The 55,910-nt window shown below is 59.6% G+C and carries 55 protein-coding genes and 1 tRNA gene; 32 read left to right on the forward strand and 24 right to left on the reverse strand.

Annotated elements, in window-relative coordinates:
* Window positions 1–208: 208 nt before the first annotated feature.
* The 11 genes from PMI27_RS24070 to PMI27_RS24020 all read right to left on the reverse strand — a co-directional run bounded on the left by PMI27_RS24070 (window position 209) and on the right by PMI27_RS24020 (window position 9,244).
* Window positions 209–1,702: a cytochrome D1 domain-containing protein gene (locus PMI27_RS24070; RefSeq protein ID WP_008156311.1), complete on the reverse strand. Its 1,494-nt coding sequence runs from the start codon at window positions 1,700–1,702 to the stop codon at window positions 209–211.
* Window positions 1,699–2,538 (reverse strand): uroporphyrinogen-III C-methyltransferase, encoded by an 840-nt coding sequence (gene cobA, locus PMI27_RS24065; RefSeq protein ID WP_008156309.1) that lies wholly within the window; start codon window positions 2,536–2,538, stop codon window positions 1,699–1,701. The genes PMI27_RS24070 and cobA overlap by 4 nt, the downstream gene beginning before the upstream one ends.
* 70 nt (window positions 2,539–2,608) lie before the next feature.
* The gene (nirJ, locus tag PMI27_RS24060; RefSeq protein WP_008156307.1) at window positions 2,609–3,787 is read right to left on the reverse strand and encodes a heme d1 biosynthesis radical SAM protein NirJ; all 1,179 of its coding nucleotides are present in this window, start codon (window positions 3,785–3,787) and stop codon (window positions 2,609–2,611) included.
* Between the two features lie 25 nt (window positions 3,788–3,812).
* Window positions 3,813–4,316, reverse strand: a complete 504-nt coding sequence (ahbB, locus tag PMI27_RS24055) for a siroheme decarboxylase subunit beta (RefSeq protein ID WP_008156305.1) — start codon at window positions 4,314–4,316, stop codon at window positions 3,813–3,815.
* Window positions 4,291–4,734, reverse strand: a complete 444-nt coding sequence (locus tag PMI27_RS24050; RefSeq protein ID WP_008156302.1) for an Lrp/AsnC family transcriptional regulator — start codon at window positions 4,732–4,734, stop codon at window positions 4,291–4,293. The genes ahbB (PMI27_RS24055) and PMI27_RS24050 overlap by 26 nt, the downstream gene beginning before the upstream one ends.
* On the reverse strand, window positions 4,727–5,242 hold the full coding sequence (ahbB, locus tag PMI27_RS24045; protein WP_008156300.1) for a siroheme decarboxylase subunit beta: 516 nt from the start codon (window positions 5,240–5,242) through the stop codon (window positions 4,727–4,729). Before ahbB (PMI27_RS24045) ends, PMI27_RS24050 begins: the two co-directional genes overlap by 8 nt.
* Entirely contained in the window at window positions 5,239–5,697 is a 459-nt protein-coding gene (locus tag PMI27_RS24040; RefSeq protein WP_008156298.1) for an Lrp/AsnC family transcriptional regulator, read from the reverse strand. Before PMI27_RS24040 ends, ahbB (PMI27_RS24045) begins: the two co-directional genes overlap by 4 nt.
* Window position 5,698: 1 nt before the next feature.
* Complete coding sequence (locus PMI27_RS24035; protein WP_008156296.1) at window positions 5,699–6,877, reverse strand: cytochrome D1 domain-containing protein; 1,179 nt, start codon at window positions 6,875–6,877, stop codon at window positions 5,699–5,701.
* Window positions 6,874–7,197 (reverse strand): c-type cytochrome, encoded by a 324-nt coding sequence (locus PMI27_RS24030; protein ID WP_008156294.1) that lies wholly within the window; start codon window positions 7,195–7,197, stop codon window positions 6,874–6,876. Before PMI27_RS24030 ends, PMI27_RS24035 begins: the two co-directional genes overlap by 4 nt.
* Before the next feature lie 19 nt (window positions 7,198–7,216).
* Entirely contained in the window at window positions 7,217–7,531 is a 315-nt protein-coding gene (locus PMI27_RS24025; protein ID WP_008156292.1) for a c-type cytochrome, read from the reverse strand.
* Between the two features lie 24 nt (window positions 7,532–7,555).
* On the reverse strand, window positions 7,556–9,244 hold the full coding sequence (locus tag PMI27_RS24020; RefSeq protein WP_008156291.1) for a nitrite reductase: 1,689 nt from the start codon (window positions 9,242–9,244) through the stop codon (window positions 7,556–7,558).
* 199 nt (window positions 9,245–9,443) lie between these two features.
* On the opposite strand from PMI27_RS24020, the gene PMI27_RS24015 reads away from it, so the two are divergent.
* From PMI27_RS24015 to PMI27_RS23990, 6 genes are all read left to right on the forward strand, one after another.
* Window positions 9,444–10,247, forward strand: a complete 804-nt coding sequence (locus PMI27_RS24015; RefSeq protein ID WP_008156289.1) for a CbbQ/NirQ/NorQ/GpvN family protein — start codon at window positions 9,444–9,446, stop codon at window positions 10,245–10,247.
* On the forward strand, window positions 10,231–10,818 hold the full coding sequence (locus tag PMI27_RS24010) for a cytochrome c oxidase subunit 3 (protein ID WP_008156286.1): 588 nt from the start codon (window positions 10,231–10,233) through the stop codon (window positions 10,816–10,818). Before PMI27_RS24015 ends, PMI27_RS24010 begins: the two co-directional genes overlap by 17 nt.
* A 10-nt stretch (window positions 10,819–10,828) precedes the next feature.
* Window positions 10,829–11,083, forward strand: a complete 255-nt coding sequence (locus PMI27_RS24005) for a cytochrome C oxidase subunit IV family protein (protein ID WP_008156285.1) — start codon at window positions 10,829–10,831, stop codon at window positions 11,081–11,083.
* 202 nt (window positions 11,084–11,285) lie between these two features.
* Window positions 11,286–11,726 carry a c-type cytochrome gene (locus PMI27_RS24000; protein WP_008156283.1) on the forward strand — a complete coding sequence of 147 codons (441 nt, stop codon included), beginning with the start codon at window positions 11,286–11,288 and terminating at the stop codon, window positions 11,724–11,726.
* Between the two features lie 3 nt (window positions 11,727–11,729).
* Window positions 11,730–13,160 carry a cbb3-type cytochrome c oxidase subunit I gene (locus PMI27_RS23995; protein WP_008156281.1) on the forward strand — a complete coding sequence of 477 codons (1,431 nt, stop codon included), beginning with the start codon at window positions 11,730–11,732 and terminating at the stop codon, window positions 13,158–13,160.
* Window positions 13,161–13,237: 77 nt separating this feature from the next.
* Entirely contained in the window at window positions 13,238–15,079 is a 1,842-nt protein-coding gene (locus PMI27_RS23990; RefSeq protein ID WP_008156279.1) for a nitric oxide reductase activation protein NorD, read from the forward strand.
* A gap of 213 nt (window positions 15,080–15,292) precedes the next feature.
* Here the strand turns inward: PMI27_RS23990 and PMI27_RS32030 are convergent, their stop codons facing one another.
* Together PMI27_RS32030 and PMI27_RS23985 are read right to left on the reverse strand one after the other, a co-directional pair.
* Window positions 15,293–15,481, reverse strand: coding sequence for a hypothetical protein (locus PMI27_RS32030; RefSeq protein WP_008156277.1), 189 nt, complete (start codon window positions 15,479–15,481; stop codon window positions 15,293–15,295).
* A 5-nt stretch (window positions 15,482–15,486) separates the two neighbouring features.
* Window positions 15,487–16,170: a Crp/Fnr family transcriptional regulator gene (locus tag PMI27_RS23985; protein ID WP_008156275.1), complete on the reverse strand. Its 684-nt coding sequence runs from the start codon at window positions 16,168–16,170 to the stop codon at window positions 15,487–15,489.
* 573 nt (window positions 16,171–16,743) lie between these two features.
* Between PMI27_RS23985 and PMI27_RS23980 the strand changes: the two genes are divergently transcribed.
* A complete protein-coding gene (locus tag PMI27_RS23980; RefSeq protein ID WP_008156272.1) occupies window positions 16,744–17,934 on the forward strand; it encodes an NnrS family protein in 1,191 nt (396 codons plus the stop codon).
* A gap of 25 nt (window positions 17,935–17,959) precedes the next feature.
* Entirely contained in the window at window positions 17,960–18,400 is a 441-nt protein-coding gene (locus PMI27_RS23975) for a CopD family copper resistance protein (RefSeq protein ID WP_008156270.1), read from the forward strand.
* 75 nt (window positions 18,401–18,475) lie between these two features.
* Here PMI27_RS23975 and ytfE read toward each other — a convergent pair whose 3' ends face one another.
* Window positions 18,476–19,150: an iron-sulfur cluster repair protein YtfE gene (ytfE, locus tag PMI27_RS23970; RefSeq protein WP_008156268.1), complete on the reverse strand. Its 675-nt coding sequence runs from the start codon at window positions 19,148–19,150 to the stop codon at window positions 18,476–18,478.
* Between the two features lie 155 nt (window positions 19,151–19,305).
* On the opposite strand from ytfE, the gene norR reads away from it, so the two are divergent.
* The 7 genes from norR to ubiT all read left to right on the forward strand — a co-directional run bounded on the left by norR (window position 19,306) and on the right by ubiT (window position 26,029).
* Window positions 19,306–20,835 carry a nitric oxide reductase transcriptional regulator NorR gene (gene norR, locus PMI27_RS23965; protein WP_008156265.1) on the forward strand — a complete coding sequence of 510 codons (1,530 nt, stop codon included), beginning with the start codon at window positions 19,306–19,308 and terminating at the stop codon, window positions 20,833–20,835.
* A 72-nt stretch (window positions 20,836–20,907) separates the two neighbouring features.
* Complete coding sequence (pdxH, locus tag PMI27_RS23960) at window positions 20,908–21,555, forward strand: pyridoxamine 5'-phosphate oxidase (RefSeq protein WP_008156263.1); 648 nt, start codon at window positions 20,908–20,910, stop codon at window positions 21,553–21,555.
* A gap of 250 nt (window positions 21,556–21,805) precedes the next feature.
* Window positions 21,806–22,360: a molybdenum cofactor biosynthesis protein B gene (gene moaB / locus PMI27_RS23955; protein ID WP_008156261.1), complete on the forward strand. Its 555-nt coding sequence runs from the start codon at window positions 21,806–21,808 to the stop codon at window positions 22,358–22,360.
* Window positions 22,357–23,592, forward strand: coding sequence for a molybdopterin molybdotransferase MoeA (locus PMI27_RS23950; RefSeq protein WP_008156260.1), 1,236 nt, complete (start codon window positions 22,357–22,359; stop codon window positions 23,590–23,592). The genes moaB and PMI27_RS23950 overlap by 4 nt, the downstream gene beginning before the upstream one ends.
* A 76-nt stretch (window positions 23,593–23,668) precedes the next feature.
* On the forward strand, window positions 23,669–24,664 hold the full coding sequence (gene ubiU / locus PMI27_RS23945) for a ubiquinone anaerobic biosynthesis protein UbiU (RefSeq protein ID WP_008156258.1): 996 nt from the start codon (window positions 23,669–23,671) through the stop codon (window positions 24,662–24,664).
* A gap of 10 nt (window positions 24,665–24,674) precedes the next feature.
* Complete coding sequence (locus PMI27_RS23940; protein WP_008156256.1) at window positions 24,675–25,565, forward strand: U32 family peptidase; 891 nt, start codon at window positions 24,675–24,677, stop codon at window positions 25,563–25,565.
* Window positions 25,559–26,029, forward strand: a complete 471-nt coding sequence (gene ubiT / locus PMI27_RS23935) for a ubiquinone anaerobic biosynthesis accessory factor UbiT (RefSeq protein ID WP_008156255.1) — start codon at window positions 25,559–25,561, stop codon at window positions 26,027–26,029. The genes PMI27_RS23940 and ubiT overlap by 7 nt, the downstream gene beginning before the upstream one ends.
* A gap of 929 nt (window positions 26,030–26,958) precedes the next feature.
* On the opposite strand, the gene PMI27_RS23930 is transcribed toward ubiT, so the two are convergent.
* From PMI27_RS23930 to PMI27_RS23915, 4 genes are all read right to left on the reverse strand, one after another.
* The gene (locus PMI27_RS23930) at window positions 26,959–27,357 is read right to left on the reverse strand and encodes a putative zinc-binding protein (protein ID WP_008153577.1); all 399 of its coding nucleotides are present in this window, start codon (window positions 27,355–27,357) and stop codon (window positions 26,959–26,961) included.
* A 74-nt stretch (window positions 27,358–27,431) separates the two neighbouring features.
* Window positions 27,432–28,106: a Crp/Fnr family transcriptional regulator gene (locus tag PMI27_RS23925; RefSeq protein WP_008153578.1), complete on the reverse strand. Its 675-nt coding sequence runs from the start codon at window positions 28,104–28,106 to the stop codon at window positions 27,432–27,434.
* 86 nt (window positions 28,107–28,192) lie between these two features.
* On the reverse strand, window positions 28,193–28,840 hold the full coding sequence (gene narL / locus PMI27_RS23920; RefSeq protein WP_008153579.1) for a two-component system response regulator NarL: 648 nt from the start codon (window positions 28,838–28,840) through the stop codon (window positions 28,193–28,195).
* Entirely contained in the window at window positions 28,837–30,639 is a 1,803-nt protein-coding gene (locus tag PMI27_RS23915) for a HAMP domain-containing protein (RefSeq protein ID WP_008153580.1), read from the reverse strand. Before PMI27_RS23915 ends, narL begins: the two co-directional genes overlap by 4 nt.
* A 305-nt stretch (window positions 30,640–30,944) precedes the next feature.
* On the opposite strand from PMI27_RS23915, the gene PMI27_RS23910 reads away from it, so the two are divergent.
* The 12 genes from PMI27_RS23910 (at window position 30,945) to PMI27_RS23855 (ending at window position 47,422) form a co-directional block, all read left to right on the forward strand.
* A complete protein-coding gene (locus PMI27_RS23910; RefSeq protein ID WP_008153582.1) occupies window positions 30,945–32,249 on the forward strand; it encodes an MFS transporter in 1,305 nt (434 codons plus the stop codon).
* Window positions 32,227–33,624, forward strand: coding sequence for a NarK family nitrate/nitrite MFS transporter (locus PMI27_RS23905; protein ID WP_008153584.1), 1,398 nt, complete (start codon window positions 32,227–32,229; stop codon window positions 33,622–33,624). The genes PMI27_RS23910 and PMI27_RS23905 overlap by 23 nt, the downstream gene beginning before the upstream one ends.
* 69 nt (window positions 33,625–33,693) lie before the next feature.
* Window positions 33,694–37,467 (forward strand): nitrate reductase subunit alpha, encoded by a 3,774-nt coding sequence (locus tag PMI27_RS23900; RefSeq protein ID WP_008153585.1) that lies wholly within the window; start codon window positions 33,694–33,696, stop codon window positions 37,465–37,467.
* Window position 37,468: 1 nt separating this feature from the next.
* The gene (gene narH, locus PMI27_RS23895) at window positions 37,469–39,007 is read left to right on the forward strand and encodes a nitrate reductase subunit beta (protein WP_008153587.1); all 1,539 of its coding nucleotides are present in this window, start codon (window positions 37,469–37,471) and stop codon (window positions 39,005–39,007) included.
* Between the two features lie 2 nt (window positions 39,008–39,009).
* Complete coding sequence (gene narJ / locus PMI27_RS23890) at window positions 39,010–39,765, forward strand: nitrate reductase molybdenum cofactor assembly chaperone (RefSeq protein WP_008153588.1); 756 nt, start codon at window positions 39,010–39,012, stop codon at window positions 39,763–39,765.
* Window positions 39,758–40,438, forward strand: coding sequence for a respiratory nitrate reductase subunit gamma (gene narI / locus PMI27_RS23885; protein ID WP_008153589.1), 681 nt, complete (start codon window positions 39,758–39,760; stop codon window positions 40,436–40,438). The genes narJ and narI overlap by 8 nt, the downstream gene beginning before the upstream one ends.
* 10 nt (window positions 40,439–40,448) lie before the next feature.
* Complete coding sequence (locus PMI27_RS23880; protein WP_008153590.1) at window positions 40,449–41,408, forward strand: peptidylprolyl isomerase; 960 nt, start codon at window positions 40,449–40,451, stop codon at window positions 41,406–41,408.
* Window positions 41,409–41,433: 25 nt separating this feature from the next.
* A complete protein-coding gene (moaA, locus tag PMI27_RS23875; RefSeq protein ID WP_008153591.1) occupies window positions 41,434–42,426 on the forward strand; it encodes a GTP 3',8-cyclase MoaA in 993 nt (330 codons plus the stop codon).
* A 375-nt stretch (window positions 42,427–42,801) separates the two neighbouring features.
* Window positions 42,802–44,817, forward strand: coding sequence for a ribonucleoside triphosphate reductase (locus tag PMI27_RS23870; RefSeq protein ID WP_008153594.1), 2,016 nt, complete (start codon window positions 42,802–42,804; stop codon window positions 44,815–44,817).
* A 32-nt stretch (window positions 44,818–44,849) separates the two neighbouring features.
* Window positions 44,850–45,017: an anaerobic ribonucleoside-triphosphate reductase gene (nrdD, locus tag PMI27_RS32220; protein ID WP_008153595.1), complete on the forward strand. Its 168-nt coding sequence runs from the start codon at window positions 44,850–44,852 to the stop codon at window positions 45,015–45,017.
* A complete protein-coding gene (locus tag PMI27_RS23860) occupies window positions 45,014–45,709 on the forward strand; it encodes an anaerobic ribonucleoside-triphosphate reductase activating protein (RefSeq protein WP_008153596.1) in 696 nt (231 codons plus the stop codon). Before nrdD ends, PMI27_RS23860 begins: the two co-directional genes overlap by 4 nt.
* A 93-nt stretch (window positions 45,710–45,802) precedes the next feature.
* Entirely contained in the window at window positions 45,803–47,422 is a 1,620-nt protein-coding gene (locus PMI27_RS23855) for a methyl-accepting chemotaxis protein (protein ID WP_008153597.1), read from the forward strand.
* 29 nt (window positions 47,423–47,451) lie between these two features.
* Here PMI27_RS23855 and PMI27_RS23850 read toward each other — a convergent pair whose 3' ends face one another.
* The 5 genes from PMI27_RS23850 to PMI27_RS23830 all read right to left on the reverse strand — a co-directional run bounded on the left by PMI27_RS23850 (window position 47,452) and on the right by PMI27_RS23830 (window position 51,000).
* The gene (locus PMI27_RS23850) at window positions 47,452–48,831 is read right to left on the reverse strand and encodes a 4Fe-4S binding protein (RefSeq protein ID WP_008153598.1); all 1,380 of its coding nucleotides are present in this window, start codon (window positions 48,829–48,831) and stop codon (window positions 47,452–47,454) included.
* Complete coding sequence (locus PMI27_RS23845) at window positions 48,819–49,673, reverse strand: FTR1 family iron permease (RefSeq protein ID WP_008153599.1); 855 nt, start codon at window positions 49,671–49,673, stop codon at window positions 48,819–48,821. The genes PMI27_RS23850 and PMI27_RS23845 overlap by 13 nt, the downstream gene beginning before the upstream one ends.
* 22 nt (window positions 49,674–49,695) lie before the next feature.
* On the reverse strand, window positions 49,696–50,028 hold the full coding sequence (locus PMI27_RS23840) for a cupredoxin domain-containing protein (protein ID WP_008153600.1): 333 nt from the start codon (window positions 50,026–50,028) through the stop codon (window positions 49,696–49,698).
* The gene (locus tag PMI27_RS23835) at window positions 50,029–50,559 is read right to left on the reverse strand and encodes an iron transporter (protein WP_008153602.1); all 531 of its coding nucleotides are present in this window, start codon (window positions 50,557–50,559) and stop codon (window positions 50,029–50,031) included. It abuts the gene before it with no gap.
* Between the two features lie 93 nt (window positions 50,560–50,652).
* Entirely contained in the window at window positions 50,653–51,000 is a 348-nt protein-coding gene (locus tag PMI27_RS23830; protein ID WP_008153604.1) for a hypothetical protein, read from the reverse strand.
* A 172-nt stretch (window positions 51,001–51,172) separates the two neighbouring features.
* Between PMI27_RS23830 and PMI27_RS23825 the strand changes: the two genes are divergently transcribed.
* The 4 genes from PMI27_RS23825 (at window position 51,173) to PMI27_RS31100 (ending at window position 53,440) form a co-directional block, all read left to right on the forward strand.
* Entirely contained in the window at window positions 51,173–51,394 is a 222-nt protein-coding gene (locus tag PMI27_RS23825; protein WP_008153606.1) for a DUF3079 domain-containing protein, read from the forward strand.
* A gap of 203 nt (window positions 51,395–51,597) precedes the next feature.
* Window positions 51,598–51,671 (forward strand) — tRNA-Cys (locus tag PMI27_RS0229125).
* 435 nt (window positions 51,672–52,106) lie between these two features.
* Window positions 52,107–52,670: a hypothetical protein gene (locus PMI27_RS31095; protein WP_008153607.1), complete on the forward strand. Its 564-nt coding sequence runs from the start codon at window positions 52,107–52,109 to the stop codon at window positions 52,668–52,670.
* Window positions 52,671–52,891: 221 nt separating this feature from the next.
* On the forward strand, window positions 52,892–53,440 hold the full coding sequence (locus PMI27_RS31100) for a hypothetical protein (protein ID WP_150113506.1): 549 nt from the start codon (window positions 52,892–52,894) through the stop codon (window positions 53,438–53,440).
* A 1-nt stretch (window position 53,441) separates the two neighbouring features.
* On the opposite strand, the gene PMI27_RS23820 is transcribed toward PMI27_RS31100, so the two are convergent.
* Complete coding sequence (locus tag PMI27_RS23820) at window positions 53,442–54,212, reverse strand: hypothetical protein (RefSeq protein WP_008153609.1); 771 nt, start codon at window positions 54,210–54,212, stop codon at window positions 53,442–53,444.
* A 541-nt stretch (window positions 54,213–54,753) separates the two neighbouring features.
* Here PMI27_RS23820 and PMI27_RS31735 point away from each other — a divergent pair.
* Window positions 54,754–55,812: an AbiJ-NTD4 domain-containing protein gene (locus PMI27_RS31735; protein ID WP_008153610.1), complete on the forward strand. Its 1,059-nt coding sequence runs from the start codon at window positions 54,754–54,756 to the stop codon at window positions 55,810–55,812.
* Window positions 55,813–55,910 lie beyond the last annotated feature (98 nt).

A 55,910-nucleotide genomic window follows, 5' to 3' on the forward strand; every position in this document is an offset into this window, starting at 1 on the left:
GGTTACACCCTGGACTGATGGCCGAACACAAACCCTGTGGCGAGGGGGCTTGCCCCCGTTCGGCTGCGAAGCAGTCGTAAAAACAGCAAATGTGTTTTATCTGACACAACGTGATTGCCGGTTTTTGGGGCCGCTTCGCGACCCAACGGGGGCAAGCCCCCTCGCCACAGGGTTGCGTTGGCCGTGCCTTTTCCTGGAGGTTACAGGCCTAGTGGGACGTACCCTCAACAAACTCAATCTTGTTCCCCACGTTGTACTTACCCGAAGGCTTGTTCATCGGAATACGTTTGATCTCCTCGAGGGTATTACTGTCGTAAACGATCAGCGCACCATCGGTCGCCCAAATGCTCAGCAGCAGAAAACGGCCATCCCGGGTGAACTCAACATGAGCGGCAGTTTTCCCGGGCATCGGACGCAAGGTGTGGGCAATTTCCAGCGTCTGCTTGTCGATCAGGTGGATCGCATCGTTATCAGGCCCAAAGAACACATCACTCCAGGCATACCGCGAGTTGACGTGGCTGCGCATGAAAAACCCTGGCCCCAGGGTCGGGATTTCCTTGATCAGTTTCCAGGTCTTGAAGTCGATGACCGAGATCAGCCCCTTGCTGATATTCGGCGTGGCGAACACCCACTCACCGTTGCGTTTCCAATAAGTCCCCGAGCCCAAATGCGGCATCCCCGGCAGCGGAATGTCGGTGATCACCTTGCCGCTGTCGAGGTCGATCACCTGACCGCCCTGGGCTTTGCGCGAGGTGGCCAGCAGCTGTTTGTAGTCCGGTGAAAAAGAGAAGTCGTCGAGAACATCCCCGGCAGGAATCCTTCGTGGTTCGAAATTGGGTGTGCCAGCCCAGGACAGTTCCCAGACTTCCTTCACGTCCTTGAGCGCCACGATGAAGCTGTCCCGCGGCGGGGCGGAGTAGACCGCGCTGACCCGTGACGCGGTACCATCCTGACCGATCGTGGGAATGGTTTTCACCAGCGACAGATCACGGGCATCGAGAACCACCACGTTGCCGGGCAAATAGTTGCCCACCAGCACCCAGCGTCCATCCTTGCTCACCGCCAGGTTGCGGGTATTGAGCCCGGCGCGGACCTCGGCGATCAGTTTCAGGTTGTGCAAGTCATACAGGCTGATCCAGCCGTCACGGGAGGCGAAGTAGACGAAGCGTCCGTCCGGCGAAAATTTCGGCCCGCCGTGCACGGCGAAGTGCGAAGCAAACCGCGCCAGCACCTCAAAGCGGTCACCGTCGAGGATGTCTATGTGATGGTCGCCGGCTTCCACCACCACGAACAGGTTCAGCGGGTCGGCGCCATGCTGGGGGGTGATGGGCAACTTGCTGAGGTCCGCGAGCATCGAGTGACTGCCGAGAATGTCGTCATTGCTCCAGGTGGGCGGGGTGGCGGGCGGTTGCTGAAGGTAGTCCACCAGCGCGTCGATCTGCGCGAGGCTGAACACGTTGGCATAACCAGCCATCTGGCTCGCAGGTCGGCCGTTCTGAATCACGCTGCGGATTTCATCAGGTTTGATCCGGCTGAGACTCTCCGGCAACAACGCCGGCCCCGCACCGCCGAGACGGTTAACGCCGTGACAACTCTGGCAATGCTGCTGATAGTTTTCCGCCACGTGTTCAAGTGCCGGAACCGCTGCGCCGGCCTGGGCCGCACTGATCCATAACAGGTGGGCAACGAGCATGCGCCTCATATCGCCACCTTGGCGTGGCGTTGTAGTGCTTGCGCCGGGTAAAGCCGCGCCGGGTATTCCAGTTGTTCTGCGGCGAACAGATCGACCACCGTGCCGATCACCGTCAGTGTCGGAATGCCCGGTGGACAATCCAGCGCCAGGGTCGGCAATTGGTGCAGCTTGCCACGGGCGACGTGCTGGTCGGGACGCGTGCCGTTGCTGATCAGCGCCGCCGGTGTATCGGCTGACATCCCGGCTTCGATCAAGCGTTGAGCGATGATCCCCAGGTTCGACAAGCCCATGTAGAACACCAAGGTCTGGCTACTGTCGGCGAGGCTGCTCCAGGGCAGCGACAACTCGCCATCGCGTTGCAAATGGCCAGTGATGAACCTGCAGGAATTGACCAGGTCGCGGTGGGTCAAGGGTATGCCCGCGTAAGCGCTGCAGCCGGAAGCGGCGGTAATGCCCGGCACCACCTGGCAGTCAACACCGCGTTGCAGCAAGTACTCCAGCTCTTCGGCGCCGCGACCAAAAATGAACGGGTCGCCGCCCTTGAGCCGGACCACGCGCTGCCCTTGATCGGCGAGGTCGGCGAGCAGTTCGTTGATCTGTTCCTGGGGCAGGCTGTGACAGCCGCTGGCCTTGCCGACGTAATGGCGGGCGCAGGTCAGGGGAATCAAGGTCAGCAGTTCGGGGCTGATCAGCCGGTCGTACACCACGGCGTCGGCTTGCATCAACAGGCTCCAGGCGCGCAGGGTCAGCAGACGTGGATCGCCGGGGCCGGCGCCGACCAGGGCAACTTCGCCCGGCCGGAACGGGGACTCAAGTGTGGCCGGTATAGCAATCGATGGAGGCATGGGACGTCCTTGGTGCTTCATCAGGTTGGCCGGCCCCGACCTTTGTCAGGTGGTTGGCCGGACGGGCTATTCAGTGGGTGATGCAAGGGATGGTCGTCACCGGCGGCATGCCGATTTCGTCATCGCTGAGGTGGCAGCCGGGGTCCTGGCCCCACAGATCGCCCTCGGCCCAGGCGCGCGTGCGGGTGTTACCGTTGCAGATGGGCAACCAGCGGCATTGCGCGCAACGGCCACCGACGGCGCGGGGATGTTCACGCAGGCGCAACAGCAGGGCATCCGGCTGATCCAGCCACAACGTGCGGAACGGCGTGCGCCGGACATTGCCCACCGAGTGCTGCCACCAGTAGGTGTCCGGGTGCACTTCACCGGTGTTGTCGATGTTGGCGATGCCGCTGCCGGAGGCGTTGCCACCCCAGGCACGGAGCATTTTTTCCAGGCGTGGGTAATATTCGGGAAGACACTCGGCTGCCCATTGCAGCAGGAGAATGGCGTCGGCATCGTTGTTGCCACTGACAAAATCGCTGTCGCGCCCCTGTTGGATGTCTGCCCAGGCGCGCTCAAAGATCAGCGTCATGGCCTCGCGGCTCATCTGCTGGTGCGCGTCGAGTTTGCGACTGCGTTTACCGCGACCGCTGTAGTTGAGGTGCGACAGGTAAAACTTCTGCACGTCGTACTCGCGCATCAGCGCCAGTAATTGGGGCAGCTGCGCATGGTTCTCCTGGGTCAGGGTGGTGCGCAGCCCGACGCGAATGCCTTGTTCGCGACAGAGCCGGATCGCCTGCATGGAGCGGGCGAAGCTGCCCTTGAGTTGGCGGAAGGCGTCATGGGTGGCTTCCAGGCCATCGATGCTGATCCCGACGTAGTCGAAGTTCGCCGCGCTGATCTGTTCGATGTTGTGCTCATCGATCAGCGTGCCGTTGGTGGACAAGGCCACAAAGAAACCCTTGGTCCGGGCGTAGGCGCTGAGCACAAACAGATCCTCGCGCAACAGCGGTTCGCCACCGGAAAGAATCAACACCTTCACCCCGGCATCGTGCAAATCGTCAATCACGGTCAGCGCGGCAGCGGTATCCAGTTCGTCGCGAAAGACACTGTCGGCCGAGGTGGCGTAGCAATGTTTGCAGGTCAGGTTGCAGCGCCTGAGCAGGTTCCAGATCACCACCGGCGCCCGATTGCTGCCCGGTGGACTGGTTCTGGGCGCAGGTGCCTGGCCGGCCAGTGCACGCAGGTATTGGCTGATCCTCAACATGCAACTCTCCTTGAGACAGGTGTGTTCAGCGTGAAGCGGGTGGCAAGCGCAAGCCGGTTTTTTTAAGGATGCGGCTGCTCACCAGCATTTCGTCGGCCCCACAGGCGTCGCCCAGCAAGTAGCGCAGGTGCTCGCGGTAGCTGTTGATTTCATCGCTGCTGCGGCCATGAACCATGGCGAACAGGTTGTAGCGCCAGTCGGCTCGGCGTGGGCGGCGATAGCAGTGGCTGACGAAGGGTTGCGCGCCGATCAGCGCGCCGAGGCGCGGCATGTCGGTGTCGCGCACATCCCAGACCGTCATGCCGTTGTGGCGATAGCCGAGGCGGTAGTGATTGGGTACGGCGGCGATCCGCCGAATCGCGCCCTCGGCCTGTAGTCGCTTGAGCAGGTCCAGGGTGGCTTCGATGTTCAGCCCAAGCTGTTCGGCGAGCCACGCCCACGGGTCTTCCAGCAAAGGCAGACCCGCCTGGGTCAACACGATCAGACGCTGGATTAGGGTGTCTTCAGGCCGGGAAATACAGACCGACATGGTAGGTCTCCTCTTTGGGCAGGTTGAGCAGCGGCAAACCAGTCAGGGTTTCGATGTGGTGCAGGGTCTCGGTCAGGTCCTGTTCAGTTGCGCAGGCGAGCACGAACCACATGTTCCAGGCGTGTTCGCGTCGGTAGTTGTGCGCTACTTCCGGCAGGCCCTGCAGTTGCTCGGCGACCTCTTCAAAACGTTCTTCCGGGACCGCCAGGGCGGCGAGGGTAAAGGCGCCGCCCAGCCGTTCGATGTCGAACATCGGGCCGAAGCGCGTGAGCACGCCGTCAGCGAGCAGGGCATGCAGTCGCTCGAGCAGTTCGGTGCTGCTGCTCTGTAGTTCGGCAGCCAGTACCCGCCAGGGGTGGCGCACCAGTGGCAGGCCCAGTTGCAAGCGATTGATCAGTCGACGGTCGAGGTCATCCATGGGTTGGTGCGCCTGTTCGCGAGGGCGCAAAGCGGCCGCCGCACTGTTTGAAGACCTGGGTGCTGAACAGCAGTTGATGGGGCAGGTCGCTCAGCAGATGCTCTTCCAGCAACGCCTGAATCTGCGCCTCCACCTGGTCACGTTGACGCCCGTGCACCATGCAAAACAGGTTGTACCGCCACTGCGGCAAACGCCGGGGCCGTTGATAGCAGAGGTTAATGCCGGGCGCTCGCCCCAAGCGCTGGCCGACTTCGTCGATCAGCGCGTCGGGAACATCCAGCACCAGCATGGCGTTGGCGGTAAAGCCCAGCGCGCGGTGGTGCAGCACCAGGCCGATACGACGAAACAGCCCTTGCTCGCTCCACTGGCGCATTTGTTCGAGCACCTGGTTTTCGTCAGCGTTTATCCGTTCGGCGAGGGCCAGATAGGAGCGCGCTACCAACGGCAACCCGCCTTCGAGGTGCCGGCGCAGCGCCAGCGCTTGTTGGGGGCTCAATCCGGGCTTCATGATTTTTCTCCCAGGGCAAAACCGAGGTCGATGCGGTAGGCGGTCAACATCGGCAGGTCCAGCGGCATGAGGCCGGTGTCGTTCTCCAGTTCTTCGAGCACGCGGTCGATGTGTTGGCGATCAGGGGCGGTCAGCACAAACCACAGGTTGTAGAAATGCTCCCGTGCGTAGTTGTGATTGACCTCCGGGTACTGACTGACGCGATCGGCCACCTGTTGCAGGCGTTCGGCGGGCACGGCGAGGGCGGCGAGGGTGCTGGCCCCCGCGCGGCTGTGTTCGAACACCGGGCCGATGCGTGAGAGGGTGCCGGCCTGATCCATTTCTTCCAGACAGGCCATCACTTGCGATTCACGGCAACCGAGAATCCGCGCCATTTCCTTATACGGTGACGGACACAGCGGCATGCCGTGCTGAAAGCGGTCAATGAGTTGGCGACTGAGCAGCTCAAGGTTCATTTCAATACCCCATTTTCTGCGCGCGACTGCTGAAGAAGATGCCGCTTGGCGCGGAGGCTGGCAGGGTGCTCAGCAGCTTCAGGCGGTACGGATCCCAGACTTGAACCTGATCGCCGTCGCGTAACGACAGCCACAACTGATCGCCGCGCGCGGTGAATTCCATGTGCAGCACCGCTGGCCCTGGCTTCAGATCCGCGACTACGGCGTGGGTTTCGGTGTCGATGACCTGCACCCGATCGTTGTCCGGGTAGGCGAAATTGACCCACAGCTGCCGACCGTCCGGGCGTGAGGTGACGAATATTGGTTGGCCGGCGACCGGGATGACTGCGGTCTGCTGCCAGGTGCGTGAATCCATCACCAACACTTGATGCCGGCCAACGGCGGGCACGAAGGCCTGGTTGTCGGCGACGGCCCAGCCCTCCAGGTGCGGCATCTTGTAGACCGGGAGTTTCGCCTGACCGCGTCCGTAGTCGCCGAGTACCCGCTGCACACCGCGTTCTGGATGCCAGAGGTCGAGTTGCGCCATGCCGTCTTCGCCAAACAGCCCGGCCATGTAATAGCGCCCATCCGGGGTGATCAGGGCGTCATAGGGTTGCGAGCCAATACCGGTGAAACGGCTGATCTGCGGTGTACTGCCCTGGCTGAAATCGGCGGTCCAGATCTCGCCGGTATCGAACAGACTGAAGACAAAACGTTGCCCCGGCGCGTCGACCAATCCAACGACCCGGGAGCGTTTGCTGCCATCGGCCAGGGGCGTGGCCGGAATATCCGCCACCTGTTGCAGGGTGTCGGCATCGAACACCTTGACTCCTCCGGGCACGTAGTTGGACACGGCGATCAACTTGCCGTCCTGACTGATGGCGCCGCCAATGCTGTTGCCTCCCTGGATGACGCGATGGTCAATACGCCGGGTCAGCAAATCGATTTTGCTCAGCCCGCCGTCGCGCCCGAACACATAGGCGTAGCGCTGATCCCGTGAGAACACCACCGAGGCATGGGAAAGGTCGCCGAAACTCTCGAGTCGGGCCAGCGCGGTGCGGGTGTCGCTTTCAATGATTTGCACGCTACCGGTGGCGCGCTCCACGACCACGCCCAAGTCGCCGGTGCCGCGCAACGGTGGTTGAACGCAAGCGGACAACAACAGCCCGGTCGCCGCTGACAGCAGGATTGAACGGATCATGATGCGGGATATCCCTGGAGGAGAAGATCGACCAGCCAACGGATGTCACTGGGGCTGAGCAACGGCGCCCAACCAGGCATCGCGGTGCCGGGCCGGCCTTGGGTGACGGTGGCAATCAGGCTGTCCCGTGACTTGCCGGCCAGCGCCGCGCGTGTCAATTCCGGGCCTAGCCCACCGGTGAGGTGCAGCCCATGGCAGGCGCCGCAGTCCTGGGTCAGGAGGTGTTCGAGTTGCGCCTGACGCTGGGCGTCCGGCGCCGCAACCGCGGTTGCGCAAAAGAGGAGGAGGGCCGCCAGAATCACAGCGTGTCGATAAACCATCGTGACGCCCTCCAGGCGGTTATTTGAGTGTCAGTACCCAGGTCGCGAGAATTTTTGCTTCTTCTTCAGTCACCGGATTGGCCGGCATGGGCATCGGGCCCCAATTGCCTTGTGTACCGTTCTTGATGTGGCTGGCCAGGGTGTCCACGGCCCCGGGTACGCTAGCGTTCTTGGCCGCTACATCCTTGAGCGCCGGGCCGACAATCTTGGTGTCGATGGAGTGGCAGGCTGCGCAGGGTTTGCTCTTGAACAGCTCCAGCGCGTCTTGGGCCATGGCCGGCTGCACACTCAGCGCAGCGGTCAGGGCGAACAGTGAGAACAGAGTATTTTTCATGGTGTTTCCTTGCATTGATGGAGCTCAATAGATGTCGTGTTGGGTGTTGTAGACGTTGAACTTCCCGGTGGGTGTGATCAGTCGTTTGTCCTTTATGACTGATTTGAGCTTCAGCGTTTTGTCGTCGATCACTACTAGCGCCGATTCGTCTGCCTGGCCGCTCCACACGGAGAACCAGACTTCATCGCCGGCCTTGTTGTATTCCGGCTGCACGACGCGCATGGCGCCTTGCTTGATGCCCGCGTACTCGGCGATGGGCAGCACGGTGTAGCCGGCGTCGAGTTTGTCGAGGTTGAACACCGCCACCGATTGGCTGAGCTTGGCGTCCGGGTTGAGGGTGGTATCGACGTACAGGTGGCGAGACTTGGGATGAGTCTTGATAAACAGCGAGCCGCCGCCCTGACCCTTGAGTGAGCCGACCTGCTTCCAGGCGTATTGCGGGTGTTTGGCCGGGTCGGTGCCGATCAGCGAGATGCCGTCATCACCCAGGTGGCTGGTGGCCCAGACCGGGCCGTAGGTCGGGTGGTTGAAGTTGGCGCCGCGACCCGGGTGAGGGGTTTTGCCGACGTCCACCAGCGCGGTCAACTTGCGCTCCTTGGAGTCAATCACGGCGACTTTGTTGGAGTTGTTGGCGGCGGTCATGAAGTAGCGGTGCGTGCTGTCCCAACCGCCGTCGTGCAGGAAGGGCGCGGCATCGATGTAAGTGACGGTGAGGTTTTTGATGTCCTGATAGTTGACCAGCATGACCTTGCCGGTTTCCTTGACGTTAACGATGAACTCCGGCCATTCGTGGGAGGCGATGATTGCCGCGACCCGGGGTTCCGGGTGATATTCCTGCTTGTCGACGGTCATGCCGCGGGTCGAAACGATCTGCTTCGGCTCCAGGGTTTCGCCATCCATGATGGTGAATTGAGGCGGCCAATAAGAACCGGCGATGGTGTACTTGTCTTCGTAGCCCTTGAACTTGGAGGTCTCGACCGAGCGCGCCTCGATGCCCACTTTGACTTCGGCGACCTTGGTCGGCTCGACCGGCCACAGGTCGATCATGTCGATCCGCGCGTCTCGACCAATCACCAGCAAGTAGCGACCCGAGGCGGAGATCCGCGAGATGTGCACCGCGTAACCGGTCTCGATCAGTTTGACGATCTTCTTGCTGTCACCGTCGATCAGGGCAATCTTGCCGTCATCGCGCAACGTCACCGAAAACAGGTTCGGCAGGTTGAGTTTGCTCAGCTGCTTCTTCGGACGGTCCTCGGGTTTGACCAGCACTTTCCAGGTTTTCAGCGTCTCGGCCATGCCCCATTCCGGCGGCGTCGGCGGCGTGTGCTGAATGAACTTGGCCATGACCGTGATCTGATCCTTGGTCAGCGCATTGGACGTCCCCCAGTTCGGCATGCCCGCTGGTGAGCCGTAGGTAATCAAGGCCTCCAGAAACGGTTGCCCGCGAGACTGGGTGATGTCTGGCGTCAGTGGTTTGCCCGTCGCCCCTTTGCGCAGCACACCGTGGCAGCCTGCGCAGCGCTGGAAGTAGATTTCCTTGGATGAGTCGAACTCGGCCTGGCTCATGTCCGGAGCACCAGCGGTTTTGACCATGGGCGGGGTGGCCGCGGCGGCGGGCTCTTCAGCGCTGGCGGCATGACTCACCGCCAGGGCCAGTGACGAACACAATGTGGCGAGGGTCAGGGCAAACGTTTTTCTATTGCTGATCAGCATTCCATTTCTCCTCAGGCAAGACCTTTGCGATGTGCTGAAACGGCAGCGCAGAACGCAGGTTCTTAGTGCCGTGCAAGGCTATGCCCGAGCAGGCCAATGTTCGCTTGACGACGATCAAGTTTGCCGGCCATCTCACTTGCCAGGTTGTCGCAGGGGACCGTAGCGTGTTCGTTGAATCCGCTTTTGGAACAGGCAGCCCATGGACCGTACCCCGTCTTGCGAACACCCGACCGAACCCTTCTACCAACCGCTGAATAATGAGGAGGCGCTGTTCGAACAAGCCTGGCGACACGGCATGCCGGTGCTGATCAAAGGCCCGACCGGGTGCGGTAAAACCCGTTTCGTCCAGCACATGGCCCATCGGCTGAAACTGCCGCTGTACACCGTGGCTTGCCACGATGATCTGAGCGCGGCCGACCTGATCGGCCGTCACCTGATCGGTGCCCAGGGCACCTGGTGGCAGGACGGACCGCTGACCCGCGCGGTGCGTGAAGGCGGCATTTGTTACCTGGATGAAGTGGTCGAGGCGCGTCAGGACACCGTGGTCGTACTGCATCCACTGGCCGATGATCGTCGGGAGTTGTTCCTGGAGCGCACCGGCGAAGTGCTGAAGGCGCCGCCGACCTTCATGCTCGTGGTGTCTTACAACCCCGGTTACCAGAACCTGCTCAAAGGCATGAAGCCCAGCACCCGCCAACGCTTTGTGGCGATGCGTTTCGGCTATCCGCCGGTGGCCGATGAGGAACGCATCGTTGCCCGGGAAGCGCAGGTGGACAGCGCGCTGGCGGCGCAAGTGGTGCGGCTGGGGCAGGCGCTGCGTCGGCTCGATCAACATGATCTGGAGGAGGTCGCCTCAACGCGACTGCTGATTTTCACCGCGCGGATGATCCGCTCCGGCATGAGCCCGCGTGAGGCCTGCATGGCCTGCCTGGCCGAGCCGCTGAGCGATGATCCGCTGACCGTTGCCGCGCTGATGGACGTGGTTGATGTCCACTTCGGCTGAGTCCACGGGCGTTTCGCAACGCCACTTGCCGGGCGATCTGGCGATGTGGTTTTTCATACTGGCCGAGCTGTCGGTGTTCGCCATCCTGATCCTGGTGTTCGCCGTGACCCAGGCGCTCAAGCCGCAGATGTTCAGTGAAAGCCGACTATTGCTGAACACCTCAACCGGGTTGGCGATGACCCTGAGCCTGCTCACCGCGGGCCTGTTCGCCGCGCTGGCGCAGGAGCAGGTCAGGCGCTCACGGTCCCGCCACGGGGCCGTCTTCCTGCTGATGGCGTTGCTCGCCGCCAGTGTCTACGTGGTGTTGAAGCTCACGGAATACCGGCACTTGCTGGGCTCGGGGCTGGGCATGGAGCACAACACGTTTTTCACGTTGTACTGGATTCTTACCGGGTTTCATTTTCTCCACGTAGTGCTCGGCATGGTCATTCTCGGGTGGCTGGCCGAGCGCTGTCGCCGTGGCCTGCACGACGCCAGCAAGCGCAGCGGCTTTGAATCCGGCGTGTTGTATTGGCACATGGTCGATCTGATCTGGGTCATGCTGTTTCCGCTGGTCTACGTGCTGAGTTGACGAGGTTCTCATGTCTGTTTCCAGGGTTTTGCTCGTCTGTTGGGCGGCGCTCGCGACGTTAAGCGTGTGCACTGTGGTGCTGGCCCAGGCCGGTGCGACGTGGTTGCTGTCGATTGCGATTTTGCTGGTGGCAGTTGGCAAGGCGTGGCTGATCACCGACGGCTTCATGGAAATGCGCCATGCGCCGCGACTGTGGCGGCGGTTGATGTTGAGCTGGGCGCTGGTGTTGGCAGCCGTTGTGGGCCTGACGCTTATCTTTTTGTAGGAGCCGAGCTTGCTCGCGATGGCGATCTCAAGGACGCCATCGCCGGCAAGCCGTGCTCCTACAGGTGTTGCATACATACGATTAATTGCGGTGCCTTGAAATTTATACCCGACCCAAACCATCTGCCTTTCTTGATCGCCATCAAGCAGGTTTCAACCCTTCGCTTCCTATGATGGACGGGCCTAGCAAAGAGGAAGCGACCATGTCAGACACCTTCACCAAAGGCATGGCCAGGAACATCTACTTCGGGGGAAGCATCTTCTTCTTCCTGATATTCCTGGCTTTGACCTATCACACGGAACAGACCTTTCCAGAGCGCAGCAATGAGGCGCTGTTAACCGAATCAGTCGAGCGCGGCAAGTTGGTCTGGGAGCAAAACAATTGCATTGGCTGCCACACGCTGTTGGGCGAGGGCGCCTACTTCGCGCCTGAGCTGGGCAACGTGTTCCAGCGGCGCGGCGGGGAGGCGGGCTTCAAACCCTTTCTGCATGCCTGGATGAAAATGCAGCCACTGGGCGTACCGGGCCGACGTGCGATGCCTCAGTTCAAGTTGAGTGACCAGGAGGTGGATGACATCGCCGAGTTCCTCAAATGGAGCTCGAAAATCAACACCAATGGCTGGCCGCCAAACAAGGAGGGCTAAGCGATGAGCATTGCTAATCCGCATCTGAAATTCGCCTCGCAAGCCGTGGCCAAACCGTACTTCGTGTTTGCGCTGATGCTGTTTCTCGGTCAGATACTGTTCGGTTTGATCATGGGCCTGCAATACGTGATCGGAGACTTTCTGTTCCCGATCATCCCCTTCAACGTGGCGCGGATGGTGCACACCAACCTGCTGATCGTCTGGATATTGTTCGGCTTCATGGGGGCTGCCTACTACCTGATTCCGGAGGAGGCCGACCGCGAACTGCACAGTCCGAAGCTGGCGATCATCCTGTTCTGGGTATTCGCCGCCGCGGGTGTGCTGACAATCCTCGGTTACCTGCTGGTGCCTTATGCCGGCCTGGCCAAGCTGACCCACAACGAACTGCTGCCGACCATGGGTCGAGAGTTCCTGGAGCAGCCGACCATCTCCAAGATGGGCATCGTGGTGGTCTGCCTGGGCTTTCTCTACAACATCGGCATGACCTTGCTCAAAGGGCGCAAGACCACCGTCAGCATGGTCATGATGACCGGGCTGATCGGTCTCGCGGTGTTCTTCCTGTTCTCCTTCTACAACCCCGGCAACCTGGCCCGCGACAAGTTCTACTGGTGGTGGGTGGTGCATCTTTGGGTAGAAGGCGTGTGGGAACTGATCATGGGTTCGATGCTGGCCTTCGTCCTGATCAAGATCACCGGTGTGGACCGGGAGGTCGTGGAAAAATGGCTGTATGTGATCATCGCCATGGCGCTGATTACCGGGATCATCGGTACCGGTCACCACTTCTTCTGGATCGGTGCGCCTGAGGTCTGGTTGTGGGTGGGTTCAATCTTCTCGGCACTCGAGCCGCTACCGTTCCTGGCGATGGTGATATTCGCCTTCAGCATGGTCAAGAACCGTCGTCGGGACCACCCGAACCGCGCCGCCACGCTGTGGGCCAAGGGCACCACGGTCACCGCGTTCTTCGGCGCTGGCGTCTGGGGTTTCCTGCATACCCTGGCACCGGTCAACTACTACACCCATGGTTCGCAGTTGACGGCGGCTCACGGTCACCTGGCCTTCTACGGTGCTTACGCGATGATCGTGATGACCTTGATCAGCTACGCCATGCCGAAACTGCGCGGGCTCGGCGAAGCAGCGGACGAACGTTCGCAGCAACTCGAGATCTGGGGTTTCTGGTTGATGACCCTGTCGATGGTGATGATCACGCTGTTGCTCACCGCTGCCGGTGTCGTGCAGATCTACCTGCAACGCTGGCCGGTGGATGGCGTCGCGTTACCGTTCATGGCCACTGTCGATCATCTGCAAGTACTGTTCTGGGCTCGTCTGGGCGCCGGTCTTGGGTTCTTCGCAGGGCTGATCTGCTACCTGTTCAGCTTCAAGCGACGGGTGCCAGTGGGGATCACTGCAACTGCCGCCTCCGCTGTTCGTTCGTGAGTCATTAACACCTTGAAGGAGGACGGCCCGGCTGGTACAGCGGGCCGTTTCACATTGGTTTTCAGAGGAAAAAAACCATGGCCTTTACCGTCGAACTGGAAGAGTGGGTCGGCAGCGTCTGGCATCGCTTCATCACCCGCCGCGCCAGCCCGGACTTTCCCGAGGCCCGGGTCGAACTGATCCACCAGCAACGACCACTGGCGCTGCTGTTTCGCGCCATGGGCGGCGCCAATGGCATCGGTGTCGAAGCCGCCAGCGACCGCGACCTGCTGTTGCGACGCAACGTGCTGCAGCAGATCGCCGGCACCTGCAAGCAAGTGCCCTTGGCGTGGTGCGACGAGACCAACCTGCGTCTGCCGTCGAGCCTGGCGGTGTTTCCTGAAGTCGCACTGAACGAAGAGCTCTATCGTTGGCTCGCGTTGCTGGCGGCCCAGGCCGGGCAGATGCGCCATTGGGGGCGGGACAATCAGCGCTGGACGCAACAGCTGTTGCGGCGCTATCCCGCGTTGCGTACCCGGTACAAACGTCTAGTCGATGCGCACCTGCAATTGCGCCCGGATCCGGCAACATTGAACCCCGGCGAAGCTGCGCTGGAACGAGCGTTATGCCAGGCGCTACGCGAGCCGGGCAGTGTCGAACATTTTCCCCGCAGCGAACGGGCCGCCTGGCCGCTGCCGCTGTGGCTGTACCCACCGCAAAACCTCGCCAGCCCCCAGGCGGCCGATCTGGGGGATGAGTCGGAAGAATCACTGACGACCCCGCCCGGTGAGCAGAAAGGCGGAAGTAAACGCGCCAAGCGGATCGATGAAGGCAGCCGCGACGGCGGGTTGTTGATCGTGCGCCTGGAGAACCTGTTTAGCTGGACCGAGCACGTCGACCTGGATCGCTGGACAGACGACAGCGAAGACCCGGACGCCGCCAGAGTCGCCGAAGACCTCGATGAGTTGAGCCTGTCGCGCACCCGTCTGCGCAAGGGCGGCGGCCTCAAGCTGCACCTGGATTTGCCGCCGGCCGATGTCGACGATATTCCCCTGGGCGAGGGCATCAAGTTGCCGGAGTGGGATTACCGCAAACAGCAGATGCAGGACAGCTTCGTCAATCTGCAAATGATGGTGCCCCGTGACTGCGAGGCGCAGCCATTGCCGCCACGGCTGAAGGCCTCGGCGCACCGTCTGCGTCGCCAGTTCGAACACTTGCGCAATGACCGCCAATGGTTACGCCAGCAACCTCAAGGCTCTGAACTGGACATGCAGGCCTGGCTGGATTTTCACGTTGAACGCGAGCATGGCCAGTGTGCGGAACGCGGTCTGTTCATGGAACAACGGCAGACGCGCCGCGACCTGGCGTGCCTGTTGCTGGCCGACGTGTCGATGTCCACTGACGCGCACTTGAACAATGAGCATCGGGTGATTGATGTGATCCGTGACAGCTTGCTGCTGTTCGGCGAAACCCTGTCGGTGCTGGGTGATGATTTCGCCCTGTACGGATTTTCCTCGCTGCGTCGTCATCAAGTGCGCATGCAGGAACTCAAGTCGTTCACCCAGCGTTATGACGACAACACTCGCGGTCGCATTCAAGGGCTTAAACCGGGGTATTACACCCGCATGGGCGCCGCCATCCGCCAGGCCACCCAACTGCTGGGCAAGAGCAAACGCCGCAGCAAACTGTTGCTGCTGCTCACGGATGGCAAACCGAATGATCTGGATCTGTATGAGGGGCGCTACGGTGTTGAAGACACCCGCGAAGCGGTGCTGGAGGCGCGGCGCCAGGGGTTGACGCCGTTCTGTATCACGATTGATCGCGAGGCCGGGGATTACCTGCCTTACATGTTCGGCGCCAATGGCTACACCTTGATCCGCCAGCCCGAACAACTACCCCTGCGCTTGCCGCAGTTGTATCGGCAGCTGACTCAGCCGTGATCAAAACGGTCCCTGTAGATACCGAGCCTGCGAAGCGCAGCCCCTGTGGCGAGGGGATTTATCCCCGTTCGGCGGCGAAGCCGTCGTAATCCATTGGACGCGGTGTGGCTGGAAAAAGCAGGGGCCGCTTCGCAGCCCAACGGGGATAAATCCCCTCGCCACAGGGGCTGTGCTTGCAGGCTCGACAGCTGCTACAGGGGAGATGTGTGGGGATCAGATGCTACGTGGCAGCCAGAAAAACATTGTCACGCAGAAAATCGTCAGGCCAATACAGAACCACATGAATTGGCGCAGCCGGCGTTCCCCCGCCTGTGCAGCCAATGCCGGCAGGGGCATGCCACATTGGCGGCACTCGGTTTCTTGTGTGGGGTTGGTGTGTTGGCAATACAAACAGACGGGCATGGCACTCACTCGAACTGTTCCAGGCGCAGACGATCGAGAATGGCGATCTGGCGGCCGTCCTGGGTGATGATGTTTTCATCGATCAGGCGACGGATGATCCGCGAAAAGGTTTCCGGCTGGATCGACAGATGCCCGGCAATCAGTTGCTTGGCCATCGGCAGTTCGAATTGGCTGTCAACGGTTTGCTGGCGCACCAGTTGCGTCAGCAGATAGCGCACGACCCGGTGGGTGGCGTTTTTCAGGGACAGGGTTTCGATTTCGTTGACCCGTTGATGCAGGCGAACGCAGAGCTTGCCGAGCAGCGCAAAGGTCAGTCGGCTATTGCTCTGCAGCAGGCGCATGTAGGTGTTGTTGGATAACCGATAGAGCTGAGTCGGGCAGATCGCTTCGGCCGAGGCCACATAGTTCGGGGTGTCCATCAGCATCATCGCCTCGGCGAAGGTTTGCCGATCGCCGATCACCTCAAACACTTTCTCCTGCCCATCCGGTGTCAGGCGGTAGATTTTCACCGCGCCGGCAATCACGAAATAGAACGAGTCGGCCGGCTCGCCCTGGCGGAACAACGGTTCGCCCTTGTCGATGCTGAGCAGGTGGCTGGTACTCATCAATTCATCCAGCTGTTCTTCGTTCAACGGCTCGAACAAGTGATGACTGCGCAGAATCTGGTGATGGACGCGATGAAGCACCATAAGAATTCATCCTGAAGATTGAGGAGGGGATAGCGATCAAGTCAAACGAGGCCCAGCGAGACGCCGCTGGCCAACGCCAGAACCGAGGTCAACACCACGAACCAGGCCAGTGGCTGGATGACTTTTTTCATGACGACTCCTGGGGATCGAGAGGGATCAAGGTTTCTTTGATTGCTGAAAGCTTGAGCAAAACGCGGGCCATGCCTGGAGGCCTTTGTTTATTGGGGGTGTCAGAAATCAGGGTAAAAAAGACCACAAGGTTTAGGGTCCAAATAACCATTAAAGGGTCATTTGTACCCTGCTCCAAACACCGTTGTGGGAGTGAGCCTGCTCGCGATGACAGCGGTACATTCAACATCAGTGTCGACTGACCCGCCGCTATCGCGAGCAGGCTCGCTCCCACAAGGGCAAACGCCCTCGTCACAGGAGTACGAGAAAGCTGCAGGGCACGCCCCTTGCACACTTGATCTGCGACAAAGGCAATTGATCGCCAATACCCGATCATTGCCCCCGGACTTACCTCGACGCATGTGGGTTGGCGTCAGGTCAGCAGCAAGGTAAAGGAGTGGCTTTATGCAAGTGCTCGACCGCCGTAAAGCGATGGCCATCGCGCCGCTGTTACGTTTGGCCTTTCGGCCATTTTTCCTCGCCGGCTGCCTGTTGGCAGTGCTGGCCATTCCGCTCTGGCTGGCCGCCTTCAGTGGTGCGCTGTCCGGCTGGCAGCCGGCGGGTGGCTGGCTGGGCTGGCATCGACACGAATTGCTGTTCGGGTTCGGCTTGGCGATTATCGCGGGTTTTCTGCTGACAGCGGTGCAGACCTGGACCGGTCGTCCCGGCCTCAGCGGACGACCCCTGGCCGCGCTGGCGTTGCTGTGGTTGTTGGCGCGCGTGGCCTGGCTGGTCAATGCACCGTGGCCGGTGCTCGCCGTGCTGGAATTGGCGTTCCCGCTGGCAGTGGCCGCGCTCATGGGTTTCACCTTGTGGAAGGTGCGGCAGAAACGTAACTACCCGATTGCGGTGGTGCTGTTGTTGTTAGCGGCGGCCGACGGGTTGTCCCTGTACGGCCTGGTTGAAGGTCATGAAGGCTGGCAGCGTCAAGGCGTGCTGACCGGCCTCTGGCTGGTGGCGGCGATGATGGGGTTGATCGGCGGGCGCGTCATTCCGTTCTTCATCCAGCGCGGCCTCGGCAAGGTCGATGGCGTGACCCCTTGGCCGTGGCTGGATTGGCTGCTGCTGATTGGCTCACCGCTGGTGGCGTTGTTGTATGCCGCCGGACCTGCGCTTGATCCCAATCTCTGGGTCGGCCTGTTGTTCGCCGTGTTGGCCGCCGGGCACCTGGTGCGTCTGGTTCGCTGGCATGATCGCGCACTCTGGCGCGTGCCGTTGCTGTGGTCGTTGTACCTGGCGTATGCCTGGTTGGCGGTGGCCTGTCTCGCAATGGCGCTGTGGCATTTCGGTGTGCCGATCAATCCGAGTCTGGCGGTGCATTGCCTGACCATCGGAGCGATGGGCGGCCTGGTGCTGGCGATGATCGCGCGGGTCAGCCTGGGGCATACCGGCCGCTCGCTGGAGCCGCCGTCGGGCATGACCCTGGCGTTCATTTTGCTCAACCTGGCGTGCTTGAGCCGGGTGGTGTTGATCCTGTTCTTTCCCCTGCCTGCGTTGTGGCTGGCCGGTCTGTGTTGGGCGCTGGCGTTTGCGCTGTACGCCTGGCGCTATGGGCCGATGCTGCTGCGGGCCCGGGTGGACGGCCATCCAGGCTAAGCAAGTGAATTGATGGAGGCTGCCAGTGTTTTATCCCTTTTTACTGGTCACCCACTTGCTGGCGGCGATTGCCTTCATCGGCACGCTGTTTTTCGAAGTGGTGATCTGGCACCGCGCCCGCCAGCAGTTGGCGGATACCGCGCAAACCACCGCGGATCAAGCGATTGCAGTGCGCTCGCGCAAGGTGCTGCATGGCGTGGTGTTGCTGTTGTATGGCGCCGGCATCAGCCTGGCGTGGCAACACCGAGGCGTATTGAGTCAGCCGCTGGCCAGCAGTTTTGGCACGTTGCTGAGCCTGAAAATCATCCTGGCCCTGAGCATCATCGGCCATTACTTCCTGCTGGCGTACTGGCTGAAAAGCGCACGACTGACCACGACCCGCGCCAGCTGGATTCGCCGCAGCATTCTCGGGCACATGGTGTTGATCGTGATCCTGGCCAAGGCGATGTTCTATTGGCACGGTTGATCGCCCGCCGTCCCTGACAGACAAAACCCGCGTCAACCGGTGGGCTGGCGCGGGTTGGGTGTGAGCGGCAATCGATCAGTGACGACGGTTCAAGGCATTAACAAACAACACGTTGTTTTCCAGATGGATGTGTTGCATCAGGTCATCACGAAACTCCAGCAGCCCACGATACAGGGCACGCCAGGTGTTACAGGCATCGGCCGGCGGGGTGATGTTGTTGGTCAGCGCGAGCAGCTTTTCGAGGGCTTCGCCATGTTGATCATGTTCAAAGCGCAGTACCTGGATCGGCGGCGCGGCCTGAGGGCCGATGCCCTGTTGCAGCATCGGGAACAGCACTTGTTCTTCCTTGAGCATGTGGCCTTCGAGTTCCTGTTGCATGTCGGTCAGCAGATCGGCCAGGCCGTTGGGGCAGCTGCTGCGCGCACCGTGGACCTGCTCGACGCGACGGGCCAGGCGGATCAGTTCCGGCAGTTGCTCGCGATGGCGGGCGTGATAGCGCGCCAGAAGGTGGGCGATCAACAGCTCCGACGGTTCGCTGCGCCAGTCGTGTTGGGTTTCGCCGGTGTCCTGTAGCCGGTGCAGCGCATCGGCAATCAGCACCGGGTCGAGGTCTTTGCCAGCGGCCGCTTCGCGCAGGCTTTTATGCCCGCCACAACAGAAGTCCAGTTTGAAGGTGTGGAAAATCCGCGTGGCGCCGGGAATATCGCAAGCCAGTTGGCCGAGGCTTTGTTCCAGTAAGGTCAGGCTCATCAGGGGTTCCTTGTTTGGATTTCAACGGTTCCCCAGGTTCATTGCACCCGGCATGCCATATTTAACGTGTTGAAAAATATGGCTTATTTTTTAGTTGTGGTGATAGGCACCCGGACGCTTTAGGGTGAATCCAACCATAGAGGGTAAAAACTACCATGCTGCGTGAAAGCCTGGCGGCCGACCTGATTGTCGAGTTGCCCAATGCTGTGCGGTTGCAACGATTGGTCCAGACCCTGCGCGAGTACTTCAACAGTGGCGCCGTGGGATTGCTGCGTCTGGATGACGACAGCCTCAGGCCGGTCGCGACGGTGGGGCTGGTGCATGAAGCGTTGGGCCGCCGGTTTGTCATCGCCCAGCATCCGCGGCTGGCGGCGATCATGGCGTCGCGCGAACCCACCTGGTTCGAGCCTGACAGTCGCTTGCCGGATCCCTATGACGGCTTGCTCGACAATCACGCCGGCGAACCGATGCCAGTGCACGATTGCATGGGCGTGAGCCTTTACGTGGAGGGGCGGATCTGGGGCGCGATCACCCTCGATGCGTTGCACGCCGGGACTTTCGACAGCCGTGCGCGGGAAGAACTCAAGCGCTGCACCTTGCAGATCGAAGCCGCCGTGCGAGTCACCCGGCTCGAGCAGGAAAACCGCAGCCTGCGCTTGTCCCGCAGCGATATTCAAGACGTGCGGCGGCCGGCTGATGAAGGCGAAATCCTCGGGCAGAGTGAGGTGCTGCACCAGTTGCTCAATGAACTGGACGTACTGGCCGATTCCGAGCTGCCGGTGTTGCTGCTGGGCGAGACCGGCGTTGGCAAAGAGTTGTTCGCAAGGCGCTTGCATCGTCTGTCGCGCCGCAGTCATAAGCCGCTGGTGCAGGTCAACTGCGCCGCCTTGCCGGAGTCTCTGGCAGAGAGTGAATTGTTCGGCCATGTCAAAGGCGCGTTTTCCGGCGCCACCAGTGACCGTGCCGGGCGTTTCGATGCGGCCAACGGTGGCACGCTGTTTCTCGACGAAGTCGGTGAATTGCCGTTGGCCGTGCAAGCGAAGTTGCTGCGCACCCTGCAAAACGGCGAGATCCAGCGCCTCGGCGCCGACAAGCCGCTGCATGTCAATGTGCGAATCATCGCCGCGACCAACAGGCACCTGCCGGACAGCATCCGCGACGGCCTGTTTCGGGCCGATCTGTATCACCGGCTCTCGGTGTACCCGGTGCCGATTCCACCGCTGCGCGAGCGCGGTAACGACGTGTTGATGCTGGCCGGGCATTTCCTTGAACTCAATCGGGCACGGCTCGGCCTGCGTGGTTTGCGTCTGTCGCCGGCGGCCGAGCGAGCGTTGCTGACGTACAGTTGGCCGGGCAACGTGCGCGAGCTGGAACATGTGATCAGCCGAGCCGCGTTGAAGCAACTCAGTCGCGGCACCAGTCGTACGCTGATCATGACCCTGGAGCCCGAGATTCTGGACCTCGACAGTGCCATGGGCGGGCAGGGCGCGGTCGCCGAAAGTCCCCTGGACGTTGCGGCTGATGAGCCGTTCCAGCCCCTGGGTGAAGCGGTTGACGATTACCAGCGCAAGAAAATCCTCCAGGCCTTGAGCCTGTCCGGGGAAAACTGGGCCAGCGCTGCGCGGATTCTGGAAGTCGATCCCAGCAACCTGCACAAACTGGCTCGGCGTCTGCGTCTCAAATAAGGTTGATGGTGGTCAAGGTGGTCTTGCGCAGTGCATTGCACACTGGGCAGAACCTTTTTGGAGATCACCGTCATGCCCCTTTCCCTGGCCCAGATGCGCCGCAACTACACCCTTTTTGGCCTGCAAGACGACTCGGCGCTGGACGACCCGATGGCGATGTTCCGGCAATGGCTGCAACTGGCCCGCGACACCGAGCGTGCGCCTGTCGAAGCCAACAGCATGGTGTTGGCGACGGTCGACAGTGAAGGGCGCCCGCACTGCCGGGTCCTGCTGCTCAAGGGTTTGAGCGATGAAGGCTTCACCTTTTTCGGTAATTACCAGAGCGACAAAGGCCAGCAACTGGCCGCCAACCCGCATGCTGCCATGACCTTTTTCTGGCCGGGGCTGGAGCGTCAGGTGCGTATCGAAGGCCAGGTCTCCAGGCTCGACCCGACGCTGTCGGATGCGTACTTCGATTCCCGCTCACAGGACAGTCGCCTGGGCGCCTGGGCTTCACCGCAAAGCCGGCCGTTGGCCAATCGGGCCGAGCTTGAATCGCTGTTGCTGCAAACCACCCAACGTTTTGCCGGCAAGACCGTGCCGCGGCCTGAACATTGGGGCGGCTACTGCTTGCGCCCTGAGCGTCTGGAGTTCTGGCAGGGCCGTGCCGACCGCTTGCATGACCGTCTTGATTACCGGTTGCGCGATGGCGCATGGCAACGCAACCGCCTGGCGCCTTGAGATCCGTTGCGCAAAACATGCAGCAATGAAGAACCATGTGGGAGCGAGCCTGCTCGCGATAGCGGTGGGTCAGTCGACATCAATGTTGCCTGACACACCGCCTTCGCGAGCAAGCCCGCTCCCACAGGTTTTTGTGTGGTCTACACATTCTCCTTATGTCCCCGTGGAGGTACCTCCTTGGAGGAATAGGCTCACCGGGGATTCCGGTTCAGGCTTTATCCCATACCCTCATTCACGGGAAGGCTTGGATATGGCCCATCTGGCGCAACGCACGTTTGAACCCCTGAACATCGCCGTGCTGACCATCAGCGATACGCGCACCTTTGACACCGACACCTCGGGGCAGACCCTGACGGATTTGCTGCAAACGGCCGGGCATGTATTGATCGACCGTGACCTGGTCAAGGACGACATTTATCAGATCCGCGCCAAGGTCTCTCACTGGATCGCCGACCCTCAGGTTCAAGTGATACTGATGACCGGTGGCACCGGCTTCACCGCGCGTGACAACACACCGCAAGCGGTTTTGCCGTTGCTGGACAAACACGTGGAAGGCTTCGGTGAACTGTTCCGTCAGGTGTCCCTGGCGGAAATCGGCATGTCCAGCCTGCAGTCACGGGCACTGGCCGGGATGAGCAACGGCGTGCTGGTGTGCTGCGTTCCGGGTTCGCCCGGCGCGTGTCGAACTGCCTGGAACCAGATCCTGGTCGAACAATTGGACAGCCGCACCGGCCCGTGCAATTTCGCCCCGCATTTGAAGCCGCAAGGGCAACAGGTCATCGACGCTTGCGAGACACGCTCATGACCGGCCGGGTGTGTGACCTCGGCCACCTGATGCCAGTGGACGAGGCCATCAGCCGTTTGCTGGACCAGGCACCGCCGCCGCCCCTGGCGCAAAAGATCGGTCTGGATCAAGCCTTGGGTCGGGTGCTGGCGGCGGACATTCATTCCCCGGTCAACCTGCCGGCCTGGGACAACAGTGCCATGGACGGTTACGCCCTCAGGGCCGCTGACCTGCCACCGGACGGCGGCTGTTTGTCGATTGGCGGGCGAATTGCGGCGGGTGATCCGGCGTGTTCGCCGTTGCTCGCGCAGCAGGCGGTACAGATTTTTACCGGCGCACCATTGCCGCCGGGTGCCGACACGGTGGTGCCGCAGGAGCGTTGCCGGATCGATGGCGAGCGCGTCTGGTTTCCGCCCGTAAACGCTGGCGATCACGTGCGCAAAGAGGGCGAGGAGGTTCGCCGGGGAGACCTGTTGCTCCAGGCTGGTAAACGTCTGCGTGCGCAAGAAGTGGGGTTGCTGGCCGGCGCTGGCATTGCACGGGTCGAGGTCTACCGCCCGTTGCAAGTGTGCTTGCTCAGCAGCGGCAATGAACTGCGTGAGCCCGGCGACTCGTTGGCGCCGGGGCAGATTTACAACAGCAACCGTTACTGCCTCGCGGCGTTGTTGAGCGGTTGGGGCGTCGAGGTGCATGACTATGGCGTCATGGCAGATGAGTTGGCGGCCAGCCGGCATGCCTTGAGCCTGGCGTCTTCGGAATGCGACCTGCTGTTGAGTTCTGGCGGCGTCTCGGTCGGTGAGGAAGATCACCTCAAACAGGCCATCGAGGAACTCGGCAGCCTGGACTTCTGGCGGTTGGCGATTCAGCCGGGTAAACCGCTGGCCTTCGGCGAAGTGGCCGGCAAACCCTGGATCGGCATGCCGGGCAACCCTTCGGCGGCGCTGATTACCGCGTTGGTGGTGGTGCGTCCGTTCCTGCTCAGGGCCCAGGGCGTGAAAGACGTGTTGCCGGTGCCAATGGCCGTGCCCGCCGGGTTCGACTGGTTGCAGCGCAACAAGCGTCGGCAGTACCTGCGGGCACGGCTGACGCCGGGTGCTGACGGCCAGTTGAGCGTGGAGCTACACCCTCAGCAAAGCTCGGCGATGTTGACCGCCGCATGTTGGGCCGATGGGCTGGCGGTGATCGAGTGCGAGCAGCAAGTGCTCAAGCACGACAACGTGATGTTCCTGTCCTTCGCCGACCTGATGCATTGATCGCAATTGATTGCCGTCAAGGCTCTGCCTGCCGGTCTCGCTAGACTGGCAGCGCGTTTTTCCATGAGGATTACCCATGCAACTGGTCTGCCCGGCAGGCAACCTGCCTGCGCTAAAAGCGGCGGTACGCGAAGGTGCCGATGCCGTTTATGTCGGTTTTCGCGATGACACCAATGCCCGGCATTTCGCGGGGCTGAACATGGACGACAAACAGTTCGACGCGGCGGTCGCTCACATCCGCCAGCATCAACGCAAACTCTACGTCGCGGTCAACACCTACCCGCAACCCAAGGGCTGGGAACGCTGGCAGCGGGCGGTCGATCGTGCCGCCGATTTCGGCGTGGATGCGCTGATCGCCGCCGACCCCGGCGTGCTCAACTACGCCAGCCAGCGCCATCCGAGATTGGCGTTGCACCTGTCGGTCCAGGGCTCGGCAACCCATGCCGCGGCGCTGGAGTTTTATGCGCAGCGCTACGGCATTCGTCGCGCGGTACTGCCTCGGGTGTTGTCGTTGGCGCAGGTGCGCCAGGTCGCCGCGAGCAGCCCGGTGCCAATCGAAGTCTTTGGTTTCGGCAGCTTGTGCATCATGGCCGAAGGGCGTTGCCACCTGTCTTCCTACATCACCGGCGAGTCGCCGAACCTGTGCGGCGTTTGCTCACCGGCCAAAGCGGTGCGCTGGAGCGAAGACGCCGACGGCTTGAGCGCACGGCTCAGTGAAGTGCTGATCGACCGTTACACCCCCGAAGAACCCGCCGGTTACCCGACCTTATGCAAAGGCCGTTTCCTGGTCGGCGGCAAACGTTTTCATGCGCTGGAAGAACCCACCAGCCTCGACACCCTGGACTTGCTGCCGGAATTGACGGCCATCGGCGTTGAGGCGGTCAAAATCGAGGGCCGGCAACGCAGCCCGGCCTATGTCGAACAAGTCACCCGTGTCTGGCGCGCGGCACTGGATGCCCATCGTGGCTCGCCGGGCAGTTTTCGGGTCAAGGAGGAATGGCGTCGGGTGCTGGCCGGTTTGTCCGAAGGCAGCCAGACCACCCTGGGTGCTTATCATCGATCATGGCAATGAGGGAGGCGACATGAAGCTCAGCCTTGGACCGGTCCTGTTTTATTGGGACAAAGAGCAACTCAGCAACTTTTACGCCGAGATGTCGGCCTTGCCCCTGGATGTGATTTACCTGGGGGAAACCGTGTGTTGGAAACGCCGGGCCTTTTCACTGGATCAATGGCTGGGGCTGGGGCGTGAGTTGCAGGAATGCAGCCAGGCGCAATTGGTGATCTCCAGCCTGACGCTGATCGAAGCGGCCTCCGAACTCTCCAGCCTTCGCCGGCTGTGCGACAACGGCCAACTGTTGGTGGAAGCCAACGACATGGGCGCGGTGCAGTTTCTGGCCGAGCGCAAGTTGCCGTTCGTGGGCGGCCCGGCGTTGAATGTGTACAACGGTCATACGCTCGCGCAACTGCTGGACTGCGGAATGACCCGTTGGGTGCCGCCCGTGGAATGCTCGGCGGCGCTGATTGGCGATGTGCTCGATCAAGTGCGCGAACTGGGCCGTGAGGTGCCGGAAGTCGAGATCTTTGCTTATGGGCATTTGCCGTTGGCCTATTCCGCACGCTGCTTCACGGCGCGGGCGGAAAACCTGCCCAAGGACGACTGCCGGTTTTGCTGCCTCAACTACCCCGACGGCTTGCCGTTGACCAGTCAGGAAGGGCAGGCGCTGTTCACCATTAACGGTATTCAAACGATGTCAGCGGAGGTGACCAATCTGTTGGCGGATTACACCGGGCTGGTGGCCTGTGGCGCCGATCTGTTGCGTCTGAGCCCTCGCGCTCAGGACATGGCCGAGGTGATCGCGGCGTATCAACGGGTTCGTCTGGGCGAGACTCCGCCGCTGTTCGTCGACGGTTGCAATGGCTACTGGCATGGCCAGGCCGGCATGTTACGTGTCGAGGAGGTTGGCCTGTGTTGAATCGTAAAAAGTGGTTGTTGAAAGGTGCCGACCGGTTGTTGCCGTTGGTGCGCCGGGTACCCTTTGCCGTGCAGCGCCTGGCGTTGCAGCAGGCGCTCAATCGTTGCCTCGCCGGGCCGTTACGCGATGGCGAGTTTGAAGTGTTGCGTGGGCGTTGGTTGTGCTTGCGGATTCCGGACCTGGGGTTGTCGTGGTTCCTGACGCTGAACCGTGAAGGGTTGCGGATTGCTGAACGCGCTACGGCGCATGTGACCATCAGCGGTAACTGGCGCGAGTTTTTGTTGTTGGCGAGTCGCCAGGAAGATCCGGATACGTTGTTCTTTCGCCGGCGTTTGGTGATTGAGGGTGATACGGAGTTGGGGTTGGCGTTGAAGAACCTGATCGACAGCCTCGATCCTGACGTGTTGCCAGTCTGGCTTTGGCGCAACCTTGAGCGGGCGGGGAAGGGCTTGGCGGCGCAGTAGAACTTGCGAACGCCGATTAAAATGTGGGAGCGGGCTTGCTCGCGAAGGCTGTGTGTCGGGCGACCGATTTTTAGATGGTGTACATATCCGTTTCTTCGGTAACGGCTACTTATGGTTCCGCCCTTACGGCGGGTCACTTGGAAAAGCGCCAAGTAACCAAACGCTTTCGCCCCTGACGTCCGGTGCCTCGCCTAGGCTCGGCATGCCCTCGCTCCGGTCCTGCTCCGTGGGCCCGCCGCCATCGGCCATCCATGGCCGGGGGCGGCTACCGCGGCATCCTTGCCGCGGTGCCCACTGCGCAGAACCTGCGCTCGGCCTTCCGACGGGGCAGATCAAGATCAAAAGCAAGATCAAAAGCCAAAACGAGGCGGCCTGATAGCCGACCTGATGTCTGTCATGGTCATCGGCGGTGGACACCTATGTCATGCCCGCCAAAAATCCAACTGTGGGAGCGAGCCTGCTCGCGAAGGCGGACGTACATTCAACATTGATGTCGACTGACAGGGCCTCATCGCGAGCAGGCTCGCTCCCACAGGGGGAATGCGTACGCTTGAAGAGACAGGCCGGCCGGTAGGCCGCCTCGCGGTGCTTTTGCGGTACTCGCCACCTCGGGAGGCCGAGTGGAGGTTCTGCGCAGTGGGCAACCCGGCATGGATGCCGGGTTAGCCGCCCCCGGCCATGGATGGCCGATGGCGGCGGGCCCACGGAGCAGGACCGGAGCGAGGGCATGCCGAGCCACAGCGAGGCACCGAACGACAGGGGCAAGAGCCCTTGGTTACTTGGGGCTTTTCCAAGTGACTCGCTGTAAAAGCGAAACCAATAGAAGCCGTTACCGTAGGAATGGATATGTACTCCGACCAAAATTATAGGTCAGCGGTTAGTCCGCCATCGCGAGCAGGCTCGCTCCCACATTAGGTTTTTGTCGTTCTTCAGGCCATCGTTTCCTGCCGACTTTCATGCTGCCGAGCATCACTCGCAATCAGTTGCCTGATCTGTTCAAACAACTCATCACTCTCTGCCTCAGTGCAATCCTCGCCGTAACGCTTACGCAACCCATAATGGCTAAGAATCAAATGCACATCAGCATGCAGACCATGCTGCTTCAGGCAATTTTCAACACATTGCAACGGACACCCATCCAGCGCAAAAATCCGCCGTCCCGAGCGTGCCTTGTTGACCAGTGCCGCCACATGCCCGCCGACCCCGACGATGCAGGACATTTCCGCCAGGCCGCTGCGATCCAGCCGCACGGCCAGGGTGTTGGCCAGTTGGGCGACGTTGGAGCAGCCTGAACAGGAGTAAATCAGAGGCAAGGTTGAACGGGACATGAGCGCTCTCCATGGATGGACTTCTTCAGTGTGCAAGGCCGGCGGCATTGCGCATTGACTGCGGTCAATTCCGTCTATTGGAAAGCCGCGAGATCCTCTTCGGCGAGGATGCTGATGTTGCGCCGTTCCATGGCGATCAGGCCGCCGTCCACCAGGCGGTGCAAAATCCGCGAAAAGGTTTCCGGCTGGATACCCAGCTTCGAAGCCACCAGGCGTTTGGACACCTGCAACACAATCAAGCCGCTGACCGGGTTGCGTTCCTGGAACAGAAAATTGATCACCCGACGGCTCGCACTGGCCATGGTCAAGGTGTCGATGTCGCGCAGACGCAGATGCAAGTGAACACTCATACTCGCGAGGATCGCCAGGCAGACTTTCGGCTGGTCCTCCAGGGCGTTGCGGTAATGGCTGCCCTCGATACTCACCAGCACGCTGTCCTTCAACGCCGTGGCGCTGACCGGGTAGAGACGGGCCTGGCTGAACAGCAACGCTTCGGCAAAGGTCTGGCCCGGCTGAATGATCTCCACCAGGTTTTCCTGACCTTCGCCGGTCAGCCGGTACAACTTGATCTGGCCGCTGACCAGCAGGAAAAAACGCTTGGCCGGATCGCCTTGGTGCATGAGTGTGCTGTGACAGGCCAGGCGTTTGAGCATCGCCAGGCCGCAGACTTCCTCGAAGATTTTCTCCGGTAACTGGCTGAACAGATGGTGACGACGCAACGTTAAAACGATGGAAGGGTGGGTCAGCATGGCGTACCTCCGCTGACGCTCATAGTAGAGAGCGCCGGCCCGATGACCTATGCCTCTGCCGGCCTACCTCCAAAGAGGCATGCCCGTCAGCCGGCATTGCGCAAGTGCTCCATGGCCCACACCGCCGCCTCGACCCGCGAGCGCAAGCCAAGTTTGTGCAGCAGGTTTTTCACGTGAACCTTGACCGTGCCTTCGGTGATGCCCAGCTTGTGCCCGATGACCTTGTTGCTGAAGCCGCTGGCGATGGTTTTCAGCACCTGACGTTCACGCTCGGTCAGTTCCACCACGGTCTGGCGCTGCGGTGAGCGCAGTGCCTGGGCCATGACCTGGGTCAGCCCCGGACTGATCACCAATTCGCCGTTCAAGGCATTGCGGATGTACTGAATCAACAGTTCCGGTTCCATGTCCTTGAGCAGGTAGCCGTCGGCATCCAGACGCAGTGCGTCGCGAATATCGTCTTCGGCATCCGAGACCGTAAACAGCAGCACCTTGCCGGTGTAGTGCATCGCGCGTAATTGGCGCAGGGTTTCAATGCCATTCATCTGCGGCATGTTGTTATCGAGCAACACCAGATCCGGTTGCAGCGGCTCGATCAGAGCGAGTGCTTCTTCACCGTTATTGGCTTCGCCGACGATCAGGAAATCATCTTCGAGTTCGAGCATCTGGCGGATGCCGTGACGCATCATCGGATGGTCGTCGACCAGCAGGATGGTGTGTTGCAGGGACGGGTTCATGTGACGCTACCTTCTGTTTGCTGCCCGAGAAACTCCGGTTGGAATTCCAGTTGGACGCGGGTGCCTTGCGGCTCCCTGGAGACTATTTCGAGTTGGCCGCGCAAGCTGCGGGCCCGCTCATCCATGATTTTCAGGCCGTGGTGTTCGCGTTGGTCGACGTTACCGCTGAAGCCACGCCCGTCGTCTTCGACGATGAGCCTGACGGTTTCACCGGCCTGACGCAGTTGCAGCCAGGCGTTCTGCGCGTGGGCGTGGCGCAGACAGTTGGAGAGCGCTTCGCGGGTGATCTGCAAGATGTGGATTTGCTCGCTGGCCGATAACTGAAAGGCCAGCGCGTCGACGTGCAGGTGCACCTGAAATTCCCCGCGACGTGAGAACTCCTCGGCGGTGTCCTTGAGTTCCTGCACCAGCCCCGCATCGTGAATCTGCAAGCGAAAGGTGGTCAGCAACTCGCGTAATTGGCGGTAGGCATTGTTCAGCCCCTCGCGCAGTTCGGCGGTGACGTTTTCCAGGGTTTCAACCGGTTCGCCACGGCGCATCAGGGTTTGCAGGCGGCTGACTTGCAGCTTCATGTAGGACAAGGCCTGGGCCAGTGAGTCGTGCAGCTCGCGGGCGATGATCGTGCGTTCGTCGAGTAGCAGCAGGCGATGATCCTGTTCCCGTTGGCGTTTGAGCGAGAGCGAGGTGCCAATCAGGTTGGCCAGGGCCTGGATCAGTTGGGTTTCCCAGGCTTGCGTCGGGTGCCCGTCGACAAAATGCGCCTTGAGTTCACCCAGTTCGCTGCCCTGATTGCTGATGCTGAAGGTTTGCGGGCTGGCTTTATGGTGCTTCTGGCACGTGGCGCAATCGCTGCTGGCGCAGACTTCCCGGATGTTCGCGCCATGCAGGGCGAGCAACTGCTGGGCCGGTGCCTGCATTTGTCCTTGCAGGCACAGCGACAGACGCAAGCCGGGCAAGCGTTGCTGGAAGCGCCGGATCAACTCATCCAGGCCTTCGGCATTGGCCAGGCGTGTGGCCAGGCTTCGACTGCTTTGGTACAGCAACTCGAGGGCGGCATTGGCTTGTTGCAGGTTCAGGGTTTTTTGCTGGACCTGACTCTCAAGGGTGCGATGCGAGTCTTCGATTGTCTCGGCCATGGCGTTGAAGCTCGTGGCCAATTGGCCCAGTTCGTCCTGGGACTGATGATTGACCCGCACCTTGAAATCGCCGCGACGAAAGCGCTGGGTCGCGTCCACCAACTCTTTCAAGGGCATGACGACCCCGTACTGCAACTCGTAGAGCCCAATCAGCAAGACGAACAGGGTGGTGAACAAGGCCAGGCCCTGGATCACCTGTTGCCAGCCTTGCTTCTGTTCGCTTTGGCGCTGCAACAGGTTGACGAACTGGTTCAGTTGTTCAATGAAGGGCAGGGCCTGGACTTGGAAATAAGCGGCATCGCCGCGCTCCAGTGCCGGGCGCAAATCCTCGTTCCAGTTTTGCTGAATTTGCCCGTAGCTGATTTGCAGCGCAGTGCTCGGGCCATCTTCCAGCACCGCTTTGAGTGACTGGCTGGTGAGACGGGTTTGCAGGCTGTCGGTGATGGCGGCGATTTCTGAGGGTGTTGCACCCGCGGCCAGTTTCCAGCTCAGGTGGTAGGTCTCCATGCGCACCGAGCCTGCGGTGTTGATGGCGGCCGCATCGCCCTGGCTGAACCAGGCGATCAACCCCGCACTCAACGAACTGGCGAGGGCGAGCACGGCGATCAGGATCACCGCCAGCCCGGCGCGAGCGGGCAGGGAGCTGCGCAACCAGCGGATCATCAGCGCAGGTCCCGGAAGAAATCAGCAAAACAGAACACGTGGAGCTCCAGGAAGGGGTTTTGCCGCCGATCCCGGGCGCGCTACCTCTAAAGAGTTGTCGACTGATCCTTGTCAGCAAAAACCTTGGCAGAAAACCTCAAGACGCTGATAAACCAACGGTTTTAGGGTTTTCCTGTACTACCTCCTTAGAGGTAGACCGCACAAGCATAGGCCTATGCCCCCTAGGGCTTCGTTGACATGGATCAAGTTTTTGCGGGGTTGGCCTCTCTAGTCTGCCGCCATGGCTAATTGACTGGAGAGCATTTGTGAACCCACCGCGTGTACGACAAGGCTTGGTGCTGGGCATGAGCACGCTGGCCTTCACTGTCTGTTTCATGGTCTGGATGATGTTTGCCGTGCTCGGTGTACCGATCAAGGACCTTCTCCAGCTCAACGAAACCCAGTTCGGCCTGCTGGCCGCAACCCCGGTCCTGACCGGCTCGCTGGTGCGGTTGCCATTAGGCCTGCTGACCGACCGTTTTGGCGGGCGCAGCGTGTTCTTCCTGTTGATGCTGGCCTGCGTGACGCCGCTGTACCTGATCAGTCACGCCACCGCCTACTGGCAGTTCCTGGTGCTGGGCTTGTTCGTCGGCCTGGCCGGCGGCTCGTTCTCGGTCGGGATTGCCTACGTCGCCAAATGGTTCGACAAAGAGAATCAGGGCTTTGCGATGGGCATCTTCGGCGCCGGTAACGCCGGGGCTGCGGTCACCAAGTTTCTCGCCCCGGCGCTGATCGCTGCCGGCAGCTGGCAGCTGGTGCCGAAAGTCTTCAGCGCGATCCTCTTTATTACGGCGCTGTTGTTCTGGTTCCTCAGCGCCGAAAACAAGGACCACCGCAGTGCCACCGGCGCCACCTTGCGTGAGCAATTGAGCTCGCTGAAAGACCCGGCGGTGTGGCGCTACTGCCAGTACTACTCGATCGTCTTCGGTGGTTATGTCGCCCTCGCACTGTGGATGACCAAGTACTACGTGCAGGAATACGGTTTCAGCCTGCAAAGCGCGGCGCTGCTGGCGGCCTGTTTTTCCCTGCCCGGTGGCGTGCTGCGTGCGGTCGGCGGCTGGATGTCGGATCGCTGGGGTGCACAAAGCGTGACCTGGTGGGTGTTGTGGGTCAGCTGGATCTGCCTGTTCCTGCTCTCGTATCCCCAGACCCAACTGCAAGTGCAAACGATCAACGGCCCGGTGGATTTCCACATCGGCCTCAATCCCGCGCTGTTCACCGTACTGCTGTTCGTCATGGGCATCGCCTTCGCGTTCGGCAAGGCCTCGGTCTTCAAATACATCGCCAACGACTACCCGAAAAACATGGGCGCGGTGTCCGGCATCGTCGGCCTCGCCGGTGGCCTGGGCGGTTTTGTGCTGCCGATCCTGTTCGGCGCCCTGGTGGACCTCACCGGCGTGCGCTCTTCCTGCTTCATGTTGATGTACGGCGTGGTCTGGGTCTCCCTCACCTGGATGTACTTCAGCGAAATACGCAAAAGCGCGGTGCTGGGTAAAGCGCCGCTGCTGACCCCGTCCCCGATTTCCAGCATTGCCCTAGGAGAAGAACATGTCCGTTCTGCAAAAGCCTGACAAAGGCCCGGTCATTCATGACTGGCGCCCCGAGGACCCAGCATTCTGGGGAAGTAGCGGCAAACAGACCGCCACGCGCAACTTGTGGATTTCCATTCCTGCGCTGTTGTTGGCCTTTGCGGTGTGGATGGTCTGGAGCACGGTGATCGTGCGTTTGAACGCCATCGGCTTCACCTTCACCACCGACCAGCTGTTCTGGCTGGCGGCGTTGCCGGGGTTGTCCGGGGCGACCTTGCGCGTCTTCTATTCCTTTATGGTGCCGATCTTCGGCGGCCGTCGCTGGACCGCCCTGAGCACCGCGTCGCTGTTGTTGCCCTCGATCTGGATGGGCTTCGCCGTGCAGGACCCGAGCACCTCCTACAGCGTGTTCGTGTTGATTGCCTTGCTCTGCGGTTTTGGTGGCGGCAACTTCGCCTCGAGCATGTCCAACATCAGCTTCTTCTATCCCAAGTCGCAGCAGGGCACGGCCCTTGGCCTCAACGCCGGGCTGGGCAACCTGGGCGTCTCGGTGATGCAGTTCTGTGTACCGCTGGTGATTACCTTCGGTGTGTTCGGCTTCATGGGCGGTTCGCCGCAAGCACTGCCGGATGGCGGCCAGTTGTGGTTGCAGAACGCCGGCTTCATCTGGGTGCCGTTCATTGTCCTGGTGACGGTGCTGGCCTGGTTCGGCATGAATGACCTGTCCAGTGCCCGCGCTTCTTTCAGCGAGCAGGCCGTCATCTTCAAGCGCAAACACAACTGGCTGATGTGCTGGTTGTACCTGGCGACCTTCGGTTCGTTCATTGGTTTTTCCGCCGCGTTTCCGCTGCTGATCAAAACCTCGTTCCCTGATGTCATCGCGTTGAAATTCGCCTTCCTCGGCCCATTGGTCGGTGCGCTGGTACGCCCATTGGGCGGCTGGCTGGCAGACAAGCTCGGCGGCGCGAAAGTGACCTTGTGGAACTTCGTGGCGATGATCGTGATGGTCTTCGGTGTCATGCACTTTCTGCCGCAGAACGGTGAGCCCGGCAACTTCTACGGCTACCTCGGCATGTTCATGCTGCTGTTCATCACCACTGGCATCGGCAACGGCTCCACCTTCCGCATGATCCCGGTGATCTTCCGCACCCAGCACGAAAAAGCCTCGGCCGGAAAACCACCCGCCGTGCGCGAACAAGCGCTGAAAAATGCCGGCAAAGAGTCAGCCGCCGTCCTGGGCTTCAGTTCGGCTATGGGCGCCTTCGGTGCGTTCTTCATTCCCAAATCCTTCGGCTCTTCGATGGCCCTGACCGGCGGCCCGGAGATGGCCTTCTACATGTTCGTCGTCTTTTACCTGAGCTGCATCGTGGTGACCTGGTGGTGGTACGCGCGCAAAGGCGCCGCGACACCCTGCTGAGACGACCCGAATCCAACCATTGCGTGGGCGGGGCACAGACCCCGCGACAAAGCCTGAGAGGACTACACCGTGAGTCATTTACTGGATCAATTGCGGTTTTTCAACCGTAAGCAAAACGAGTTTTCCGACGGTCATGGAGAGACCCGCAAAGAGTCTCGCGACTGGGAGAACGTCTACCGTTCGCGCTGGCAGTACGACAAGATCGTGCGTTCCACCCACGGGGTGAACTGCACCGGCTCGTGCTCGTGGAAGATCTACGTGAAGAACGGCCTGATCACTTGGGAAACCCAGCAGACCGACTACCCGCGTACCCGCAACGATCTGCCGAACCATGAGCCCCGTGGCTGCCCGCGTGGTGCCAGTTACAGCTGGTACATCTACAGCGCCAACCGGCTCAAGTACCCGAAAATCCGCAAGCCGTTGCTCAAGCTCTGGCGCGATGCGCGGCAGACCATGGCGCCGGTGGAAGCCTGGGCCAGCATCGTCGAGGACAAGGCCAAGGCCGACTCCTATAAAAGCAAGCGCGGCATGGGTGGCTTCATTCGTTCCAACTGGGAAGAAGTCAACGAGATCATCGCGGCGGCCAACGTCTACACCATCAAGCAATACGGCCCTGACCGGATCGTCGGTTTCTCGCCGATCCCGGCCATGTCGATGGTCAGCTACGCCGCAGGTTCGCGTTACCTGTCGCTGATCGGTGGCGCCTGCCTGAGTTTCTACGATTGGTACTGCGACCTGCCACCGGCCTCGCCGATGGTCTGGGGTGAGCAGACCGACGTGCCGGAATCGGCCGACTGGTACAACTCCAACTACATCATCGCCTGGGGCTCCAACGTCCCGCAAACTCGTACCCCCGACGCGCACTTCTTTACCGAAGTCCGCTACAAGGGCACCAAGACCGTCGCGATCACCCCGGATTATTCGGAAGTCGCCAAGCTCACCGACCTGTGGCTGAACCCTAAACAAGGCACCGATGCGGCGCTGGCCCAGGCGTTCAACCATGTGATCTTCAAAGAATTCCACCTGGACAAACCGAGCGCCTATTTCACCGACTACGCCAAGCGCTTCACCGATTTGCCGGTGCTGGTGCTGCTCAAGCAAATGGTCGACAAGGCACCGGGCGCCGGTTACCAGCCAGACCGCTTCCTGCGCGCCAGCGACCTGACCGACAACCTCGGCCAGGAAAACAACCCGGAATGGAAAACCATCGCGCTCGATGTCAGCGGCGAACTGGTGTCCCCTCAGGGTTCCATCGGTTATCGCTGGGGCGAGAAGGGCAAGTGGAACATCCTGCCTCGTGAAGGCGGCGAAGGCCGTGAGATCGATCTGAAGCTGAGCCTGATCGGCGATGACGTCGCCGAAGTGGCGTTCCCGTATTTTGCCGGCGAGTCCCACGAGCACTTCCAGCACGTGGCCGGCGATGCCGTGCAATACCGCCGCGTGCCGGTGCATAACGTGGTGCTGGCAGACGGCAGCGTGGCCAAAGTCGCCACCGTGTTCGACCTGTCGGCCGCCAACCTGGCGATCGATCGCGGCCTCGGTGGCGAAAACGTCGCCAAGGATTACAACGATGCCTCGGTGCCCGGCACTCCGGCGTGGCAAGAGCAGATCACCGGCGTCAGCCGTGAGAAAGCCATCCAGATTGCCCGTGAGTTCGCCGACAACGCCGACAAGACCAAGGGCCGCTCGATGATCATCGTCGGCGCGGCGATGAACCACTGGTACCACATGGACATGAACTACCGCGGGCTGATCAACATGCTCATGCTCTGCGGGTGTGTCGGCCAGACCGGTGGCGGTTGGGCGCACTACGTCGGCCAGGAAAAACTCCGTCCGCAATGCGGCTGGCTGCCCTTGGCGTTCGGCCTGGACTGGAACCGTCCGCCTCGCCAAATGAACGGCACCAGCTTCTTCTACGCCCACAGTTCGCAGTGGCGCCACGAGAAGATGAGCATGCACGACGTGCTCTCGCCATTGGCCGATAAATCGCAATTCCCTGAGCACGCCCTGGACTACAACATCCGCGCCGAACGCGCCGGCTGGTTGCCCAGCGCACCGCAACTCAACACTAACCCGCTGCACATCTGCCGTGACGCCGCTGCTGCCGGCATGGACCCGAAAGACTACGTGGTCAAGTCGCTGCAGGACGGTTCGCTGCGCTTCTCCTGCGAACAGCCGGACAGCCCGGTCAACTTCCCTCGCAACATGTTCATCTGGCGTTCCAACCTGCTGGGCTCCTCGGGCAAGGGCCACGAGTACATGCTCAAGTACCTGCTCGGCACCAAAAACGGGGTAATGAACGAAGACATCGGCCAGGTCGGCGACTGCAAACCTGAAGAAGCCGAATGGGTGGACGAGGGCGCCATCGGCAAGCTCGATCTGGTCACCACGCTGGACTTCCGCATGTCTTCGACCTGCGTCTATTCCGACATCGTGTTGCCGACCGCAACCTGGTACGAAAAAGACGACATGAACACTTCGGACATGCACCCGTTCATTCACCCGTTGTCGGCCGCCATTGATCCGGCATGGGAATCGCGTTCCGACTGGGAAATCTACAAAGGCATCGCCAAGGCGTTTTCCAGCATGTCCGAAGGGCACCTGGGCGTTGAAAAGGATCTGGTGACCATCCCGTTGATGCACGACAGCGTCGGCGAACTGGCCCAACCGTTTGGCGGCACCGACTGGAAAAGCGCTGGCGTGGCACCGGAGCCAGGCAAGAACGCGCCGAACCTGCATGTGGTGGAGCGTGACTACCCGAACATCTACAAGCAGTTCTCGTCCCTGGGGCCATTGCTGGAGAAAAACGGCAACGGCGGCAAAGGCATCAACTGGAACACCGAAGACGAAGTGAAATTCCTCGGTGAGCTCAATCACAAAGAAGGCGATGCCGGTATCAGCCAGGGTCGGCCGAAAATCGACACGGCCATCGACGCCGCTGAAGTGATTCTGTCGCTGGCGCCGGAAACCAACGGCCAGGTCGCCGTCAAGGCCTGGGCCGCGCTGTCGGAATTCACCGGCATCGACCACAGCCACCTGGCCCTGTCCAAGGCCCACGAGGCCATCCGTTTCCGCGACATTCAGGCACAGCCGCGCAAGATCATTTCCAGCCCGACCTGGTCGGGGCTCGAAGACGATCACGTCAGCTACAACGCCGGCTACACCAACGTTCACGAAGGGATTCCATGGCGCACCATCACCGGTCGCCAGCAGTTCTACCAGGATCACCCGTGGATGCAGGCGTTCGGCGAGCAACTGATGAGTTATCGGCCGCCGGTCAACACCCGCACCATCGAAGGGGTGAAAGGCAAGCGCAGCAACGGCCACAAGGAAATCGTCCTGAACTGGATCACCCCGCACCAGAAATGGGGCATCCACAGCACCTACAGCGACAACCTGCTGATGCTCACCCTCAGCCGTGGCGGGCCGATTGTCTGGCTCTCGGAGAACGACGCGAAAAGCGCCGACATCGAGGACAACGACTGGATCGAGTGCTTCAACGTCAACGGTGCGCTGACCGCCCGTGCGGTGGTCAGTCAACGGGTCAAGGACGGCATGGTGATGATGTATCACGCCCAGGAACGGATCGTGAACGTGCCCGGTTCGGAAACCACCAAGACCCGTGGCGGCCACCACAACTCGGTCACCCGGGTGGTGCTCAAGCCGACCCACATGATCGGCGGCTATGCCCAGCAAGCCTACGGTTTCAACTATTACGGCACGGTCGGTTGCAACCGCGACGAATTCGTCGTGGTACGCAAAATGTCCAAAGTCGACTGGCTCGATGGTTCAAGTGGCGATGACCTGCCACGTCCGCTGCCGACCGATATTGAGGAGAACTGAGATGAAGATTCGCTCACAAATCGGCATGGTTCTGAACCTGGACAAATGCATCGGTTGCCACACCTGCTCGATCACCTGCAAAAACGTCTGGACCAGCCGCGAAGGCATGGAATACGCCTGGTTCAACAACGTTGAATCGAAACCCGGGATCGGCTACCCGAAAGAATGGGAAAACCAGGACAAGTGGAAGGGCGGCTGGATTCGCAACGCCAACGGCACGATCAACCCGCGCATCGGCGGTAAATTCCGCGTGTTGGCGAACATCTTCGCCAACCCGGACCTGCCGAGCCTCGACGACTATTACGAACCGTTCGACTTCGATTATCAGCACTTGCACACCGCACCACTGGGTGAGCATCAGCCTACCGCGCGTCCGCGTTCGCTGATCTCCGGCAAGCGCATGGAGAAAATCGAGTGGGGCCCGAACTGGGAAGAAATCCTCGGCACCGAATTCGCCAAGCGTCGCAAGGACAAGAACTTCGACAAGATCCAGGCGGACATTTACGGCGAGTACGAAAACACCTTCATGATGTATTTGCCGCGCCTGTGCGAGCACTGCCTCAACCCGACGTGCGCAGCGGCTTGCCCGAGCGGGGCGATCTACAAGCGCGAAGAAGACGGCATCGTCCTGATCGACCAGGAGAAATGCCGTGGCTGGCGGATGTGCATCAGCGGCTGCCCGTACAAGAAGATCTATTTCAACTGGAAGAGCGGCAAGTCCGAGAAATGCATTTTCTGCTACCCGCGTATCGAAGCCGGGATGCCGACGGTTTGCGCCGAAACTTGTGTTGGGCGCATCCGCTACCTCGGTGTGTTGCTGTATGACGCCGACCGCATCAGCGAAGTGGCGAGCACCGCCAATGAGCAGGACCTGTACGAGAAACAGCTGGAGATCTTCCTCGATCCGAACGACCCGGCAGTGATTCGTCAGGCCCTGGAAGACGGTGTGCCGCAATCGGTGATCGATTCAGCCCAGCGTTCGCCGGTCTACAAAATGGCCGTGGACTGGAAACTCGCACTGCCGCTGCACCCGGAATACCGCACCTTGCCGATGGTTTGGTACGTACCACCGCTGTCGCCGATCCAGAACGCCGCCACTGCCGGCACCGTTGGTATGAACGGGGTGATCCCGGACGTCGACAGCCTGCGCATTCCACTGAAGTACCTGGCCAACCTGCTGACGGCAGGCGATGAAAAACCGGTCAAGCGTGCGCTTAAACGCTTGTTGGCGATGCGCGCCTACAAACGTTCCGAGCAAGTCGACGGCGTTCAGGACCTGCAAGTACTGAAGGACGTCGGCCTGAGCGTGGCCCAGGTCGAGGAGATGTATCGCTACCTGGCGATCGCCAACTATGAAGACCGCTTTGTGGTACCGAGCGCGCACCGTGAAGATGCCATGAGCGACGCCTTCGCCGAGCGCTCCGGTTGTGGTTTCAGTTTCGGCAGCGGCTGCAGTGGCAGTTCCGACACCAACATGTTCGGCGCCAAGAAAGCCAACCGCCGCGACATCCTGAAAACCGTCCAGTTGTGGGAGGAATGAGCATGCAAATTCTCAAAGTGATTTCGCTGCTGCTCGATTACCCGACCGAGACGCTGATTGGCGGTCGCGACGAACTGGAGCAAGCGATCATCCAGTCACGGGAAATCAGCCCGACGCAGCGCGGTGCGTTGTTCGAATTGCTCGAGCTGATCTGCGGCAATGACTTGATGGACGGACAGGAGCACTACGGTGCGCTGTTCGGTCGGGGGCGCTCGCTGTCGCTGCTGTTGTTCGAGCACGTGCACGGTGAATCCCGCGACCGTGGCCAGGCGATGGTCGACATGATGGCGCAATACGAAGAAGCCGGTTTTGCCATCGGCGTCAAAGAGCTGCCCGATTACATCCCGCTGTACCTGGAGTTCCTCTCCACTCGCGAAGACATCGAGGCCCGCGAGGGCCTGGCGGATGTTTCGCACTTGCTGGCCTTGCTCGCGGCACGTCTGGAAGAGCGCGAAAGCGCCTATGCCAGCTGCTTCCGGGCGCTGCTGCAAATCGCCGGGGCCGAGCCGCATCAGGCGGTCGCCGACCTGCGGGCGCAAGTCGCGGCGGAACCTCGCGATGACTCCCTCGAAGCCCTCGACAAGATCTGGGAAGAGGAGGCCGTGGACTTTCTCCAGGCCGAACAGCAGGACCGTTGCAGTTCACTGCCTAGCGCACCGGGCAAGGCCCGTGAAGAAAGCGCGGTGCCGTTGCACTGGGTGGATTTTCAGCATGAAGGGCTGGCCGCCGTGCCAGCCAAGGAGGTAGGCAATGTCTAAATGGAACCTGTTGGTGTTCGGGGTCTATCCCTACGTCGCCCTGGCGATTTGCCTGATTGGCAGCTGGGCGCGCTTCGATCTGTCGCAGTACACCTGGAAGGCGGGCTCCAGCCAGATGCTCAATCAGCGCGGCATGCGCGTGGCGAGCAACTTCTTCCACATCGGTGTGTTGTTTGTGCTGGCCGGACACTTCGTCGGCCTGCTGACCCCAGCGTCGATTTACCACCACGTGATCAGCACTGAGAACAAACAGTTGCTGGCAATGGTCTCGGGCGGGTTCTTCGGCCTGCTGTGCCTGATCGGCCTGCTGATGCTGGTTAACCGCCGGCTCAGTGATCCTCGGGTCCGTGCCACCTCCAGTCCTTCGGACATCCTGGTTCTGCTGGTGCTGCTGGCGCAATTGCTGCTCGGTCTGCTGACCATCGTCGCGTCCACCGGCCACATGGACGGCTCGGTCATGGTGATGCTCGCCGATTGGGCGCAGAACACCGTGCTGTTGCGTCCGGTAGAAGCGGCAGCGGCCATCGCGCCGGTCGGGCTGATCTACAAGTTGCATGTGTTTCTCGGTTTGACCCTGTTTGTGCTGTTCCCCTTCACCCGTCTCGTACACATGATCAGCGCACCGATCTGGTACCTGGGGCGTCGTTATCAAATCGTTCGTCAGAAGTACTGAGGAGAAAATCATGTCAGGTGGATGTGGATGTGGTGGCGGTAACGGGGGCAGCGGTGGTTGCGGTTCTTCAAAAAAAGCCGAGGCCGTTCTCGACATCGCGCCGGTCGCAGAGGCGCAGTTCGAAGCACTGCCGGTTGAGCCTGCGGCGGCCGATGACGCCCCGGCGCAGTTGATCGCCAGCAGTGAACAGGAGTGGCCGATCATCAGCGTCAACGAGGTGTCGATCACCCCGGAAGCGATGGCCCAGGAACTGCAATATCACCCGGCCGAAAGCCGCGAGGAGGCGGTCTATCTGGCCGCCCGGGCGCTGGTGATCCGTGAGTTGTTGCAGCAGCGCATCACCGAACTCGGGGTGTCGCTGGAGATCGGCGCCGGTGAGAACGAAGAAGAAGCGGCCACGCGTTTGCTGCTCGAACGTGAGGTGAAAGTGCCGCAGTGCGACGAGGAATCGAGTCTGCGTTACTACGAAAACAATCGCGGACGCTTCCACAGCGCACCGTTGCTGGCGGTGCGGCACATCCTGCTCGAATGTGCACCGGACGATGTCGAGGCCCGGGAGCTTGCGCAGGGTCAGGCCGAAGTCCTGCTGCAGCAACTGGATGAATTCCCCGGCAGTTTCGCTGAGCTGGCGGTGAAATATTCGGCCTGCCCGTCGAAGGCTCAGGGTGGTTCTTTGGGACAGATCAGCAAGGGGCAGACTGTGCCCGAGCTGGAGCGTCAGCTGTTCACCCTGGCACCGGGCCTGGCCAGCAAACCGCTGGAAAGTCGCTACGGCTGGCATGTGATCAGTGTCGATCAGCGAATCGAAGGCATGCCGTTGCCCTATGAAGTGGTGTCGACGGCAATCCGCACGCAGTTGCAGCAAGGCGTCTGGCAGAAAGCGCTGGTGCAGTACCTGCAAACCCTGATCGGTGCAGCCGATATTCGTGGCATCCACTTGCAGGGCGCCGACTCACCGCTGGTGCAGTGAGCCTTGAGGCAAACCAGGAGAAGTGATGAACGCTGTGATGCAGGATGGTTTTGGGCGGCAGATCGATTATCTGCGGATGTCGGTGACGGACCGCTGTGATTTTCGCTGTGTGTATTGCATGGCGAAAAACATGACGTTCCTGCCGCGTCAGCAGGTGCTCACGCTGGAGGAATTGCAGCGCTTGGCGACGCTGTTCGTCGGCCTGGGTGTACGCAAGATCCGGCTCACCGGCGGCGAGCCGCTGATTCGTCCCGGCATTGTCGGACTGTGCCGCAACATCGCCGCTTTGCCCGGTTTGCGCGAACTGGTAATGACTAGCAACGGCTCGCAACTGGGCCGTCTGGCCCGGCCGTTGGTCGACGCCGGGGTCAAGCGGATGAACATCAGCCTCGATAGCCTGGACGGGCAGAAGTTTCGGGCGATCACCCGCAACGGCGATCTCGACCAGGTGCTCAACGGCATTGAAGCGGCGCGGGACGCAGGGTTTGAACGGATCAAGCTCAACTGCGTGGTGATGAAGGGGCGCAACTTCGATGAAGTCCCGGCGTTGGTGCAGTACGCCATCGACCAGCGCATCGACATCAGTTTCATCGAAGAAATGCCCCTGGGCGACGTCGGTCGTTCCCGGGGCGAATCGTTCTGTTCCAGCGACGAAGTACGCACGCTGATCGCCAGCCAGCATCGGTTGCTCGACAGCACCGAAAACAGCGGCGGACCGGCGCGCTATGTGCGTCTGGAACGTCATCCCGAGACACGGATCGGTTTCATTTCGCCCAATAGTCACAACTTTTGTGGCAGCTGTAATCGGGTGCGGATGACTGTTGAAGGGAAGCTGTTGTTGTGTCTGGGGCAGGACGATGCGCTGGATTTACGCGGGTTGCTGCGGCGATATCCGTTGGATGACCAACCGGTGATCAATGCGGTGCAGAAGGCACTGCGTGGCAAGCCATTGCGCCATGATTTCAGTCCCGACGGGGAGGTGCAGATAGTGCGGTTCATGAATATGAGTGGTGGTTGATTCGCGGGCTGTGTGCTGATCCGAAATCCACCCCTCACCCTAACCCTCTCCCCAGAGGGGCGGGGGGACTGACCGAGTTGTTCTTAGAGTTACATCGACCTGAGAGATCAAGTCGAACTCAGGCTTGAAAAGCATGAAGATCGGCCCCCTTTCCCCCTCACCCCTCTGGGGAGAGGGCTGGGGTGAGGGGCGGATTTCAGATCAGAGTGTTTACCCCCGGCTTACCAACAGTTTTCCTTTGCCGTCTTCGGGCGGTTTTTTTTGTCCGTCAATTCTTGATATCGATCAATTGCAGATCAGCACTTTGTCCGTAGCCTTCACTGCATGTTGTGTTTTTAAGTTTGTTCAAGTCTATATGTAGTGTCTGGAGGCCAAATGCAGAGCACGCTGATCGCAGTAGGATGTAACCGCTTGCACAAACGCGATGGCAGTCAGGTCGCCTTCGATGCCGACAAAATCCGTCAGGCATTGATCGCCGCCGGCAAGGCGACGGGGGAGTACAGCGAGGTTGAGGTTGAAGGCTTGCTCAACGCGGTATTGGCCAGACTCGAAGGGTTGCCGAGGCTGCACGTCGAGCAAATCCAGGACCGTGTTGAGCGGGTGCTGATGGACGCCGGTTTTTTCCTCGCCATGCGCGCCTACATCGTCTACCGCGAACAGCACGGGCGCTTGCGCCGCGACCGCCGAACCATGGTCGAAGTGGCGACCTCGATGAACGAATACCTGGACCGCGAAGACTGGCGGGTCCAGGCCAACGCCAATCAGGGTTATTCCCTGGGCGGGCTGGTGTTGAACGTGTCGGGCAAGGTCACCGCCAACTACTGGCTGGACGAGGTGTACAGCGAGGCCATCGGCCAGGCCCACCGCGAAGCGGATTTACATGTGCACGACCTCGACATGCTCGCCGGTTACTGCGCGGGCTGGTCGCTGCGCACTCTGTTGCACGAAGGGCTCAACGGTGTGCCGGGGCGTGTCGAAGCCGGTCCGCCGAAGCACTTGAGCAGTGCCTTGGGGCAGATGGTGAATTTCCTCGGCACCCTGCAAAACGAATGGGCCGGCGCCCAGGCGTTCAGCTCGTTCGACACCTACCTGGCGCCCTATGTGCGCAAGGATCAGCTGAGTTTTCAAGAGGTGCGGCAGGCGATCCAGGAGTTCATCTACAACCTAAACGTGCCTTCGCGCTGGGGCACTCAGACACCGTTCACCAACCTGACCTTCGACTGGGTGTGCCCGCAGGATTTGCGTGAGCAGATACCCGTCATTGGTGGTGAGGAAATGCCGTTTGCCTATGGCGACCTGCAAGTCGAAATGGAGCTGCTCAACCGCGCCTACATCGAGGTGATGCAGGCCGGCGACGCGAAAGGGCGGGTGTTCACCTTTCCGATCCCGACCTACAACATCACCCACGACTTTCCATGGGACAGTGAAAACGCCGACCGCCTTTTCGAGATGACTGCACGGTACGGCTTGCCGTATTTCCAGAACTTCCTCAATTCGGACCTGCAACCCAATCAGGTGCGCTCGATGTGCTGTCGTTTGCAGCTGGATGTGCGCGAGTTGCTCAAGCGTGGCGGCGGCTTGTTCGGCTCGGCGGAGCAGACCGGATCGCTCGGCGTCGTCACCATCAACTGCGCGCGGCTGGGCTATGTATTCAAGGGGGATACCAGCGGATTGCTGCAGCGCCTGGACACGCTGATGGAACTGGCGATGGAAAGCCTGGAGGTCAAGCGCAAGGTGATTCAACACCATATGGATGCCGGTTTGTACCCGTACACCAAGCGCTACCTCGGAACCCTGCGTAACCATTTTTCCACCATCGGCCTCAACGGCATGCATGAAATGCTGCGCAATTTCACCGGCGACGAGGAGGGCATGCACACCGAGCACGGCCGGCAGTTTGCCCTGAAGATGCTCGATCATGTGCGCGCCACGTTACTGCGATTCCAGGAAGAAACCGGCCACATGTACAACTTGGAAGCGACGCCCGCCGAGGGCACGACCTACCGCTTCGCCAAGGAAGACCTCAAGCGCTACCCCGACATCCTCCAGGCTGGCAGCGCGCAAGCGCCGTATTACACCAACTCCTCGCAACTGCCCGTGGGCTACACCGAAGACCCCTTCGAGGCGCTGGAACTTCAAGACGAGCTGCAATGCAAATACACCGGCGGCACGGTCTTGCACCTGTACATGGCCGAGCGAATTTCTTCGACTGAGGCCTGCAAGCAGCTGGTGCGCAAAGCCCTTGGCCGCTTCCGCCTGCCATACCTGACCGTGACCCCGACGTTCTCCATCTGCCCGGTGCACGGCTACCTCGATGGCGAGCATGAGTTCTGCCCCAAGTGCGACGAGGTCCTGCTGTTGCAAGAGCAGAAGCTCGGCACCGTTCATTGATTTCGATCCACTCAACTGCAAGGAGCTTCACCATGACTGCATCGCAAACATTGCCCCAGGCTCAACGTCAACGCTGCGAAGTCTGGACCCGGGTGATGGGCTATCACCGCCCTGTGTCGGCGTTCAATCCGGGCAAACAGTCGGAACACCGCGAGCGGGTGCACTTCACTGAAGGCGCGGCACTGGCCGGGCGCCAATGAGTCGAACGCTTCGGGTCGGGGGCATGGTGCCCCTGACCACTATCGACTATCCGGGACAGCTCGCCTGCGTGCTGTTTTGCCAGGGTTGCGCCTGGCGTTGTCGTTACTGCCATAACCCGCAGTTGATCCCGCCTCGTGGCACAGACGAAGTGGATTGGCGGCGGGTGTTGGCGTTTCTGCAACGGCGTCAGGACCTGCTCGATGCGGTGGTGTTCAGCGGTGGTGAGCCGACCTTGCAGGATGGTTTGCTCGGCGCCATGGATGAGGTGCGGGCGATGGGATTTCGCATCGGTTTGCACAGCGCCGGCATCAAACCCGCAGCGTTCGCCAAGGCACTGACCGGGGCCGATTGGGTCGGTTTCGATGTCAAGGCGTTGCCCGAGGATTGCCAGGCGATCACCCGGGTCGAGGGCAGCGGAACAGCCAACTGGCGCAGCCTTGAGCATCTGCTGGCCAGCGGTGTCGACTACGAATGTCGCACCACGGTGCATTGGCATCTGTTCGAGCCGGCGCGTCTGCTGATCCTCGCAAAGCGCTTGAGCGAACTCGGCGTCAAACGCTTCGCCGTGCAGCTGGTGCGCACCGAGCGGATGTTCGATCCGCTGCTGCCGAGTGTTTCGGCACAAGCCTTGCTTCCTGACTTATGGGAAGCCATGCGCGAGTTGTTTCCAGCCTTCGTGTTACGGGGGTAACCGAGGCTGGGGTTTAACGTTTAGCAGGGACATTCATCATTAGGTTTTCAAATGCGCTGCCAATTGGCAGGTATCAAACGGGGAGCATTTGATATGGCCAAATTAAGTACGGCACAACGTATCGTCATCGGCTTTGCAATCGCGCCGCTGGCATTGATGGGCATGGCGTTTTACGCGTTGCACGATCTGGCAACTCTCAAGGAACAGGCGGTAGTAATCGTCAAGCAGGACTGGCCGAAGATCGATCCGATCATGGTCATTGCCACCGGTGTGCGCGATAACGCCAGGAACACCCGGGATTTACTGATCGACAAAGACAATCAGCAGGTGCAGCAGTCGATCGACGCCACCAAAAAACGGATCACCCAGGCACTCGAAACGCTTGAGCCGTTGTTCTATTTGCCCGAGGGCAAAACCGCTTATGCCGCGCTAAAGAAGAATCGCGAAGCCTACGTGGCGGCGTTCACTCAAGTGCAGGTGTTGATCCGGCAAGGGGCCTTCGATGACGCCATGGCACAGCTGAAGCAAAAGGTCGTGCCGGCCGAACGCGAGGTTTATGGCAGCCTGGATCAGTTGATGGCGCTGCAAGGCAAAATATTCGCCGACCGTGAACAGTCGGCCCAGGAACTGTACAGCGATGCCCGGCGCAATATGCTCGGGTTGTTTTTGTTCTGTGTGGGGCTGGTCATCGCCGCCGCGGTGATCGTCACGCGCAGTGTGACCCGGCCATTGGGCGGCGAGCCGGATGATGCCGCACGGTTTTTGAGTCAGATCGCTCAGGGCGACCTGACGATTCAGGTACCCGTGAGCTCAAGTGCCGGCGGCAGCGTGATGATGAACATGCACCAGATGCAGCAAAGTCTGAATGCCATGGTCAAGCACATCGCGACGTCGGTGGACCAGGTGGCCAGTTCCTCCGAAGAGCTGAGTGCGGTCAGCAGCCAGACCAGCAGCAACCTGCAATTGCAGGGGCTGGAGATCGAGCAGGCGGCCACCGCAGTGAACCAGATGACCGCTGCGGTCGATGAAGTGGCGCGCAATGCGGTCAGCACCTCCGAGGCTTCGCGGCAGTCCGAGCAAACCGCACAACGCGGTCGTGAGCAGGTTCAGGAAACCGTGGTGTCAATCGGCGCACTGGCCTATGGCGTCACCGACACCTCACAACGCATCGAGCAACTGGCGGGCCGGGTGCAGGACATCAGCAAGGTGCTGGACGTGATTCGCAGCATCGCCGAGCAGACCAATTTGCTGGCCCTCAATGCGGCCATTGAAGCGGCCCGTGCCGGGGACGCCGGACGTGGTTTTGCCGTGGTCGCCGATGAAGTGCGCGCCCTGGCGCATCGCACTCAAGAGTCGACCCAGGAGATCGAGCAGATGATTGGCAACATTCGTCTCGATACCGGCCATGCAGTGACGGCCATGCAAAGCAGCAGCAACCTGGTCCGGGCCACCCTGGAAGTGGCGCAACGCTCGGGGGATGCATTGGACGAAATCACTCGGTCGATCTCGCAGATCAACGAGCGCAACATGATGATTGCCAGCGCCACGGAAGAGCAGGCGTTGGTGGCGCGGGAGGTAGATCGCAATCTGATGGGCATTCGCAACTTGTCCGAGCAGGTCTTGCTGGGGGCCCAACATACTCACACGGCGGGTCACGATTTGGCGCAGATGGCCGGGGCGCTGCACCAGACGGTGGCGCGTTTCAAGGTCTAGTTGATCCGGTGGGTGGTTGTGTCGGGGGCTCAGTTCCAGCCCCAGAATTGTAACCACCAGCCGAACCCTACCAAGCTGATGGCGAGTAACAGGCAAGTGTTGCCAGCGCAGCGACGAACCTGGGAAATGCCTTCGCGGTCCAGCCGTTTCCATCCCAGCAACAGGCTCCAGCCCATCGCGGCCAGTAACAAACAGGCCCTGGCCGGTTGTACCCACTCCAGCAACAGCCCTTCATAGCGAAGCAATTTCACCGTTGTGGCCGACAGCCCGAGAAACAATCCCGCACCACCCAAGGGCGTGAGTGTCAGCGCCAGGGGCCAATACAGTGCAGGATCTTGCGCCAATCGAGCCGTCAGGCGCAGAAGGATCATCAACGCCGTGCCCAACACCATCGAACTCAAACCCAGATAAACGACGATGCTGAAACCGTCGAGCCAACTGAAGCTGTCGTTGAGCTGCGGGTAATGGGTGAGCAGCCACCAGGGCGCGTTGTCCTGCAGGGCCCAGAGTTGGTCGTGCTCGACCAGCCATTGGGCGAGGGTTTGTTTGAGGGCGACGAACCATGGGCTGACCGTCCACTGAAACGCGCCCATGGCCAGGCCGATCACGCCGAACAGCAATAAGCGCGCGTCCCACGGTGACAGCGTCTGCGCCGTTGCGTGAAGAACTTCTTGGTTGCTGGAGCGAGCGATCAGCTGAACAGCGCCGCGTTGTCCGCTGCAGCGTCCGCAGGCATGACAGTCACTGGCGCCTTGCATGCGACGGATATCGAGCAAGGGCGCGCAGTTGGGCGGCGGCAGGCGCGGTGCGGCGTTATCCATCCAGCGTTGTTCGTCGACTTTAAAATGCACAGGAGCCAGGCGGGCGAGCAGGGCGAAGACGCCGCTGACCGGGCACAGGTAGCGGCACCAGACGCGTTTGCCCCGGGCGAACAGCAACCCGACGACGACCGCGGCGACGGTCGAGCCACCCAGAATCAACAACGCCGCCTGGGCGTAGTCGTAGACGCTGATCAATTGGCCGTAAAGGGTCGTCAGGCAGAACGCGAGGGTTGGCCAGCCGCCCCAGCGCAACCAGCGCGGCACACCCAAACCTTTGCCGTAATGGCTGGCCCATTCGCTGAGTGAACCTTCCGGACAGAGAACGCCACACCAGAGTCGCCCGAATAACACGATCGACAGCAGCACGAACGGCCACCAGATCCCCCAAAACAAAAACTGCGCAAACAGGGTCAGGTTATCGAGCATCCGTGCCTGGCTGTCCGGCAGCGGCAACACCGCCGGTACCACCAACAGCAACGCGTAGAACAGTACAACGGCCCATTGCACGGCACGAATGACACGTGCATGGCGACGCATGCCGTCGCCCAGGCGCTGCAGCCATCGATTGTGGCGACTCAGCTCAGGCATGGGACTTTTTCCGCAGCACGTTGACGCAGCCAACCGCCTACGGTCAGCCAATAACCTGCCAGCACCAGTAACGTCATACCGCTGGGCGTCGCGCGATAACCGGCAAAACCGGCAAGGAAACCACCCAATCCATGGCTGTCGCTGAGGAATGCGCTGCTGTCCCAAAGCGCATCGCCAACGAGGCTGTACATCACTTCCGGTAAATCCAGGGCGAGTAATTGACCGCCGATTCGCTCGGTGCCGCTGACCAGCAACGCCGCGCCGAGCACCAACAAAATAGCTTCGCTGATAGCAAAGAATCGCTGCCACGATATGAACCGGCGACTGCTGTGCAGCAAGGCAATGGTCAGCGCCGACAGCACCAGCCCCATTGCGCCGCCGATGGCAAACAAACCGAGCTGCGGACCTCGTAACTGAGCGCCAGCGCCATAGAGAAAGACCACCGTTTCACTGCCTTCGCGGCTGACGGCGAGCATGGCCAGCAGTAACAGGCCTGCGCCACCTTGTCGGGCCAGGTGGCTATCGGCGTGTCGTCGCAAATCGTGCTTGAGCGTGCGCCCGTGGCGTTGCATCCAGCCGACCATTTGCACGATCAGCAGGCTCGCCACCAGCGCGAGTACGGCCTGGAACCATTCACTGGCCGAGCCGCTCATGGCCTCACCGGCAAACAGAATCAACACCGCCAGCAGGCCCGAGAGCATCAACCCCAGCACCACACCTGCCCACAAGTACTTCGCCAGTCGATCACCCTGAGGCTGCTGGCTGACCCAGGCCTGGAGAATGCCGATCACCAGCAGCGCCTCGACGCTTTCGCGCCAGACAATGAACATTGATTGATTCATGAAAACTCCGTGTTTGAACGGGTTATTTCGCGAGGATGCCGCCCTCGGGCAGTTGCGGATTGAACTCGTCGAAGAAGGGGTAGTGGCCTGGCCTGAGCGGGTGAATGACCACAAAAGTCGTCACTCCCGGCGACAGTACTTTTTCAACCCGCAATGGCGTGCTCTCGAATTCGGCTGGGCCTTGACCGATATTTTTCAGGATGATCTTGAAGCGCTGACCGGCCGGCACCTCCAACAGGGCGGGGGAGAAGTGGCCATCGCGCAGGCTCAGCTCATAGCTGGGTAACTCGGCATAAGCCGTCAACGGCGCAACTGCTCCGGCAAGCATCAGCCAGGCAATCTGCAGGCGCTTCATTCAATAGCCGCCTTTTTTACCGATACCGGCGTAGATGAACTCGTAGTGCAATTCGCAGCGTTCAAACCAGGGGGCTACGCCGGTTTCCTTATCGGTATGACGGCCAAGGGAACCATGACCGCCGGGTGGCAGGACGGTGAAGGTCAGCTGATATTTGCCGGGGCCGAGCAGCTTTACATTGTCGCCATAGTGCGGGCCGTCATTGGCGACCATGGCGTGGAAATCGCCTTTGAGTTCGTTCTCGTTGCCCTGTTTTTTCAGGTTGAACGAGACATTGAGGTAAGGCACGAAACTGCCTTCCTGAAAGCCCTGTCGATTGTCCGCCGTGGCGCGAATATCGGCTTCCAGATGCACATCGGAATCCGCGGTGGCCCGCATCATTCCGGCAGGCGCCATCTCGATCGGCTGCAAATACACCGCCCCGACTTCCAGCCCCGGACACAACTGAGGTTCGCCGATCGGGTATTCCTTGGCCTGAGCCAACGGTGTGAGCAAGAGCAGGGCGAGTGACAGCGAAAAGGTCGTACGCATGATGTCTTCCTGGGCACTAACGAGTGAGAGCTCGAGTGTAGGAAGCTTTCCTGCGAATAATAATGATTGTTATCAAGTTTTCAGCGATTAAGCCTATGACTGGGAGCGCTTTCGAAATCGCTCGGCACGGTCGACGCAATCGTTCATCTGCGCAGCCGCGTGAATCGTCAGAGGATGCTGGGTGAAACCGGGCCTCGGTGAAATGTAGGCGGCCATTTCGCGGGCGACGGCCAACTGTTGATCCGAACCTTGCGTCAGTAACGCGATGACCAGGTTTTCCAGGGCAATCACCCGGACACGTAGGTGGACCAATTCTGCATTGGTCAATTCGGGGGGAGAGGAAAATGCTTCTGCATCGAGTGATTTTTCCGCGACTTCATCATCCCAGGTCGACAATCGAACAGGGCTCTGTTCTCCGGCAGGTGTTTTTTTACCAGGCATAAGAAGCATCTCCAGGTGTTTTTATGTGGCTGCCCAAGGGCCGGAAAAACGCTATGGCGTAACCGATTTCCCGGCAGGACAAAGCTTAGCCGTACCTTGATCCGTATCAAGGTCACCTTTGCGCGAGGGATGTAGGTTGGAGGCACATCCTAGAGGCAAACCGGGGATCGACATGGCCAAGAATTTTCCCATCAGCCCCAAGCATCCCGAGCGCATTTGCTGGGGCTGCGACAGATACTGTCCAGCCAACTCCCTGGCGTGCGGCAATGGCTCCGACAGGACAATGCATCCGGCCGAAATGATCGGAGACGATTGGTATCTGCATGGCGACTGGGGTATTGATCCGTTGATCGCGGTAAAAGACGTGACAGACGAACCCGGCCTGAAGGGCTGAGCAACCCTGTTAAACATAGAAATCACCTGACGGAATTTTTTTTGAAATCAAGGGGTTGCCAGCCTCGGGAAATCAGTACATAATTCACGCCATCGAAAGCACTGACCGCTGAAAAAGCTCAATGTTTTCAAGGAGTTAGATCACGAATCTTACTCCAAGTTTGTACGCGTTTGATGTTGTGCTACATGACATCAGATGTTTGAGGCCGAGTAGCAAAATGGTTATGCAGTGGATTGCAAATCCACCTACGCCGGTTCGATTCCGACCTCGGCCTCCACTCTTGAAAACCCCGTAGATCAATGATCTACGGGGTTTTTTATTGCCCTCAGGAAAGTGAAGTGTTCCGCAATTTTCAGTAGGTGTTCCGCAACTGCGAACGACGGGGGCACCTGTGATCAGAGTAATGTCAGGCCGCAATCGGCCAAAAGCGGTCATTCTTGCAGGTCAGTCGTCGGCCAGCGAAAAGCCACGTCCTGCCCATCCATTTGATGGATAAGCAGCATCGTCTCGCTGTGATAGTCCTTAGAATGCCGGTCTTGAATCGATGTTGACCGTTTTTTTTTTGCATTAAGCAACAAATCGCTTGACATGATGCATTTGGCTTCTTTAATTAGACTGAAGCTCGCCTTAGACAAGTCCAGTTTGTCAATGACATCGAATGTATACACACGTACTGGATTTTTAATTCAGCTACTGAAGTGAAGACGGTGCGATGCGGACTTACTTGCTTATTCTTATTTTTTGCATTCATGTTTCTGAAGCGCGAGCTGGCTTATGGATATGGGAGAGTAATGAGGACGATACAGATCTGCGCGTAACTGTGGAGGGGGTTGGCGAAAGCTATGAGGATGCACTTGCTGATGCAAAAGGAAATGATTTATGGAATAGCACATTACACCTCATTGCCGAATGTCCAAAAGATGGTTGGATGGCGAGGGGCGCAGTAGCGTTCCCTAAAAATCATGAGCGAGCGTCATCGACCGGTGGTTTCTGTGAAAAATCTTCAAAAGATTCTGCGATAAGATCTGCGCTAGAGTCCTGTAAAAGAAAGTCGTCATGCGCACGGGAACTTACCACATTGCAATATGATATAACCGTCTGGTGGGCAAAGGTAGAGGGAAGTGACAGGCTCAATGATGAGACCTGCGTGTGGCAAAATATTGGCAATCCGGACTATAAAATTTGCTTTACCGGCGGTTATTACCCAGGAGATGATGAAATAATGAGCTATCCAAGATTCGACATAAAATCCTTCTTGGAGAAATATAGTAATTAGCTATCAAGGGCGAATTGCACTGAATGGTTTTTGAGCTCCTGCTTTTGTGTCATCTATAACCGGCTTTTAACTGGTTGTGCCGGGTAAATCTTAAGCCGTGAAAAAAAGGCGTACGGTATAATTTTTCAATTAATGAATCTTTTGCTACCCACGCCTACGTAATGCTCCGCTCGTTACTATACTGGCGCTACCATTTTACATTCTCACAAGGCGAACATCGTATGAAAATTAAATATTTGGCGCTTCCGTGGCTTGTCAGTTTTTTTCCTGGGAACGCTTCTGCGGATATTTGGGTATGGTATTTAAATCGTGATCCTGCAGGGCCATATTTGCAAATGGCAGAAAACGAAGATGAAGCTTTAGGGTTGGCAAGAGAACATAATGAAACTTTTGATCAAGACCAGCCTGAGCTGTGGATGCGTTGTGGTGATGGCTTTTTTGCGCTAATGACATTTTTCCCTCCGGGTGACCCTATACGCGTAGAAAAGCGTTTCGGGGGGGCATGTGAGCAACCGAGTCGCGAAAAAGCATATTCCGCCGCTATAAAATCTTGTATGAACAGACCGGAATGCAAAGCTGCTTTGGCAGACAAACGCTGGGCATTTGATTTGTCCTCTTTCGAACACACGCGTGATAGTGAAAGTCTAGGGAGAGACTGTACTTATTATGTGACCAGTAGAAATAGCTGTACGGAAGAAATCAATGGTAAGGTGCAATATTCCCCGTTTGATTTGGATGATTTTTTGCAGGTTTATGGTGGCAATAAATAACCTAGAAGGTTTTTCCATCTTCGCTTGCTTCTCCTTCGTTAGTGGATTTTTTCAACTGATTCAAGCTGTTTAGTGTCTCTGAGTTTTTTTCAAAAATTCGTTGCATAGAAGCACTTTGGATTTTATTGATAATGGCGTTCTGCGATGCATGACTGAGACCGGATTCTGCCCAGCCAGATATGGTGCTCAAGCAGCTTTGCTGGTCTTCTAGGGTTATTAGTTTTATACATCTTTTAAGTACCCTGTCGACTTTTAGCTCATCAGTAGCTGTGATGTCGACACCATTTTCATTTAAGGCAGCGACTCCAGATGATTTTGAAATATCTTCGAGCTCATCCAGAATTGAAGAGGAGACATGTGAGAAAATTAGTTGAGAGCTGAGAGGCTGATTGAGTTTATACTCAACAACTTTTTGCCTGCAGGTTGAGTTTGCTTTAGAGATTCTTTCCAGCATTTCGCTTCGGGTGTCATGAAGCTGCTGGCACGCTGACTTTGAGCATATATTCTCCGTTCCAGTCGTGCCGGTGTCATTTTCATTTTCGTTGTCGCTCAAGCACTTTTCGTGCGCATTCTGAATTATCTCAATTGTCGATGTCGCCGTTTCCATGAAGTTTACACATTCTGCCTCTGATGTTGGATATGCAGGTTCTGTGGGGGCGGTATCTATCACCTTCCCATCTATTAACAATAGAATTGGTGCGCCTTGTGCCACGCTGTGGCCTATGGCTAGGAAGATTGCTAAATATATGGAGTTTATTTGGTTGATTTTCATTGGTGGCACTCCGTGTTCGTGTGAGGTTAAGTGTAGTCAAGTGCCAATAAGACGAATGAAAATGCAGGGGGGGGTGATTGGCGACCCATCGCCGGCAAGCCCGGCAGCCACAGGTACAGCGCAGAAAAGGAAGCTGGTGATACTCCTTTGGGAGCTGGCTTGCCGGTGATGAGGCCTGCACTGACAACAGAACCGTGGATCAGTGTCTGCTTTGGGTCGATTCTGTTGAAAAAGTCGGGCTTGGTTTCCGCAGCTGAAAAGTACGCGTCCGAGATTGAAATCTTTGCTTTTGGCAGAGGTTTCCAGTCGCAGATTTCACGCAGCAGCGTGCAAAAAAGGCGTTTTCACTGGTCAATGACCATGCAGTTTTGGATGACCGACTTTTTCAACAGAATCGGTCGTTAGAGGCCCTTCATGACAGGCAGAAATCGGCCAAAAGCGGACTGTGATCCCACCCCTTCGGACGAATGCTTCGGATAGACTAGAGGCACCCCGCCTGCCTCGAAAGTCACCACTAATTGGCGGATTTAGAGAATTGGCCATGCTTACTGATGTCTTCTTTCACAGGTACGCGAATCGCCCAATGTTCGAAAACGTCGGGCAAAAGGAATCTGCGCTCTTTGTTCAGGCGTACAAAATCGTCGACAAGCAGATTTGGAAGTACTACGGGTACGACCAAAAGGTCGACGAGAGCGTCAAGACGATCTGGACTGATATTCACGATCGCCTGGCAATGGAGATCGGGGTCAAGGAACTGTGGCCGAAGTACTACTCCTATCAGTCCGAGCTTATGGGCAAGCCTCACACGAAATCGGGTTGGAACAACATGAACTTCGTGGTCGAGCAGTGGCTCAATCTCAAATTTACTGACGGTCTGGACCCCGACATGTTCGTTAAGCGTCGCCTAAGCTTCGTCGAATTGGCCTTTCGCACACGAGAGGAGCAAGTAGCTCAAGCGAATTCCGAGTTTCCGCGACGGTTGGCCGAGGCCGAAGTCAAAGATAGGATGCCCCGGATCCCCATGACACTTCCTGGCGCGCGGTCCGACAGCGTCCGAGCCTTCAATGAGGGCTTGAACCGGACATTCGCAGCAAATGTGGATGAACTGAACGAGCGCCTAAAGCAAGCTGGTATGCCACTGCACTATCACAATGGGTACTTGCAGATTACTCAGGACGAGCAGCTTCAAGAACAAGTCGAGCAGCCATTCTGGCTATTGGTGAAGGACGCGCAATGGAAGAACGTCAGCATTGACATGGCCGAGGCGATCGATCGCAGAGACACCGGCGGCCGAGATCCATCGTTTTATGCCGCGAAGGCACTGGAAAGCACCATCAAGATCATTTGCGAACTCAAAAAGTGGGCTACCGGTAATGAGAGAGGTGTGGCCGACTTCCTGAATCATCTTGAGAGCAAGGTGAATGGCGCATTCATCGAAAGCTGGGAACGGCAATCAATGCAGCGGTTTTACAGCGACGTGCGGAACGACTTGGGACATGGACCCGGTTCCAAAGACATGCCCAATTTCACACCGCAGCAGATAGATCAAACCATCGAGTTCTGCATGTCTTGGGTCAAGAGCTTGATCAAGCGGCTGTAGTTACGTAGGGACGTCGCAGACATGAGTTGCTGATGTACTCGATACGGTACTGCCATAGGCGGCAGTACCTAGTGTCTGCGTAGCGGTCATTTGGGAGT

Source organism: Pseudomonas sp. GM41(2012) (assembly GCF_000282315.2).
Classification (GTDB): Bacteria; Pseudomonadota; Gammaproteobacteria; order Pseudomonadales; family Pseudomonadaceae; genus Aquipseudomonas.

Coding starts and splice junctions, on each gene's coding strand:
- PMI27_RS24070 (WP_008156311.1), bottom strand. CDS start 1,702: ATGAGGCGCATGCTCGTTGCCCACCTGTTATGGATCAGTGCGGCCCAG.
- cobA (WP_008156309.1), bottom strand. CDS start 2,538: ATGCCTCCATCGATTGCTATACCGGCCACACTTGAGTCCCCGTTCCGG.
- nirJ (WP_008156307.1), bottom strand. CDS start 3,787: ATGTTGAGGATCAGCCAATACCTGCGTGCACTGGCCGGCCAGGCACCT.
- ahbB (WP_008156305.1), bottom strand. CDS start 4,316: ATGTCGGTCTGTATTTCCCGGCCTGAAGACACCCTAATCCAGCGTCTG.
- PMI27_RS24050 (WP_008156302.1), bottom strand. CDS start 4,734: ATGGATGACCTCGACCGTCGACTGATCAATCGCTTGCAACTGGGCCTG.
- ahbB (WP_008156300.1), bottom strand. CDS start 5,242: ATGAAGCCCGGATTGAGCCCCCAACAAGCGCTGGCGCTGCGCCGGCAC.
- PMI27_RS24040 (WP_008156298.1), bottom strand. CDS start 5,697: ATGAACCTTGAGCTGCTCAGTCGCCAACTCATTGACCGCTTTCAGCAC.
- PMI27_RS24035 (WP_008156296.1), bottom strand. CDS start 6,877: ATGATCCGTTCAATCCTGCTGTCAGCGGCGACCGGGCTGTTGTTGTCC.
- PMI27_RS24030 (WP_008156294.1), bottom strand. CDS start 7,197: ATGGTTTATCGACACGCTGTGATTCTGGCGGCCCTCCTCCTCTTTTGC.
- PMI27_RS24025 (WP_008156292.1), bottom strand. CDS start 7,531: ATGAAAAATACTCTGTTCTCACTGTTCGCCCTGACCGCTGCGCTGAGT.
- PMI27_RS24020 (WP_008156291.1), bottom strand. CDS start 9,244: ATGCTGATCAGCAATAGAAAAACGTTTGCCCTGACCCTCGCCACATTG.
- PMI27_RS24015 (WP_008156289.1), top strand. CDS start 9,444: ATGGACCGTACCCCGTCTTGCGAACACCCGACCGAACCCTTCTACCAA.
- PMI27_RS24010 (WP_008156286.1), top strand. CDS start 10,231: ATGTCCACTTCGGCTGAGTCCACGGGCGTTTCGCAACGCCACTTGCCG.
- PMI27_RS24005 (WP_008156285.1), top strand. CDS start 10,829: ATGTCTGTTTCCAGGGTTTTGCTCGTCTGTTGGGCGGCGCTCGCGACG.
- PMI27_RS24000 (WP_008156283.1), top strand. CDS start 11,286: ATGTCAGACACCTTCACCAAAGGCATGGCCAGGAACATCTACTTCGGG.
- PMI27_RS23995 (WP_008156281.1), top strand. CDS start 11,730: ATGAGCATTGCTAATCCGCATCTGAAATTCGCCTCGCAAGCCGTGGCC.
- PMI27_RS23990 (WP_008156279.1), top strand. CDS start 13,238: ATGGCCTTTACCGTCGAACTGGAAGAGTGGGTCGGCAGCGTCTGGCAT.
- PMI27_RS32030 (WP_008156277.1), bottom strand. CDS start 15,481: ATGCCCGTCTGTTTGTATTGCCAACACACCAACCCCACACAAGAAACC.
- PMI27_RS23985 (WP_008156275.1), bottom strand. CDS start 16,170: ATGGTGCTTCATCGCGTCCATCACCAGATTCTGCGCAGTCATCACTTG.
- PMI27_RS23980 (WP_008156272.1), top strand. CDS start 16,744: ATGCAAGTGCTCGACCGCCGTAAAGCGATGGCCATCGCGCCGCTGTTA.
- ytfE (WP_008156268.1), bottom strand. CDS start 19,150: ATGAGCCTGACCTTACTGGAACAAAGCCTCGGCCAACTGGCTTGCGAT.
- norR (WP_008156265.1), top strand. CDS start 19,306: ATGCTGCGTGAAAGCCTGGCGGCCGACCTGATTGTCGAGTTGCCCAAT.
- pdxH (WP_008156263.1), top strand. CDS start 20,908: ATGCCCCTTTCCCTGGCCCAGATGCGCCGCAACTACACCCTTTTTGGC.
- moaB (WP_008156261.1), top strand. CDS start 21,806: ATGGCCCATCTGGCGCAACGCACGTTTGAACCCCTGAACATCGCCGTG.
- PMI27_RS23950 (WP_008156260.1), top strand. CDS start 22,357: ATGACCGGCCGGGTGTGTGACCTCGGCCACCTGATGCCAGTGGACGAG.
- ubiU (WP_008156258.1), top strand. CDS start 23,669: ATGCAACTGGTCTGCCCGGCAGGCAACCTGCCTGCGCTAAAAGCGGCG.
- PMI27_RS23940 (WP_008156256.1), top strand. CDS start 24,675: ATGAAGCTCAGCCTTGGACCGGTCCTGTTTTATTGGGACAAAGAGCAA.
- PMI27_RS23930 (WP_008153577.1), bottom strand. CDS start 27,357: ATGTCCCGTTCAACCTTGCCTCTGATTTACTCCTGTTCAGGCTGCTCC.
- PMI27_RS23925 (WP_008153578.1), bottom strand. CDS start 28,106: ATGCTGACCCACCCTTCCATCGTTTTAACGTTGCGTCGTCACCATCTG.
- narL (WP_008153579.1), bottom strand. CDS start 28,840: ATGAACCCGTCCCTGCAACACACCATCCTGCTGGTCGACGACCATCCG.
- PMI27_RS23915 (WP_008153580.1), bottom strand. CDS start 30,639: ATGATCCGCTGGTTGCGCAGCTCCCTGCCCGCTCGCGCCGGGCTGGCG.
- PMI27_RS23905 (WP_008153584.1), top strand. CDS start 32,227: ATGTCCGTTCTGCAAAAGCCTGACAAAGGCCCGGTCATTCATGACTGG.
- narH (WP_008153587.1), top strand. CDS start 37,469: ATGAAGATTCGCTCACAAATCGGCATGGTTCTGAACCTGGACAAATGC.
- narJ (WP_008153588.1), top strand. CDS start 39,010: ATGCAAATTCTCAAAGTGATTTCGCTGCTGCTCGATTACCCGACCGAG.
- narI (WP_008153589.1), top strand. CDS start 39,758: ATGTCTAAATGGAACCTGTTGGTGTTCGGGGTCTATCCCTACGTCGCC.
- PMI27_RS23880 (WP_008153590.1), top strand. CDS start 40,449: ATGTCAGGTGGATGTGGATGTGGTGGCGGTAACGGGGGCAGCGGTGGT.
- moaA (WP_008153591.1), top strand. CDS start 41,434: ATGAACGCTGTGATGCAGGATGGTTTTGGGCGGCAGATCGATTATCTG.
- PMI27_RS23870 (WP_008153594.1), top strand. CDS start 42,802: ATGCAGAGCACGCTGATCGCAGTAGGATGTAACCGCTTGCACAAACGC.
- nrdD (WP_008153595.1), top strand. CDS start 44,850: ATGACTGCATCGCAAACATTGCCCCAGGCTCAACGTCAACGCTGCGAA.
- PMI27_RS23860 (WP_008153596.1), top strand. CDS start 45,014: ATGAGTCGAACGCTTCGGGTCGGGGGCATGGTGCCCCTGACCACTATC.
- PMI27_RS23855 (WP_008153597.1), top strand. CDS start 45,803: ATGGCCAAATTAAGTACGGCACAACGTATCGTCATCGGCTTTGCAATC.
- PMI27_RS23850 (WP_008153598.1), bottom strand. CDS start 48,831: ATGCCTGAGCTGAGTCGCCACAATCGATGGCTGCAGCGCCTGGGCGAC.
- PMI27_RS23845 (WP_008153599.1), bottom strand. CDS start 49,673: ATGAATCAATCAATGTTCATTGTCTGGCGCGAAAGCGTCGAGGCGCTG.
- PMI27_RS23840 (WP_008153600.1), bottom strand. CDS start 50,028: ATGAAGCGCCTGCAGATTGCCTGGCTGATGCTTGCCGGAGCAGTTGCG.
- PMI27_RS23835 (WP_008153602.1), bottom strand. CDS start 50,559: ATGCGTACGACCTTTTCGCTGTCACTCGCCCTGCTCTTGCTCACACCG.
- PMI27_RS23830 (WP_008153604.1), bottom strand. CDS start 51,000: ATGCCTGGTAAAAAAACACCTGCCGGAGAACAGAGCCCTGTTCGATTG.
- PMI27_RS23825 (WP_008153606.1), top strand. CDS start 51,173: ATGGCCAAGAATTTTCCCATCAGCCCCAAGCATCCCGAGCGCATTTGC.
- PMI27_RS31095 (WP_008153607.1), top strand. CDS start 52,107: ATGCGGACTTACTTGCTTATTCTTATTTTTTGCATTCATGTTTCTGAA.
- PMI27_RS31100 (WP_150113506.1), top strand. CDS start 52,892: ATGAAAATTAAATATTTGGCGCTTCCGTGGCTTGTCAGTTTTTTTCCT.
- PMI27_RS23820 (WP_008153609.1), bottom strand. CDS start 54,212: ATGAAAATCAACCAAATAAACTCCATATATTTAGCAATCTTCCTAGCC.
- PMI27_RS31735 (WP_008153610.1), top strand. CDS start 54,754: ATGCTTACTGATGTCTTCTTTCACAGGTACGCGAATCGCCCAATGTTC.